The organism is Flavobacterium hauense, from assembly GCF_054457175.1.
Window position 1 is genome coordinate 57,672 of the sequence record NZ_JBTKVX010000014.1, and the last position, 57,671, is coordinate 115,342.

General features: G+C 39.7%; 57 protein-coding genes (2 of these 57 cut by a window edge). 28 read left to right on the plus strand and 29 right to left on the minus strand.

The features are described 5' to 3' along the window. The 4 genes from priA to nadC form a co-directional block, all read right to left on the minus strand. Positions 1-1,340: the 5' portion of a replication restart helicase PriA gene (gene priA, locus ACX0HA_RS11535; protein ID WP_458845439.1), read on the minus strand. The gene continues 1,108 nt to the left of window position 1, outside the view; the window shows 1,340 of its 2,448 coding nt (coding positions 1-1,340); its start codon is at positions 1,338-1,340; the stop codon falls past the left edge of the window. A 294-nt stretch (positions 1,341-1,634) separates the two neighbouring features. After that, positions 1,635-2,063 (minus strand): DUF2147 domain-containing protein, encoded by a 429-nt coding sequence (locus ACX0HA_RS11540; protein ID WP_458845440.1) that lies wholly within the window; start codon positions 2,061-2,063, stop codon positions 1,635-1,637. A gap of 21 nt (positions 2,064-2,084) precedes the next feature. After that, positions 2,085-3,011, minus strand: a complete 927-nt coding sequence (locus ACX0HA_RS11545) for a YihY/virulence factor BrkB family protein (RefSeq protein ID WP_458845441.1) — start codon at positions 3,009-3,011, stop codon at positions 2,085-2,087. Continuing rightward, complete coding sequence (gene nadC, locus ACX0HA_RS11550) at positions 3,011-3,868, minus strand: carboxylating nicotinate-nucleotide diphosphorylase (RefSeq protein ID WP_458845442.1); 858 nt, start codon at positions 3,866-3,868, stop codon at positions 3,011-3,013. The genes ACX0HA_RS11545 and nadC overlap by 1 nt, the downstream gene beginning before the upstream one ends. Before the next feature lie 172 nt (positions 3,869-4,040). Between nadC and ACX0HA_RS11555 the strand changes: the two genes are divergently transcribed. From ACX0HA_RS11555 to ACX0HA_RS11565, 3 genes are all read left to right on the plus strand, one after another. After that, positions 4,041-4,649: a hypothetical protein gene (locus tag ACX0HA_RS11555; RefSeq protein WP_458845443.1), complete on the plus strand. Its 609-nt coding sequence runs from the start codon at positions 4,041-4,043 to the stop codon at positions 4,647-4,649. Between the two features lie 12 nt (positions 4,650-4,661). Next, positions 4,662-4,862 carry an ArsR family transcriptional regulator gene (locus tag ACX0HA_RS11560; protein ID WP_458845444.1) on the plus strand — a complete coding sequence of 67 codons (201 nt, stop codon included), beginning with the start codon at positions 4,662-4,664 and terminating at the stop codon, positions 4,860-4,862. A gap of 252 nt (positions 4,863-5,114) precedes the next feature. Beyond that, positions 5,115-5,468, plus strand: a complete 354-nt coding sequence (locus tag ACX0HA_RS11565) for a hypothetical protein (protein WP_458845445.1) — start codon at positions 5,115-5,117, stop codon at positions 5,466-5,468. Positions 5,469-5,619: 151 nt separating this feature from the next. On the opposite strand, the gene ACX0HA_RS11570 is transcribed toward ACX0HA_RS11565, so the two are convergent. Next, positions 5,620-5,991, minus strand: a complete 372-nt coding sequence (locus ACX0HA_RS11570; protein WP_458845446.1) for a VOC family protein — start codon at positions 5,989-5,991, stop codon at positions 5,620-5,622. 78 nt (positions 5,992-6,069) lie between these two features. Between ACX0HA_RS11570 and ACX0HA_RS11575 the strand changes: the two genes are divergently transcribed. Beyond that, positions 6,070-6,549, plus strand: coding sequence for a hypothetical protein (locus ACX0HA_RS11575; RefSeq protein ID WP_458845447.1), 480 nt, complete (start codon positions 6,070-6,072; stop codon positions 6,547-6,549). Here the strand turns inward: ACX0HA_RS11575 and ACX0HA_RS11580 are convergent. After that, a complete protein-coding gene (locus ACX0HA_RS11580) occupies positions 6,536-7,444 on the minus strand; it encodes a bifunctional metallophosphatase/5'-nucleotidase (RefSeq protein ID WP_458845448.1) in 909 nt (302 codons plus the stop codon). The genes ACX0HA_RS11575 and ACX0HA_RS11580 overlap by 14 nt on opposite strands. A gap of 2 nt (positions 7,445-7,446) precedes the next feature. Then, complete coding sequence (locus ACX0HA_RS11585) at positions 7,447-8,226, minus strand: 5'-nucleotidase C-terminal domain-containing protein (protein ID WP_458845449.1); 780 nt, start codon at positions 8,224-8,226, stop codon at positions 7,447-7,449. 50 nt (positions 8,227-8,276) lie between these two features. Here ACX0HA_RS11585 and ACX0HA_RS11590 point away from each other — a divergent pair, with 50 nt between their 5' ends. The 14 genes from ACX0HA_RS11590 to ACX0HA_RS11655 all read left to right on the plus strand — a co-directional run bounded on the left by ACX0HA_RS11590 (position 8,277) and on the right by ACX0HA_RS11655 (position 29,187). Further along, a complete protein-coding gene (locus ACX0HA_RS11590) occupies positions 8,277-8,795 on the plus strand; it encodes a DUF6913 domain-containing protein (RefSeq protein ID WP_458845450.1) in 519 nt (172 codons plus the stop codon). Position 8,796: 1 nt separating this feature from the next. Further along, positions 8,797-9,675, plus strand: coding sequence for a 4-hydroxy-tetrahydrodipicolinate synthase (gene dapA / locus ACX0HA_RS11595; RefSeq protein WP_458845451.1), 879 nt, complete (start codon positions 8,797-8,799; stop codon positions 9,673-9,675). Between the two features lie 30 nt (positions 9,676-9,705). Continuing rightward, positions 9,706-10,218 (plus strand): ferritin, encoded by a 513-nt coding sequence (locus ACX0HA_RS11600; protein ID WP_458845452.1) that lies wholly within the window; start codon positions 9,706-9,708, stop codon positions 10,216-10,218. Positions 10,219-10,371: 153 nt separating this feature from the next. After that, on the plus strand, positions 10,372-11,178 hold the full coding sequence (locus ACX0HA_RS11605) for an outer membrane protein assembly factor BamD (protein ID WP_458845453.1): 807 nt from the start codon (positions 10,372-10,374) through the stop codon (positions 11,176-11,178). A 7-nt stretch (positions 11,179-11,185) separates the two neighbouring features. Further along, entirely contained in the window at positions 11,186-11,503 is a 318-nt protein-coding gene (locus ACX0HA_RS11610) for a DNA-directed RNA polymerase subunit omega (protein WP_458845454.1), read from the plus strand. An 8-nt stretch (positions 11,504-11,511) separates the two neighbouring features. Then, a complete protein-coding gene (gene coaBC, locus ACX0HA_RS11615; RefSeq protein WP_458845455.1) occupies positions 11,512-12,723 on the plus strand; it encodes a bifunctional phosphopantothenoylcysteine decarboxylase/phosphopantothenate--cysteine ligase CoaBC in 1,212 nt (403 codons plus the stop codon). Then, positions 12,716-13,606, plus strand: coding sequence for a type IX secretion system protein PorD (porD, locus tag ACX0HA_RS11620; protein ID WP_458845456.1), 891 nt, complete (start codon positions 12,716-12,718; stop codon positions 13,604-13,606). Before coaBC ends, porD begins: the two co-directional genes overlap by 8 nt. A gap of 139 nt (positions 13,607-13,745) precedes the next feature. After that, positions 13,746-15,398 carry a DNA repair protein RecN gene (gene recN, locus ACX0HA_RS11625; RefSeq protein WP_458845457.1) on the plus strand — a complete coding sequence of 551 codons (1,653 nt, stop codon included), beginning with the start codon at positions 13,746-13,748 and terminating at the stop codon, positions 15,396-15,398. A 62-nt stretch (positions 15,399-15,460) separates the two neighbouring features. Next, a complete protein-coding gene (gene fabV / locus ACX0HA_RS11630) occupies positions 15,461-16,651 on the plus strand; it encodes an enoyl-ACP reductase FabV (RefSeq protein ID WP_458845458.1) in 1,191 nt (396 codons plus the stop codon). A gap of 299 nt (positions 16,652-16,950) precedes the next feature. After that, positions 16,951-25,302 (plus strand): Ig-like domain-containing protein, encoded by an 8,352-nt coding sequence (locus ACX0HA_RS11635; RefSeq protein WP_458845459.1) that lies wholly within the window; start codon positions 16,951-16,953, stop codon positions 25,300-25,302. A gap of 100 nt (positions 25,303-25,402) precedes the next feature. Beyond that, on the plus strand, positions 25,403-26,398 hold the full coding sequence (locus tag ACX0HA_RS11640; RefSeq protein WP_458845460.1) for a glycosyltransferase family 2 protein: 996 nt from the start codon (positions 25,403-25,405) through the stop codon (positions 26,396-26,398). Next, positions 26,398-26,988 carry a dephospho-CoA kinase gene (gene coaE / locus ACX0HA_RS11645; RefSeq protein WP_458845461.1) on the plus strand — a complete coding sequence of 197 codons (591 nt, stop codon included), beginning with the start codon at positions 26,398-26,400 and terminating at the stop codon, positions 26,986-26,988. Before ACX0HA_RS11640 ends, coaE begins: the two co-directional genes overlap by 1 nt. Before the next feature lie 65 nt (positions 26,989-27,053). Then, positions 27,054-28,457, plus strand: a complete 1,404-nt coding sequence (locus ACX0HA_RS11650) for a sensor histidine kinase (RefSeq protein ID WP_458845462.1) — start codon at positions 27,054-27,056, stop codon at positions 28,455-28,457. Between the two features lie 7 nt (positions 28,458-28,464). Beyond that, positions 28,465-29,187 (plus strand): response regulator transcription factor, encoded by a 723-nt coding sequence (locus ACX0HA_RS11655; RefSeq protein ID WP_458845463.1) that lies wholly within the window; start codon positions 28,465-28,467, stop codon positions 29,185-29,187. A gap of 36 nt (positions 29,188-29,223) precedes the next feature. On the opposite strand, the gene ACX0HA_RS11660 is transcribed toward ACX0HA_RS11655, so the two are convergent. From ACX0HA_RS11660 to ACX0HA_RS11695, 8 genes are all read right to left on the minus strand, one after another. Then, a complete protein-coding gene (locus ACX0HA_RS11660; protein WP_458845464.1) occupies positions 29,224-29,964 on the minus strand; it encodes an acyl-[acyl-carrier-protein] thioesterase in 741 nt (246 codons plus the stop codon). Further along, complete coding sequence (miaA, locus tag ACX0HA_RS11665; RefSeq protein WP_458845465.1) at positions 29,948-30,880, minus strand: tRNA (adenosine(37)-N6)-dimethylallyltransferase MiaA; 933 nt, start codon at positions 30,878-30,880, stop codon at positions 29,948-29,950. The genes ACX0HA_RS11660 and miaA overlap by 17 nt, the downstream gene beginning before the upstream one ends. Then, the gene (locus tag ACX0HA_RS11670; RefSeq protein WP_458845466.1) at positions 30,880-31,701 is read right to left on the minus strand and encodes an ion transporter; all 822 of its coding nucleotides are present in this window, start codon (positions 31,699-31,701) and stop codon (positions 30,880-30,882) included. The genes miaA and ACX0HA_RS11670 overlap by 1 nt, the downstream gene beginning before the upstream one ends. Positions 31,702-31,738: 37 nt before the next feature. Next, positions 31,739-33,103: an exonuclease domain-containing protein gene (locus ACX0HA_RS11675; RefSeq protein WP_458845467.1), complete on the minus strand. Its 1,365-nt coding sequence runs from the start codon at positions 33,101-33,103 to the stop codon at positions 31,739-31,741. Between the two features lie 101 nt (positions 33,104-33,204). After that, the gene (locus tag ACX0HA_RS11680) at positions 33,205-33,864 is read right to left on the minus strand and encodes a YggS family pyridoxal phosphate-dependent enzyme (protein ID WP_458845468.1); all 660 of its coding nucleotides are present in this window, start codon (positions 33,862-33,864) and stop codon (positions 33,205-33,207) included. A 131-nt stretch (positions 33,865-33,995) separates the two neighbouring features. After that, positions 33,996-35,210 (minus strand): DUF1015 domain-containing protein, encoded by a 1,215-nt coding sequence (locus ACX0HA_RS11685; RefSeq protein ID WP_458845469.1) that lies wholly within the window; start codon positions 35,208-35,210, stop codon positions 33,996-33,998. A gap of 160 nt (positions 35,211-35,370) precedes the next feature. Then, entirely contained in the window at positions 35,371-36,261 is an 891-nt protein-coding gene (locus ACX0HA_RS11690; RefSeq protein WP_458845470.1) for a 3-hydroxyacyl-CoA dehydrogenase family protein, read from the minus strand. 45 nt (positions 36,262-36,306) lie between these two features. After that, complete coding sequence (locus ACX0HA_RS11695) at positions 36,307-37,272, minus strand: Gfo/Idh/MocA family protein (RefSeq protein ID WP_458845471.1); 966 nt, start codon at positions 37,270-37,272, stop codon at positions 36,307-36,309. A 170-nt stretch (positions 37,273-37,442) separates the two neighbouring features. Here ACX0HA_RS11695 and ACX0HA_RS11700 point away from each other — a divergent pair, with 170 nt between their 5' ends. After that, positions 37,443-38,084: a protein-L-isoaspartate(D-aspartate) O-methyltransferase gene (locus ACX0HA_RS11700; RefSeq protein WP_458845472.1), complete on the plus strand. Its 642-nt coding sequence runs from the start codon at positions 37,443-37,445 to the stop codon at positions 38,082-38,084. Positions 38,085-38,109: 25 nt separating this feature from the next. Here ACX0HA_RS11700 and smpB read toward each other — a convergent pair whose 3' ends face one another. Then, positions 38,110-38,565: an SsrA-binding protein SmpB gene (gene smpB, locus ACX0HA_RS11705; RefSeq protein WP_458845473.1), complete on the minus strand. Its 456-nt coding sequence runs from the start codon at positions 38,563-38,565 to the stop codon at positions 38,110-38,112. A 60-nt stretch (positions 38,566-38,625) separates the two neighbouring features. Then, positions 38,626-39,069: a SixA phosphatase family protein gene (locus ACX0HA_RS11710; RefSeq protein ID WP_458845474.1), complete on the minus strand. Its 444-nt coding sequence runs from the start codon at positions 39,067-39,069 to the stop codon at positions 38,626-38,628. Positions 39,070-39,172: 103 nt separating this feature from the next. Here ACX0HA_RS11710 and ACX0HA_RS11715 point away from each other — a divergent pair, with 103 nt between their 5' ends. Then, entirely contained in the window at positions 39,173-39,403 is a 231-nt protein-coding gene (locus tag ACX0HA_RS11715) for a VF530 family protein (RefSeq protein WP_458845475.1), read from the plus strand. Here ACX0HA_RS11715 and ACX0HA_RS11720 read toward each other — a convergent pair. The 6 genes from ACX0HA_RS11720 to ACX0HA_RS11745 all read right to left on the minus strand — a co-directional run bounded on the left by ACX0HA_RS11720 (position 39,400) and on the right by ACX0HA_RS11745 (position 44,261). Further along, entirely contained in the window at positions 39,400-40,977 is a 1,578-nt protein-coding gene (locus ACX0HA_RS11720; protein ID WP_458845476.1) for an MntP/YtaF family protein, read from the minus strand. The genes ACX0HA_RS11715 and ACX0HA_RS11720 overlap by 4 nt on opposite strands. 11 nt (positions 40,978-40,988) lie before the next feature. Beyond that, positions 40,989-42,143 carry an ABC transporter ATP-binding protein gene (locus tag ACX0HA_RS11725; protein ID WP_458845477.1) on the minus strand — a complete coding sequence of 385 codons (1,155 nt, stop codon included), beginning with the start codon at positions 42,141-42,143 and terminating at the stop codon, positions 40,989-40,991. A gap of 77 nt (positions 42,144-42,220) precedes the next feature. Next, entirely contained in the window at positions 42,221-42,631 is a 411-nt protein-coding gene (locus ACX0HA_RS11730; protein WP_458845478.1) for a hypothetical protein, read from the minus strand. Positions 42,632-42,690: 59 nt separating this feature from the next. Further along, positions 42,691-43,542: an aldose 1-epimerase family protein gene (locus tag ACX0HA_RS11735; protein ID WP_458845479.1), complete on the minus strand. Its 852-nt coding sequence runs from the start codon at positions 43,540-43,542 to the stop codon at positions 42,691-42,693. A 4-nt stretch (positions 43,543-43,546) separates the two neighbouring features. Next, positions 43,547-43,984, minus strand: a complete 438-nt coding sequence (locus tag ACX0HA_RS11740; RefSeq protein WP_458845480.1) for an SRPBCC domain-containing protein — start codon at positions 43,982-43,984, stop codon at positions 43,547-43,549. An 82-nt stretch (positions 43,985-44,066) separates the two neighbouring features. Further along, positions 44,067-44,261 carry a hypothetical protein gene (locus tag ACX0HA_RS11745; RefSeq protein ID WP_458845481.1) on the minus strand — a complete coding sequence of 65 codons (195 nt, stop codon included), beginning with the start codon at positions 44,259-44,261 and terminating at the stop codon, positions 44,067-44,069. A 274-nt stretch (positions 44,262-44,535) separates the two neighbouring features. On the opposite strand from ACX0HA_RS11745, the gene ACX0HA_RS11750 reads away from it, so the two are divergent. Beyond that, positions 44,536-44,778: a hypothetical protein gene (locus ACX0HA_RS11750; protein WP_458845482.1), complete on the plus strand. Its 243-nt coding sequence runs from the start codon at positions 44,536-44,538 to the stop codon at positions 44,776-44,778. Positions 44,779-44,844: 66 nt separating this feature from the next. Here ACX0HA_RS11750 and clpB read toward each other — a convergent pair whose 3' ends face one another. After that, positions 44,845-47,454, minus strand: a complete 2,610-nt coding sequence (gene clpB, locus ACX0HA_RS11755) for an ATP-dependent chaperone ClpB (protein ID WP_458845483.1) — start codon at positions 47,452-47,454, stop codon at positions 44,845-44,847. Positions 47,455-47,581: 127 nt separating this feature from the next. On the opposite strand from clpB, the gene ytxJ (ACX0HA_RS11760) reads away from it, so the two are divergent. Then, positions 47,582-47,980 (plus strand): bacillithiol system redox-active protein YtxJ, encoded by a 399-nt coding sequence (gene ytxJ / locus ACX0HA_RS11760; RefSeq protein WP_458845484.1) that lies wholly within the window; start codon positions 47,582-47,584, stop codon positions 47,978-47,980. Further along, positions 47,980-48,366, plus strand: a complete 387-nt coding sequence (ytxJ, locus tag ACX0HA_RS11765) for a bacillithiol system redox-active protein YtxJ (RefSeq protein WP_458845485.1) — start codon at positions 47,980-47,982, stop codon at positions 48,364-48,366. Before ytxJ (ACX0HA_RS11760) ends, ytxJ (ACX0HA_RS11765) begins: the two co-directional genes overlap by 1 nt. 2 nt (positions 48,367-48,368) lie before the next feature. Here the strand turns inward: ytxJ (ACX0HA_RS11765) and ACX0HA_RS11770 are convergent, their stop codons facing one another. Both ACX0HA_RS11770 and fahA read right to left on the minus strand, forming a co-directional pair. Continuing rightward, entirely contained in the window at positions 48,369-48,821 is a 453-nt protein-coding gene (locus ACX0HA_RS11770) for a hypothetical protein (protein WP_458845486.1), read from the minus strand. A gap of 50 nt (positions 48,822-48,871) precedes the next feature. Next, complete coding sequence (fahA, locus tag ACX0HA_RS11775) at positions 48,872-50,158, minus strand: fumarylacetoacetase (RefSeq protein WP_458845487.1); 1,287 nt, start codon at positions 50,156-50,158, stop codon at positions 48,872-48,874. Positions 50,159-50,266: 108 nt separating this feature from the next. On the opposite strand from fahA, the gene glyA reads away from it, so the two are divergent. Together glyA and ACX0HA_RS11785 are read left to right on the plus strand one after the other, a co-directional pair. Continuing rightward, positions 50,267-51,541 (plus strand): serine hydroxymethyltransferase, encoded by a 1,275-nt coding sequence (gene glyA / locus ACX0HA_RS11780; RefSeq protein WP_458845488.1) that lies wholly within the window; start codon positions 50,267-50,269, stop codon positions 51,539-51,541. A gap of 113 nt (positions 51,542-51,654) precedes the next feature. Then, positions 51,655-52,095 (plus strand): hypothetical protein, encoded by a 441-nt coding sequence (locus ACX0HA_RS11785; protein WP_458845489.1) that lies wholly within the window; start codon positions 51,655-51,657, stop codon positions 52,093-52,095. A 136-nt stretch (positions 52,096-52,231) separates the two neighbouring features. Here the strand turns inward: ACX0HA_RS11785 and ACX0HA_RS11790 are convergent, their stop codons facing one another. Next, positions 52,232-52,804 carry a pentapeptide repeat-containing protein gene (locus ACX0HA_RS11790; protein WP_458845490.1) on the minus strand — a complete coding sequence of 191 codons (573 nt, stop codon included), beginning with the start codon at positions 52,802-52,804 and terminating at the stop codon, positions 52,232-52,234. 173 nt (positions 52,805-52,977) lie between these two features. Here ACX0HA_RS11790 and ACX0HA_RS11795 point away from each other — a divergent pair, with 173 nt between their 5' ends. Together ACX0HA_RS11795 and ACX0HA_RS11800 are read left to right on the plus strand one after the other, a co-directional pair. Next, positions 52,978-53,712: a DUF2092 domain-containing protein gene (locus ACX0HA_RS11795; RefSeq protein WP_458845491.1), complete on the plus strand. Its 735-nt coding sequence runs from the start codon at positions 52,978-52,980 to the stop codon at positions 53,710-53,712. Between the two features lie 4 nt (positions 53,713-53,716). Beyond that, a complete protein-coding gene (locus ACX0HA_RS11800) occupies positions 53,717-54,814 on the plus strand; it encodes a DUF6515 family protein (protein WP_458845492.1) in 1,098 nt (365 codons plus the stop codon). 68 nt (positions 54,815-54,882) lie between these two features. Here ACX0HA_RS11800 and aqpZ read toward each other — a convergent pair whose 3' ends face one another. Both aqpZ and ACX0HA_RS11810 read right to left on the minus strand, forming a co-directional pair. Next, positions 54,883-55,605: an aquaporin Z gene (gene aqpZ, locus ACX0HA_RS11805; protein ID WP_458845493.1), complete on the minus strand. Its 723-nt coding sequence runs from the start codon at positions 55,603-55,605 to the stop codon at positions 54,883-54,885. Positions 55,606-55,855: 250 nt separating this feature from the next. Continuing rightward, complete coding sequence (locus ACX0HA_RS11810; RefSeq protein WP_458845494.1) at positions 55,856-56,398, minus strand: hypothetical protein; 543 nt, start codon at positions 56,396-56,398, stop codon at positions 55,856-55,858. A gap of 444 nt (positions 56,399-56,842) precedes the next feature. Here ACX0HA_RS11810 and ACX0HA_RS11815 point away from each other — a divergent pair. Next, positions 56,843-57,671, plus strand: part of the annotated coding region (locus ACX0HA_RS11815; protein ID WP_458845495.1) for an L-type lectin-domain containing protein (this coding region is incomplete at its 3' end). Its footprint extends 1,147 nt past the window's final position; 829 of its 1,976 annotated nt are in view.

Sequence of the window (57,671 nt, forward strand, 5' to 3'; positions counted from 1 at the left end):
TAGTAGGTTTCGATTCCCGGAGTGGCCGATCCCAGCAGTACTTTTGCTTTGTGGGCATTCGCCAAAACTATGGCTGCATCACGGGCATGATAGCGTGGGGCAGGGTCGGTCTGCTTGAAGGTCTGTTCGTGTTCTTCATCGATGATGATAAGAGCCAGATCGGAAAAAGGCAGGAATAATGCAGAGCGTGCCCCAATGATTACCTTAGCCTTCTCTGAACCTGTAAGTACCTGCTGCCAGGTTTCCACACGTTCGTTATTGGAATATTTAGAATGGAATACCGCTACCTGATTGCCGAAATAGGCTGTTAGCCTTACAACCAGCTGGGTGGTAAGCGCAATCTCGGGAAGCAGGTAGAGTACCTGTTTTCCTGTTGCGATATATTCTTCGATCAGTTTGATATAGATCTCTGTCTTTCCGCTTGAAGTGATGCCGTGTAATAGCGTGACTTCCTTTTGTGTAAAGCTCGTTTTTATTTCCTCAAAAGCCTGTAATTGTTTCGGGCTGAGGCCAAAGCCTGCAGTATCAGAGCCTTCAAACTGAACACGGTCTTCTTCAAGGTGGTATTCCTCAAAGATACCTTTGTCAATCAATGATTTTATTACTGTTGATGTCGCGCCTGCCTCAATTAGTTTTTTTACTGTAACAGGATTCTTGTCTGAAGCCTGAAGCTGGAAATACTGCATTACGGCATCGCGCTGCTTTTGGGCACGTGATAGTACTTCCATAAGTCCGCTAAGCTGCTCCTGTTGCAGGAACTCTTCCTGTAGACGTATATAGCGTATGGTTTTTGGCTTGTATTTCTCACTGATCTCTTCCTGAAGGGAGACTACATTTTTAGCAATAAGCTTATTCAGTACCGGCAGCACTGTCTTTTTGTTCAGTATCGATACCACTTCCTGTACCTTTAGTGCCGACTGCTTTTGTAATGCTTCGTAAATCAGATATTCATCGTCAGATAGCTCTTCATCCTGTATGTTGAAATCGGGACGGGAAGAGATTATGGTTTCGCTTTCGAGCAGGAAACCGCTTGGCATGGCGCTTTTATATACTTCGCCAAGGCTGCACATATAATATGTTGCGATCCACTGCCAGTGGTCGATCTGCGATTGGGTTACCAGAGGGGTATCGTCCAGTATCTGGTGGATGTCTTTTGCCTCATACAGCTGCGGCGGATTTTGGTGTTTGCCTAATACTAAACCCGTATATATTTTATTTTTCCCAAACGGAACCGCCACACGCATACCTGTCTGTAAAAAGGCATATTCTGCCTCGTTAACGGAGTAGGTAAAGGTTTTGGCAAGTGCCAGCGGCAGTACGACTTCTATGAAAAACGGCATATACAGTGTTTGGATTACAAATATAATGCATATAGTTTACAGTTCACAGCTTACAGTTCACAGTTGTCAGTAAGAGTAGGATTCCCCTCCTTTGAAGGGGTGCCCGTAGGGCGGGGTGGTTAATTCTGATAACAAATATTAGATTATAGATGAACCACCCCGGCTTTCAGCCACCCCTCCAGAGGAGGGGAATGCCACTCATTCCCATAAAAAAAACACCTCCGTTAGGAAGTGTTTATATTTTTAAAACAGCAACAGTGGAAACTGCCTACTGAATACTGCGACTGCGAACTGTTATTTCACCCTCTGCCACGTCTGTGTACGGCCTAGCATCGAGATGCCCATGTAGCCTCTAACGTCAAGCTTGTCTTTACCGTCAAGTTTGATCGTGCAGCTGTAAAGCTTGCCTTTGTTTGGGTCAAGGATATCACCGTCGGTATATTCTTCACCGTCTTTGGTAAGACCTTTAATGATGACAAGGTTAAGGATAGGTTTATCTTTATCGGCACCTTTACATTTGGTGCATTTTGCGTCTTTTTTTGCAGGATTAAGTATCTCTACTACTTTACCGTAAATTTTTCCGTTCTGCTCATAGATCTCAACAATAGATTTTGGCTGTCCGGTTTCGTCGTCAATGGTTTTCCACCTGCCTGTTACCTGTGCACTTACAGAACAGATACCTGCTACAACGATGAATAAGAATGTAAAAATTGCTCGTTTCATAAAAATGCTTTTTAGATTTTGTTAAATATATAAATTTTTTCTTTTTAATTTATGGATAAGCGCGTTTAATTCGAATCCTAATAAAAGAATAAAGCAGTTGATCCATATATAAAGCATTAATACAAGTAACGTGCCAATTGATCCGTAAAGCTGGTTGTACTTGGCGAACCGAAGGACATAAATCCCGAATCCATAAGAGGTTAAGCCGAATAAAACGGTGCTTAGAACCGACCCGTAGCTAAAGAAAGCCGAGGTGCGTGTTTCTTTGGCTGCATACTTAAATAACAATGAAGTTATGGTAAGTACCATTAGTATAAGTATGCCATAACGCCCAAACTTCAACAGGTAGACATCATCGCTAAGGAAACCGTGGGATGTGAGTTTATGAATGATAACCTCGATTGTCACGATAGATGCTACAGTAAAGATGAGCAGTACCGCAAAGAAAAGCGACAGCCCTATGGCTAATCCGTATTGGCGAAAATAGGTACGTTTTATGGTAATGTGCAGGCTGCTCTGGAAGCCGCTCAATATGGCGTTCATGCCGTTGCTCATAAGGAGGATAGCCATGAAGATACCCACTGAAAGGAGGTTAGTCTGGCTATTGTGAAGGATATCCTGAAGAATGCCGTTGATAGCTGCAAAGGTGTTTGGCGGTACATTGTCCTCAACGAACTGCATGAAGTCGGCTTCAAATCCCTCAAGGGGTATTTTTGGTATAAGGTTAAGCAGGAACAGCGCAAACGGGAAAAGCGACATAAAGAAGCTGAACGCAATGGCCCCGGCACGGTACGACAAGTCGCCTTTTATGATGCCAGTAATGTACAGTTCCATAAGGTGGTAAAGCGTAAGTCCTTCTCCATAAGGGATCTTGATGCTCTTGCCAAAACGCACAATGTGTTTTACAACAGGAATGCGCTCCAGTTTATGTTCCAGTTCTACTGACATTAAAATGCTTTTAGGCTAAGGTCCATATTGTAGATAGAATGCGTCAGCGCGCCCGATGAGATGTAGTCTACTCCGCATTCGGCATAGTGGCGCATTGTATCTTCATTGATGCCTCCTGACGATTCCGTCTGGCAATAATCGCCGATAAGTGCAACGGCCTCACGGGTCTGGTCATAATCAAAATTATCAAGCAGTATACGGTGAATACCCGGATTTGAGATGATCTCACGAACTTCATCAATGTCCCTTGCTTCAACGATTATTTTCAGGTCAAGGTTGTTGGCCTTTAAGTATTCCTGTGTTTTTTGGATGGCAGGGGTGATGCCGCCTGCAAAGTCGATATGGTTGTCTTTAAGCATTACCATGTCGTATAGTGCAAAACGGTGGTTCTCGCCGCCGCCGATCTTCACGGCCCATTTCTCAAGCGCACGTATGCCCGGTGTCGTCTTACGGGTGTCAAGCACTTTAGTGCCTGTACCTTCCAGCAGGGTTACGTACTGTGCGGTCTTGGTAGCAATGGCGCTCATACGCTGCATGGCGTTAAGTACCAGTCTTTCGGCCTTAAGTATGCTCTGCGACGATCCCGAAACGTGAAACGCCACGTCGCCATGGGTTACGGGAGTACCGTCGTGTATAAAAACTTCTATTTGTAATTGTGGGTCAACGTAGTTGAAAACCTGCTGGGCAAAAGTAACTCCTGCAAGTATGCCGGTATCTTTAACCAGCAGTTTTGCCTTTCCTGTTGCCGAAGCCGGTATGCAGGCAAGGGAACTGTAGTCGCCTGGGCCTACGTCTTCACGGATGGCATTGGCGATAATAAGCTGTAACTCGTGCTGAAATTGGGTTTCAGAAATCATTGCATTGTTTTAGTAGGGCTAAAGTAAGGTTTTTTTTGGAAATGGGGTTTTTATAACTTTACATCATAGCTAATACAAGTAAGTTTCTTACATTTAAAAATAAATTATTATTTCAATACTTATGACACTAAAAAGATATTTAATAGTAATGCTAATGTTTTTATCCTGCTATATGAAAGCTCAGGATAAATTCATTCAGGATTTTCTTAACGATGTTGCTGAAGCGGTCGTTGATAAGGATTTTAGATATTTTTATTATGCTGATTATGGTTTTGGGCATGATGGTGTAGAAAAAGAACAAGCAATAGTTATGCGGAATGAGCTATTGAAAAAATATCCGGATTTCCCTAAAGGTTTATTGGAAACTTCTGATACTACTTCAGTAAGTTGGGTTGGTTATGTCGTGAAGAATGGTAGACCAGTTTCGGAGCAAGAATATGATAATAAATATCGCCATATGTTTGGAATCGTGAGGCATAGAATGCCCTATAATACTTCTAAGAAAGTTTTAGATAGCCTTAACGGACTTAAGCATGATGAGGTTTACGCTGCTGTAAATGAGAAATGGAGCGACGAAAAGATTGAACAGGCAATGCAACAGGCTATGAATGAAAAACGTGAAGAGTTAGATTGTTTTAGGTTTTGTACTCCTATTTTCTCGGGGGATAAAAAATATGCTGTAATTGAAGTGGATACAGGCGGTACTGGGCAGTGTTATATTTTTAAATATAAAAATGGTAAGTGGATAAAATTAGAAGAATTTGGAAGATGGATATCGTAATCAATTTATAGTATGCCCACAACACACAAACCCGCAAAAACCTGTTACTCGCATCTGGGCGGTAAGCTTGGAACATTGCTTTTGGAGCAGTTCATCGAAAAGCAATGGATAGCCAAAGCAGAGCCTGGCGATAAGCAGTATTATGTTACCCCTCTTGGCGAAAAAGAGTTTGCTAAACTGGGTGTTGACCTGTCGAAAATTAAGGAGGAATAAAGATATCAGAGGTCCAATGTCCGAAGTAGTTTACAGTGTGTCATTCTGAACGTCGCGAAGCAGAGTGAAGAATCTCTAAAGAACCACCCCGTCCTTCGGCCACCCCTCCAATGGAGTGGAATCCTACTCTTGCTGAATTGTACTTATCAACAATATTAACAGCCTGATTGTTTAAAACCTTATTAAAATGTTAATAAGTGTTGAATGTGTTGATTTTATTAGTATTTTAGGGAACTATTTAAAATCACCACTATGAGGAACTACTACTTTATTGTTTTGCAGCTCCCGGAAAGTTGTAAGTCGGGATTTGAAGATGTACAGAATGGAACTGAAAACTTTTTGGCGAAAGCCGCACAAAGCATCATAGGCAGGGAAGCTACACTTTTAAGCCTGCGTTGTGGCGATACCGGCGCTTCAGAAGACCTTCGCAATCACGTTGAAACTACAAACGATTTTAATACCTATCTTTTACTTGAAATTCCCCTCGAGGAATATGAAGTGCACGAAGCCATAATTTTTGAAAAAGCCGCCGAGATCCTCTACACAGGAAGCGCGACAGAGCTTATCGATAAGAGCGAGAAGTTTCAGCTTATTACGGCTGCTTAATGTTTTTTCATTTTTTAAATTTCTGTCATTTCGACCGCAATGAAATGGAGTGGAGACACGAAGCTGAAAGCCGAACTGGTGCAACAAATCTCAATTTATAGAGATTCTTCGATTTCGCTACGCTGCGCTCAGAATGACATTGAGCCGTGAATTATTTTGGACTCACAATCATCACTCCAAACCCATCCGGGTCTTTGTAAAGCGTACCGTTAACCTTCCAGTACGGATTTTTGGGTTCGGCTGTCGGGATATTGTGTTTTGCGAAACGCGCTGTTATGGTTGTGTATTCGGCTGCAGATGCAGGATAAAAAACCAATAGATCGTCTTCATCAGGCTGGTGATGTGCCGGTTCGGCTGAGGTTGTAAATTCCAGATGCCAGTCGGCTCGAGGTTGTCCAATAAAAACACCATCATATCCGTTATGATCTTTAAAGCTGCCCAGTATTTCCAGTCCCAATATTTCGGTATAGAAGGTTGTGATTGGGTCAGGATTGTCGGTATGTCGTGCTGCACGGAATTTCATAGCTGATGATTTTCGGGTTTTAAAAGGAAAGATACGGAATAAATATCTCGCTGAGATTACAAAAACTATATTTGTATAATGGAAGATTTACTGAAAGAAGACGAATTTGTACCGCAAAGGAGCGATTATAATCCGTGGAAGTTATTCATGGTCTTCTACGGTATTGCTGTCTTGCAGATCGTGGCAATGCAATGGGCGGTGTCGTTTTGGTTAACCGATTTCAGCGGTTTTTTTATGGGGGTCATCTATCTGCTGCTGCCGCTTCTCATGGTAGTATTGATGTTTACTTTTAATCCAAAAAGCTTTTTGATAGAACGTAAAGAAAAAGTGACCGCCATTCTCGGGCTGATATTTTGTTTTTCGGTCACTAACCTGATAATTAATTTAGTGAAGGTTGTTTATATCAGAAACTCTTTTGTGCCAAACGATGTTATATTACAAGCGGTTACCAGCCTTGGTTACTTTGTTGTAATGTCGGCTGTTTCCTGTGGGTTGGTATATATAATCTCGGGATTAGTAAAACGCAGGACTAAGAGAAGCGAATTTAAACTACAATAGTTTTTCCTTTAGCAGACATTCTTCCTTCTTCAAAATAAAAGTCAATGCGCCCAAGGTTGAGGCCGTAACAGCCTACCTGGTTTACCAGTACTTCTTTGCCGTCGCTGTTTTTCTCAACATAAGGCTTGTTCAGGAAGGTGTGTGTATGTCCGCCGATGATAAGGTCAATGTCTTTGGTGTTTCGGGCAAGGGTAAGGTCGGATATTTTTGATGGCTCGTCTTTGTACATAAAACCAAGATGCGACAGGCATATCACGAGCTGGCATTTCTCGGTATGGCGCAGTATGCGTGCCATGTCCTGTGCAACAGCCAGCGGGTCGTTATAAACAGTCTCTTTGTAATTCTTCTTTTCTATCAGTCCGGTCAATTCAATTCCCAGTCCGAATACCCCTATCTTTATACCATCCTTTACAAATGTCTTATATGGTTTTACAAGACCGTCTAATATGGTGTTTTTAAAGTCATAATTAGCCGATACAAAGTCGAAAGAGGCATGGGGCAATTGTTTCTTAAAACCTTCGAGGCCATTGTCAAAGTCATGGTTGCCCATTGTTGCCAGGTCGTACTGCATCATGCTCATAAGCTTGAATTCGAGCTTGCCGCCATAAAAATTAAAGTAGGGGGTTCCCTGAAAGATATCCCCGGCATCTAATAACAAGGTGTTGGGGTTCTCCTGCCTTATCTGCTGTATCACTGCCGACCTGCGTGCTGCGCCACCCATATTCGGAAATTTGGGGTCATCCGCAGGAAACGGATCGATATGACTGTGTACATCGTTCGTATGCAGTATGGTTATTTTTTTTACATCCGGAGCTGTAAAGCTGCTCAATGATAATCCTCCCAGTACCAATGCTGATCCGGCTGCAGTCTTTTGTATAAAATCCCTTCTCTTCATGGCTATTTGGTTATTATGTGCTGGGTGGTTATTACCGGCAGGGTGTCTATGTCTTTAAAATAATCAATATACAGATCGCGCAGTTTGTATTCCAGGTCGTAAACGCCTTCATTGGTTGCAAAAAAGGCCATGTTATCGCCGCCGCCTATAAGGTAATCGATGGTTGCGATATAATAGGTCCTGTCATTGTCCAATGGTTTGTCCTGAATTGCAATTGCTGTTGGCTGCCCGTTCGTGTCGAGCGTTATTGTAATTCCTGCCAGTGGATGCGGCCTGCCTTCGCGGGCAATGTAAGCAGCCATCTCACGAATTTGCGTTCCTTTGAGCGCGACAACTTTTACGCTGTTCTCAAACGGCATTATTTCAAAGGCTGTCTGTAATGTTACCGGTCCTTTCGGTATGATGGAACGTATGCCTCCATGGTTGAGCATACACATATCGACATGCTTTTTTTCTTTGGCGAAAAACAATTTACCGGCTTTTTCAAAAGTAGCTTCGGCAAGCATATTGCCAATTGTGGTATTCCACTTACCTTTGCTTTTATCGAATGTTTCGGGAGCATAAGCAAACACAGTGCTCAGGTCGGCCGCTATTGAATCCCTGTAGGGCGTAATGTAGCTTTCAACCGAATTATCCTGCGGAGATGTTGCATTTATACCAATTTTAGCCGCTTCTACGCGGGTATTGTACATACCTGCAGTGCCGCAGGCTATATATAGCTGTATTGTTAAAAATAAAACAAACCATCGGATGGCTGTGTTATACTTTTTTGGTAATGTCATTGTGATGACCGTTATTTGAATTAATTTTGTAATCGACAAGTAAAAGTACTATGTTTTTAAAGTTTATTAAAGATTTTGCCCTTAAAAAGATCATTAAGAAAAGTTTAACGGGATATAAACCGGTAGCCGATTCTGAAGTTGTGACTAAAGTAGGGATCCTTATAGATGAAAGCTATTTTTTTGATAAAGAGAGTCTTATCCTTGAGCTTATTTCTAACGGCATCAAAAGAAGCGATATCGAAACCCTTAGTTTTAAAGAGCGCATTAAAAAGAAAGAAATAGTAGATTGCTGTCATTACACCCGTAAAGATATATCGGCAACAGGAAATTTTACAAAAGAAGACGTTGCGGCATTCATCAATACGCCTTTTGATATGCTTATCAGTTATTACGATGTAGAGAAGCCACCGCTTGTGCTGGCAACGTTAAAGTCTAAAGCGAAATTTAAGGTTGGTTTTTCTAATGTAGACAAGCGCCTGAACAACTTTATGATAAGCACCCAGGCGGAAAAGTATACTGAGTTTGTCTCAGAATTGTTCAAGTATTTAAAAATCCTAAATAAAATTTAACATGCAATCATTAACAGGTACGGGCGTTGCGCTCATTACCCCCTTTAAGAAAGACTTTTCGGTAGATGTTGAAGCACTGGAAAGAATTGTGAACTATCAGGTAGATGGCGGTATAAACTATCTTGTGGTACTTGGTACTACAGCAGAGGCTGCTACACTTACCAAAGATGAAAAGGAACTTGTTATAAAGACCGTGTTAAAGGCAAATGCAGGCAGGTTACCTGTAGTGCTTGGCGTGGGTGGCAACAATACAGCTGAGGTTGTAGAGGAGCTTAAAACACGTGACCTTTCGGCTTTTGTGGCGGTACTTTCGGTATCTCCGTATTATAATAAGCCAACGCAGGAAGGTATTTACCAGCATTTTAAAGCAGTAGCTGAGGCATCTCCGGTTCCTGTTATCCTATATAATGTACCGGGACGTACGGCAAGCAATATGCTTCCGGCAACGGTTATCCGCCTGGCGAATGATTTTGCCAATGTAGTGGCTATTAAAGAAGCTGCCGGGGATATCGTTCAGGCAATGAAGCTTATCCAGGGTTGTCCTAAGGATTTCCTTGTGATATCAGGAGATGATATGGTCACGCTTCCAATGGTTCTTGCCGGTGGGGCAGGGGTTATCTCTGTTATAGGAGAGGGATTCCCTAAGGAGTTCTCTGAAATGGTTCGCCTTGGCCGTGAGAAAAAAGTTGATGAGGCTTATGCACTTCACTACAAGCTTGCCGATTCAATCGATATGATTTTTGAACAGGGTAATCCTGCAGGTATCAAGTCGGTATTCAAACACTTAGGTCTTTGTGAAGATGTGGTGAGGCTTCCGTTGGTTACTGTTAACGAAGATTTAGCAGGCAGACTGGGTGACTTTGTAAAAAAAATCCGTTAATTTGTATAGATAACATTAAAACAGTTTAGTATGCTATCGGATAAAATGCAGGCAGCGCTCAATGAGCAGATCAGGATGGAAGCTGAGTCTTCCCAGATTTATTTAGCTATGGCTTCATGGGCCGAAATCAAAGGTTTTGAAGGTATCGCTCTTTTTATGTTCAGGCAATCTGACGAAGAAAGACAGCACATGCTTAAGTTATTAAAGTATGTAAACCAGCGTGGAGGTGAAGGTGCAATCTCGGCACTTGATGAGCCAAGGCTGGATTATTCGTCGATAAGGGCATTATTCAGGCAGCTTTATGAGCATGAAGTGAAAGTGTCGGCAAGCATCAACGATCTTGTTGATATTGCGCTTACAAGCAAAGATTATGCTACACATAACTTCCTTCAATGGTATGTCTCTGAACAGATTGAAGAAGAAGCCAGCGCTAAGGTGATACTTGATAAGATAGATCTTATAGGTGACGATAAAGGAGGTCTTTATCTTTTTGATAATGACATGAAGAATTTTACTGCAACCTCACATGATATCGTGCAATAAATAGCACAAAAATAAGTTTTAAGGAAGATGCCTGAGAAAGGCATCTTTTTTTATGGCTGAAAGGCTGTGAAAAAAAGATTTTATATTCAATAATTATTAACTAATTTTGCAGTTGCTTTTAATAGCCGCTGTTGTGCAGCATAACTAACTTATATGGCAAGATACTTTTATATACTTCTATTCGCATTAGCGTTTACATCGTGCAGTGAGTACCAAAAAGCTCTTAAGAGAGACGATATAAAGCTTAAATACGAAGTAGCTGAAAAGCAATATGAAAAAGGGAATTATAGTAAGGCCATAAGGCTTTTTGAACAAATTGCTCCTTCATACAGAGGTAAACCTCAGGCGGAAAAAATGTTTTATATGTATGCTCAGGCACTTTATAAAACCAAACAATATTATACTGCAGGTTATCAGTTTGAAAGTTTTACAGCTGGTTACCCAAGGAGTGAAAAGGCTGAAGAAGCCGGGTTTTTAGGGGCCAAAAGTTATTATATGCTGTCGCCGGTATATTCGTTGGATCAGGTAGATACTTACAAGGCTCTGGACAAGCTTCAGAATTTTGTTGACAACTATCCTAACTCACAACATATGGCCGAAGCTAATGCATTAGTTAAAGAGCTTAGGGATAAACTGGATAAAAAAGCTTTTGAGATCGCCAAGCAATACAATACGATTTCGGAATACACCGGAGATCACAATGCAGCAATGAAAGCACTTGATAATTTTATCTTAGATCATCCGGGTACAATATATAAAGAAGATGCTTTGTATTATAAGTTTGACTCTTCATATCAGCTGGCAATTAACAGTATCTTCACTAAAATGGGAGAACGTTTAGAGCAGGCTAAAACAAATTACAATGCGTTGATTAAATTCAACCCAAGCACAAAATATAAAGAGCAGGCTGACAAGAAGCTTGCTAAAATTGAATCAGAATTACAAAAATTTTCTAAATAAACGAGTCATGGATTTAAAGAAAACAACTGCTCCGGTTAACACAATTACCTACAACAAGAATGTGATTGAAGAGCCAACAGGGAATGTGTACGAAGCAATTACCATTATCGCCAGAAGAGCTAACCAGATCAACACCGAAATAAAAAAGGAACTGATCGAGAAGCTTGAGGAATTTGCGACTTACAACGACAGCCTGGAGGAAATTTTTGAAAACAAAGAACAGATAGAAGTATCTAAGTTCTACGAAAAACTTCCTAAGCCACATGCTTTGGCTGTTCAGGAATGGCTTGAAGATAAAATTTCTTACAGAAAAGAAAATAAATAATTACAGGGATGTCTGTTTTAAGCGGTAAGAAAATTTTACTCGGCATTTCCGGGGGGATTGCCGCATACAAAACAGCCTCGCTGGTAAGGCTTTTTATAAAAGCAGGCGCTCATGTGCAAATCATAATGACGCCTGCTTCTAAAGACTTTGTTACACCCCTTACATTGTCTACTCTTTCCAAAAATCCGGTTCATTCTTCTTTTTTTAATGAAGAGGATGAAAATGCGGTTTGGAATAACCATGTGGATCTGGCACTATGGGCTGATCTTTTTCTGATTGCACCGGCTACAGCCAATACCCTTTCCAAAATGGTTTCGGGCAATTCTGATAATCTTTTGCTTGCTACCTATCTTTCTGCCAAATGTCCTGTGTACTTTGCACCGGCAATGGATCTTGATATGTACAAACATCCCTCTACTTTAGCAAGTTTTAAAACATTGCAGTCGTATGGAAACTCTATGATTCCTGCCGAAAGCGGTGAACTTGCCAGTGGACTTTCCGGCGAAGGAAGGATGGCTGAGCCCGAGAATATCATTGCCTTTCTGGAAGCCGATCTTGAGAGTAAATTACCGCTTCGCGGAAAAAAAATACTGGTAACTGCAGGCCCGACATACGAACCGATAGACCCTGTGCGTTTTATAGGTAACCATTCGTCAGGCAAAATGGGCTTTGATATTGCAAAAGCCGCTGCCGATGAAGGTGCGGAGGTTATTTTAGTTACCGGTCCTACACATTTTAAACTGGATCATTCGCAGATAAAAGTGGTGCATGTGGTTTCGTCTGAAGAGATGTATCATACCTGCCACAATTATTTTAATGATGTTGACGCTGCAATTGCCGCTGCTGCAGTGGCAGACTATAGGCCGAAGGATGTGGCGCCGCAGAAAATTAAAAAAAGCCAGAGCACACTTACATTAGAGCTCGAAAAGACTAAAGACATACTTTCTTCGCTGGGTGAAATAAAAAAACATCAGTTCCTGATAGGGTTTGCCCTGGAGACTGAAAATGAAATTGAGAATGCAAAGCTGAAGATCAGGAAAAAAAACTTAGATTTGATTGTTTTAAATTCGCTTAACGATGAAGGAGCTGGCTTTGGTAAACCAACTAATAAAGTTACCTTTATAGATAAGGATTTCAATACTGAACCGTTGGAGCTTAAGACGAAAGAAGAAGTTGCAAAAGATATTATAAATAAAATAAAATCACATTACAATGTATAAATGGTTAGTGATATTGCTGGTTATGTTTGGCTTTACTGGAAATGCGCAGGAGCTCAATTGTACTGTGAAGATAAATTACGACCGTATTACCGATGCTAATACCCAGGTGTTTAAAACACTTGAAAGGTCACTTTCAGATTTTGTAAATAACACCCGCTGGACTGCAAGGAATTTTGATTCTGGTGAACGTATTGAGTGTTCTATGTACATTAATATTTCAGCCTACAGTGCTCCCAATTTTACGGCAACATTGCAGGTACAGTCGTCAAGGCCTATTTATAATTCGACTTATTCTTCGCCTATCTTCAACTTTAACGATAAAGATTTTAGTTTCAGGTATAACGAAGGAGATAACCTTTTTTATAATCCTAATAGTTTTGACACTAACAATCTTGTGGGGGTAGTTGCATTTTATGCTAATATCATCATAGGCATGGATGCCGATTCTTTTCAAAAAAGCAGTGGCACTGATTATTATGAGGTCGCGCAGAATGTTGCCAGCCTTGGAGCCGGAAGCGGTTATAAAGGGTGGGGACAACAAGAAGGAACTAATCAAAACAGGTATTTTCTTGTAAATGACCTTTTGTCAAGTACTTATACGCCTTTCAGGGATGCTTTGTATGAATACCACTTTATGGCGCTTGATAAAATGGCAGATGATCAGAAGGCGAGCAAAGAAAAAGCGATTGCTTCGATAAAAACGTTGTCTAAAGTGCAGAGTGTACGACCTAATGCGTTTTTGACAAGGGTGTTCTTTGATGCTAAGTCTGATGAGATCGTTTCAATGTTTTCGGGAGGGCCTGTGGTAACATTAACCGATCTTGTGGATATGCTGAATAAACTTTCGCCTACAAATGGAACTAAGTGGAGTCAGATTAGATAAAAATTTAAGATTCAATATACCTAAAGCCTGCAAATTATTGCAGGCTTTTTATTTGTGAAGGTTAGAAACTCTAGTGCTGATAAGTTTAATTTATTTATTTGGCGCTAAATGTTATATTTGTATAGTATTATGCCATAACATGCTGCAAACACTACATATAAAAAACTTTGCTCTGATAGAGCATCTGCATATAGATTTTCCAGACAAACTATCTACCATTACCGGAGAAACCGGTGCGGGTAAATCTATCCTATTGGGAGCCCTTGGGCTTGTATTGGGCAATCGCGCAGATCTTACTTCCCTGAAAGATAAAGAACAAAAATGTGTTGTTGAAGCGCATTTTAAGATTGCCGATTATCATCTTCAGGAGCTTTTTGAAAAAAGCGATATGGACTATGAGGATATTACCATTATCCGGAGGGAGATACTGCCTTCGGGCAAATCACGTGCTTTTGTAAATGACAGCCCTGTAAACCTACAGGAGCTTCAGGAACTCGGAACCTATTTGATAGATATCCATTCGCAGCAGCAAACCCGCGAGCTTTCGGATGAGCAATACCAAATGCTGATACTTGATGCAGTTGCCGGTAGTAATGAATCCCTGACAGTGTATAAAAAGCAATTAACAGGCTACAGATCTATCGGGTCACAATTAAAAAAGCTTCAGGAACAAAAAGAAACCCTCTCTAAAGAACAGGATTATAATAACTTCCTGCTACAGGAATTGCTTACGGCAAACCTGAAGGCAGGTGAACAGCAAGAGCTGGAATTAGAGCTTGAAAAGCTAAGTAATGTTGAATCCATAAAAGACTCAGTTAGCCGTGCTTTGGCAATTGCCAATGAAGAACAGATAGGTATAACACAAAATCTGAAGGAGATTAAAGTAACTTTGCAAAAGATAAGCGGACTTTCGCCTGAATATGCAGGATTTTCTGAAAGAATAAGCAGTCTTCTTATTGAGTTTGATGATATTGCAGATGGACTTTCTGAAACCTTTGAAAAGCTTACGGATGACCCTGAAAGGTTAGAGCTGGTAAACCAAAAGCTTCAGCTTATTTACACCCTTCAGAAGAAACACCAGGCTGCTACCGTTGAAGAGTTGCTTGCAATTCAGGAAGCACTTGATAATAAAGTTGTGTTTGCCGATGAGCTTGACGGTACAATCGAAAAGCTTACAGTAGAAGCTGCAGCGGCAAGAGAACAAATTAATGCAACAGCAAAAATTATACATGAAAAACGTGAAAAGGCGATACCTGTACTTACTGAAAAGATTACAGCAATACTTGCTCAATTGGGTATGCCGAATGCGCGTTTTAAATTTGATGTCACACTTTCCGATAGTTACTACAACAACGGAAAGGATGTTATAAGCCTTTTATTTTCGGCGAATAAGGGTACTGATTTTGGGTTGCTTAAAAAAGTAGCGTCAGGAGGAGAGATGTCACGTATTATGTTGGCTGTTAAGTCTGTGCTGGCGGCTTATTCTAAGTTGCCAACCATTATATTTGATGAGATTGATACCGGTGTTTCAGGAGAGATTGCCCACAAAATGGGTGATATCATGAAAGCAATGAGCAGCGGAATGCAGGTGTTAGCTATAACACATTTACCGCAAATTGCAGCTAAAGGAAATCAACATTATAAAGTATTTAAGTCGACTCAGGGCGAAACAACAGTTTCAGAACTTAAGCTGCTTAGCCACGCCGAAAGGGTGAAAGAAATAGCCGAAATGCTATCCGGCAAGGATATATCAGATTCGGCCTTAAAGCATGCTGAAGCGTTGCTTAACTAAAAAAACGCTCTATCTTTGCGTACCACTTATAAACAAACTAATAAGATAATACCGTTACTGATATGATTATTGAACCAAGAATGAGAGGATTCATTTGCCTGACTGCCCATCCGGACGGTGCTGCGCAAAATGTAAAACAACAAATAGAATATGTGAAATCTAAAGGAGCTATAAACGGTGCTAAGAAAGTGCTTGTTATTGGTGCTTCTACAGGTTTTGGACTTTCATCAAGAATTACGAGTGCTTTTGGAAGCAATGCTTCAACTATAGGTGTTTTCTTTGAAAAAGCGCCAACAGAAGGTAAAACCGCTTCACCGGGCTGGTATAACTCTGCTGCTTTTGAAAAAGAAGCACATGCAGCAGGCCTTTATGCAAAAAGCATTAATGGTGATGCGTTTTCTAAAGAAGTTAAGCAGGAAGTTATCGATATGATTAAAGCAGATCTTGGACAAGTTGACTTGATTATATACAGCCTTGCTTCACCGGTGCGTATGCATCCTGAAACAGGTGTTCTTCACCGTTCTGTTCTTAAGCCTATTGGACAGACTTTCTCTAACAAAACAGTTGATTTCCATACCGGAAAAGTGTCTGAAGTTTCTATTGCTCCGGCAGAGGGAGATGATATCGATAATACTGTAACCGTAATGGGCGGCGAAGACTGGGCAATGTGGATTGATGCTCTTAAAGGAGCAGGTGTGCTCGCTGAAGGCGCAACTACAGTTGCATATTCTTATATAGGCCCTTCATTAACTGAAGCGGTTTATAGAAAAGGTACCATTGGCCGTGCAAAAGACCATCTTGAGGCTACTGCATTTGAAATTACCGATAGCCTTTCGGCTATTGGAGGAAAGGCTTATGTTTCTGTTAATAAGGCATTGGTTACGCAGGCAAGTTCAGCAATACCGGTAATACCTTTATATATTTCATTGCTTTATAAAACAATGAAAGAAATGGGGATTCATGAGGGAACCATTGAGCAAATCCAGCGCTTATATGCTGACAGGCTTTATAAAGGCGGCGATGTGGCTGTTGATGATAAAGGCAGGATAAGAATTGATGACTGGGAAATGCGTGATGATGTACAGGCGAAAGTGGCTGAGCTTTGGAAAGAAGCTGATACTGATAACCTGGCGCAAATAGGGGATCTTGAAGGTTACAGAAAAGATTTTTATAACCTTTTTGGATTTGATTACCCAGATGTTGATTATACAGCAGACGCCAATGAAATGGTAAATGTTGAAAGTATCAAATAAGCTGTTAAATTATTGAACAAAATTTGTTATTATAACGTAAAAAGCCCTTTAAGGGCTTTTTTTTTTGGACTGTAATTAAATCTCTACAAATATTATAGGCTATTGTTATAAATGTAACGTCAAAATATTAGTTAATATTCAATTATTTAATGTAAATTTAAATAGATGTTGAGATAAGTGTAATAAAAATTACTTATTGTGTGTTTTATTTCAAAAATATCACTAACCTGTAGGGTTGTGTTATAGGTGTAACTAAAATGGTTATTTTTATTAACTTTTAATTAATTAATCATTTTTTTATGAAAAAAATTACTTTACTAATTGCTTTTATGTTATCGCTTGTCACGATGGGATATGGGCAAACGGTACTGATTGACCCGGCAGGGGCAGGTGGTTTTGCCAGTGGCACCACATTTGCCGCAAACGGTTGGACGGTATCGAACTCTGCCAATAACCCATGGGTGGTAGGTACGGCAGCTGCTTCAGGTGCCCTCACCGGCAATGCAGCTTACATTTCCAATTCGGGGACATTTGGTTATAATGTAGATGCCTCAGCAGGGAATTACTTCTACAGAGATGTAACAATTCCTGCCGGCGAAGCAAAAATTACTTTGACGTTCAACTGGTATGGTCAGGGAGAGTCTACTTGGGATTTATGGCAGGTGTATGCTGCACCTACAACTATAACGCCCGTAGGTACTACAACCCATCCCGGTAGTGGGGCAACCAATGTTCCAGCTGAAATTGCGGGTGCTACCTTAATAGGTAATGGTAACCAGCAAAGTACAGTTCAGACGGCAACTTACAATTTACCTGCTGCGTTAGCAGGTACTACTTTCAGGTTAATTTTTTATTGGAAGAATGATGGTAGTGGTGGTACTGCACCACCTGCTGCAATCGATAATATATCTTTAACTTCTTCTTTGCCTACAAATTATGTTTCAATAGCAACGGGGAATTTTGGAGATGCTTCGACATGGAATCTAAACTCGGTGCCTACTGTTGGTGATAACATTACCATAGCAGCAGGACACACTGTTACGGTTAACGCAACAGGGCAGTCAGTAATTAATGCTACTGTAAATGGGATACTTGCTTATGGAACTACACCAACAACATTTGGCGTAGCGGGAAATTTAACAGTAAATGCAACAGGAGCTGTAAATGTTCTTAACGGTACAACGGGCAAAACACTGACAGTTGCTGGTGATATTGTAAATAACGGATCGATAAATCTGTCTGTTGGTGCAACGACAGCAGGTAACCTTACACTTAACGGATCAACTGTGCAAACCCTTTCGGGTACAGGTACTTTTGTGAATAATATGATAAGGAACCTTACATTTAGCAATACAAGTACTGCTATTCCTAATATTAACTGGCAAATGAATAATATTAATGTTGAATACAACCTTAATATTACTAATGCCAAAATTAATTTAGGTACTAATACATTCACTTATGGTTCAAGCGCTACGCTTGCAGGAAATACTTTTACAGTTACTAATGGTGGTTTTATGCCCGGAGGTAAATTTGTAAGGTGGTGGACAGCTGCAGGAACAGGATATACTACTTCAGGTCCTACCTCGGTTGCAACAGGTGATGCGGGAAGATATCCTTTCATTCTGTCAAATGGTCAACAAAGGCTTTTTTACCTTGGAAGAACTACACCAACAGCAGGAGGTAAATTTTCAGTTGTGTTTAATGACGCAGCAACTTTTACTACAGGATTATCTATTGCTGATGGAACCTACACCATTACTGACAGATGGAACGGTAATTTTGTAGTGGGTACTGAAGGTACTTCGCCTGCTGCGGCAAGTTATTGGACAACAATTTTTGCTCCGGATCTAGTTTATCCTTCCACAGCCAGTAGCAGGGTAATGGGACAATCGGCAGCAATTAGCGGAACGCATGTAAATACAACTCCTTTTATACTTATTGCACAAAGAAGTGGTGTTTCTTTTGCTGACCTGACTGCGCCAACAGGACTATACATTGGTATAGCTAATGCAGATGTTTCTCATACTGCTATTGCTAATGGTGACTGGAATAATCCTGCAACATGGAGCAAAGGAACTGTTCCGGGTTGTAATGATGGTGTTGTTATTTTATCAGGGAGGACTGTAACGGTTAATTCGGCAGCTAATGTTGCTAAAGCAGTTCTTGTTAATTCAGGAGGTATACTAAATGTTGCATCAGGCGATCTTACAGTAGGTTGTACGCTGAAGAATAACACATTTACAAACAATGGTACACTAACAGTATCAGGAGGTACGCTAAATGTTAATGGTAGCATGTTACATGCTTCCGGATCTACATTTAACCAGAGTGGTGGAGATATCAATGTAGATGGTAATGATGCAGGTGCAGCAGCTACTTCAGTCGCTGCAAATACTGCAATAGTGCAGGTAAGTACAAATCTTATTAATTGGACCGGGGGGACGTTGACAATTGTCGATCCACATGCATCTACTACGGCTACGAATACTTTTCAATATAGTGGTACAAATGTAAATCTTACTTCAGGTACACACACATTGAGATTTGGTAATGGTACTTCAACAGATGCCGGAGGTAGCTCAACTTACGGTTTCCGCTACTATATATTCCAGGGATCAGGAAGATTAACATTTAATAACATAGTAGTTAATGGTGGTGCCGGAACAAATCGTTTCGTAACAAACCAAAGTACACATGGTATTAATGGAGATCTGACTATTAACGCGAATAGCGAATATAGAGACAATGCCAATACTGTGCATTTTGCTAAGAACCTTATTAACAACGGAACATTTGTAAGTACAGGTACACTATATGCGGGTACTTATATCGATGGTACGACTGGAGTTAGTACAAATGCCCAGGCTATATCAGGTACAGGTGCTTTTGTAAACAACGGGACACCGGCGTCTGTAACAGCAAACTTTAACTCTGTAACTATAAATAATTCAAATAGTGCAGGTGTTACCTTTAAAGGATATTCAAATGTGGCGACACAGCCTGCAAATTCTATTTCTGTGAGCGGTACATTAACCTTTACATCTGGTAAAGCTGCTACTTCAGGAGGAGCTTCATTTGTTCTTGGAAACTCGACTCCATCTACAGGAACTTTAACATATACTGCTGGTGGTTTTGTAAGCGGAACTACTTTTGGAAGATGGTATACAGCAACAGGTACAGGTACAAGTATTACTGCAGCAGCAGATGCTACAGGAACAGGTGGACGTTATCCGTTTGTTAATTCATTGAATCAGGACAGGTCTGCGTCAATAGAAAGAAATACGCCGGCAGCAGCTGCAGGTGTACTCGCGGTTACTTATACTGCCGGTGCAGGTACAACACCTATAAGTGCAACCGATGGAGCAGCTACAGTTGATCTAAAAGGTAATGATGCATGGTCGGTATCTACATTAAGTGGAACACCTACGGCAGCTACCTCTTTTGAACTTCAGCTATTAGCACCAGGTTTATATACGGCCCCGCTTCCGGCGGCAAATGCACGCATTATTGCAGGGACTGCTTTTGCAGGAACGCATCAGGCTGGTACGGTTACACCGGGCGGACAAAGAGTATTGACTGCTGCCGAGCTGGTTGGCGGGCCATTTAGCTTAGCAATTCCATCTACAGCGGTACCATATGTTTCTATCGCAAGTGGTGATTGGAATTCGCCTGCAACATGGCAAAATGGTGTTGTGCCAGGCTGTAACGATATTGTAAATATTGTGTCTGGCCATACAGTAACTATAAACTCGGCAGCCAATGTTGCTAAAGGAGTTGTTATAGCTGCAGGGGGTATATTAAATATCGCGTCAGGTGATCTTACTGTAGGCTGTACTTTAAATAATAATACACTTACCAATAACGGTACGTTGAATGTTACGGGTGGTACTCTTACAGTTAATGGTAATATTAATGTACCATTAACAACATCTGTATTCAGCCAGACTGGAGGAACCATCAAAATTGATGGTAATGGTGCGGGTGTTGTTGCAAATTCTGTAGCAACGAGTACACCATTGTTTAATATTGCAACTACTAATATCTCTCTTACAGGAGGAACATTATTGTTTGTAGATCCACACGTTGGGACTACTAATAGCACTGCATATACACTTAGCTTTACAAATTCAACTCCAGCTGCTGCATCATTAGCAACTAATCCTGCTCACATAACGCAATTTGGAGATGGCGTTTCAACAGATGCAGGTGGTAATACAAGTGGCTTTTATGTGAGTACATGGACAAGTTCTGCGTATCTGTCTTTTGGTAGTGTTGTTATTAATGGTGGTTCAGGAACGAACAGGGGAGTTAATTTCCAATATCAGCTGACTACGAATGGTAATTTAACTATTAATGCTGGAAATACGTTTACTGCGGCAACTGTAATTGTTGGAGGTAATCTAAACGTTGCAGGAACTTTTATCAGTACAACAGGTGTTGTTACTGGTGTTGTAGCTTCTAATACAACATCAGCGCTAACATTTGGGCCTGCAATTTTAGCTCAAACATTTACTAATACAGGTACCGTATCAAATCTTGCTACTTCGCCTACGGCTAACTTTACTGCTTTGACAGTTAATAATACAAATGCTGCAGGTCTGACATTTGCATCACCGTTCTCAGTTAGTGGTACTTTAACACTTACTGCAGGTAAAGTAAATACGACTAATACTAATATACTTACACTGGGTACTGCTACTGCTGCAGGTACACTTTCTGGTGGAGGTGCAACTTCTTACATTGCAGGGCCTTTTGCAAGAACTATTGCTTCGGGTAATGCAAACACTAACTACATTCCTTTCCCGGTAGGTAAAGCGGCTTATACTCCGGTTTTCCTTGCTCCTTTAACAACTGCTGTTACAGTAATGAAAGCTGAAGCTTTTGATGCCAATACAGGTACTGCTGATCCTTCGATCATCAACCTTACTGCAAACAGAAGATGGGAAGCACCTATCGTTTCAGGTACTGTTACCGATATCAGGGTAAGATTAGCGGATCCAAATTTAACTGCTCCTATGATCCCTGTAATGGCACCTTCTGCTGATGGTGTTTATACAAATACTTTTGGTAGTATTGCTACTTTTGTGGCTGGGACTCCAAATACTGTGCAGTCGATTACTCCAGTTGTAGCTGCAAACTATACAGGCTTTATGTCTTTTGCAGAATCTAATGTATGTTTTGGAACTCCGGTTCCTGGCAATACTGTTGCTTCATCAGCTACTGTTTGTTTGGGAACACCGGTAACGCTTTCAGTTCAGAATACCCCTGTTGGTACAGGTGTTACATATCAGTGGCAGAGCTCTGTAGACGGAATATCTTTTACAGATATTGCTAGTGCTACAAATGCTACCTATGTGGCTATTCCGGTATCAGTTTTATATTATAGGGTAAATGTTACTTGTACTGCAAGTGCAGCAATGGGTACAACAAATCCAATACAAATGAACTTTGCAACTGCAGGTCCATCATCGACCACACCGGCTACAAGATGTGGTGTAGGTTCTGTTACTTTAGGTGCAACTGCAGCTGTTGGTACGCTTAGATGGTATGAAAATGCTACCGGAGGTCTTCCATTAGCTTCAGGAACATCATTTACAACAAATCTTACAGCGACTAAAACATTTTATGTTGCTGCCGAAAAGCCTGGATCTGCGACAGCAGGAGGCGGAAAAGTAGCACCAGCGGCTGGTACTACTTCAGGTACAACTCCGTTTGAATATGGCTTAATTTTTAACGCTACAAGCACATTTATTCTAAACTCTGTAGATGTGTATTTACTTTCTCCTGATGGAGGAGATCTTATAGTAGCATTGAAGGACAATGCAGGTAACCAACTGCAAACTACAACAATTGCTGCTCCGGCAGGTAGTGCAACTGTTCCGCTTAAATATACGATCAACCTTGGCTGGAGCATACCGGCAGGTACTGGCTACAGATTAGTGGCTATGTCAGGGCCAAGCATGATTCGCGAAACTAGTGCAGTAACTTATCCTTATGCAGTTGGAGGTGTTGCAAGCATAACTAATGGTTATAATGCAGGAACTAGCACCAATTATTTCTATTTCTATAACTGGAACTATACAGCTCCATGCGCAAGTTTAAGAACTGCAGTAACGGCTACAGTAAATACTCCACCGGTATTAACGCTTAGTGGCAACCCTGCTGCCGTATGTGCAGGCCAAACAACTGCTCCTGTAACAATTACAGCAGGTGCAGCTGATTATAATACCTATGCATGGACTCCTTCAACAGGTGTTTCCGGAGATGCAGCTACAGGGTGGACATTTAACCCTGCTGTTTCTACAGCATATACGCTTCAGGCTTCTCAGTCTACAGGCTCATTATGTCTGGCTCCACCGGTTACTGTAAATGTTACTATTAACGTAATGCCTACAGCAATTGTAATACCGGCATCGATAGCCGTGTGTGAAGGTGCTCCACAGGCACTTACAGCTACAGGCGGACTTTTACGTACTCCTGTTGGACAAGAAAATTTTGATACGCTTACGGCACAATTTGTAACATCAAATACTGCGGGTACAGCAACTACAGCTTTAAACTCAACCTACTTTACACAGGGTACAGGTTCTGTTTTATTTAATACTTCAAGTAATAGTGCAAATGTTAGCTATAGTTCTGCGGGTAATATTGACCTTTCAGGAAGTGCAACGGCACAGTTAACATTCTCTCATATTGCCGCTTTAGAAGGTCCAACCTTTTCGTATGATATCGGATATGTTGAATATTCTACTAATGGAGGAACAACGTGGACTACGTTCCCGGCTTCAAGCTATGCAGGTGCAGGTACGCTTATAACAACGCAGGGTACTAGTACACCTGTTAGTGGTGTGATTTTTTCTACAAAAAGTTATGCTGACTGGACAAGTACATTTACATCTGCTACGGTAACTCCAACCAATGCTTTATGGAAAAATGAAACAATTAATATTCCGGTAGCCGCGTTGACAAACCAGTTTAGGGTACGTTTCAGACTAACTACTGATAGTTCTGCACTGTATTATGGATGGTTGTTAGATAATCTTAGGATTACAGGAGAAAATTCTAACGTTATATGGTCTCCTGATACTGAGCTATTCAGTGATGCTGCAGGTACTGTTCCTTATGCAGGACAGTCTCTTGCTACAGTTTATGTGAAGCCTACAGCGGCGAGAACATATACGCTTACATCGACTAACGGTAATACAGGATGTTTAGTTACTGCAAGTACTGATGTTACCCTTAACGTTGTTGCTGGTCCAACAGTTCCGGCTCCAACTCAGGTAATTTGTGGTACAGGTACTATTGCTGACCTTGTTGCTACAGGTACAGATGTTAAATGGTATGCTAATGCGATAGGTGGAACTGCTCTTGATGCTGCAACAGTAGTTGTAGACGGTACACCATATTATGCTTCTCAACTTCTTGATGGTTGTGAGAGTTATAACAGAACAGTTCTTACAGTTAGTCTAAATGTTGTTGCTGCTCCTGATGCTGAGGCGACTCAGACATTGTGTGAAGGAACTACTGTTGCTGACTTACTGCCTAATGACGCTTCTGTAAAATGGTATGCAGCTGCTACAGGCGGAACGCCTTTAGCTTCTACGGATGTTCTTACTACTGCGACTTCTTACTTCGTTTCTCAGACAATTGAGGGATGTGAAGGTCTGGCAAGAACCGAAGTTGTGGTTACATTAAGTGTTACTCCTGCACCAACAGGAGATGAAGAGCAGGAATTCTGTGTTTCTGGTACTGTTGCAGACCTTATCATAGACGGTGATACTATCACTTGGTATGATGCTGAAACTGCTGGTAATGTTGTTAACGGAGATGTTGCTCTTGTTGATGGTACAGTTTACTATGCTTCACAAACTATTGACGGATGTGAAGGTCTTGCAAGATTTGGTGTAACAGCAACTATTCATAATGTTGTTGCTGATGCTCCGGAAAATGTAAGTTTCTGTTCAGAGTATGTGCTTCCTGAACTTACAATTGGTGCTTACTTTACTGAAGCAGGAGGTACAGGTGTTGAGGTTGCTGCAGGTACAGCAATAACTGAAACAACTACTCTGTATGTATATGCTGAAGAAGGCACCGATTTAGTATGTTCTGATGAAAATTCGTTTACGCTGACGTTAGTTATAGTTGATACTCCTACGGGTGACAGCTTCCAGATACTTGAAGTTGGAACTGCTGATGAAGCTACAATTGAAGACTTAGTGACAGATCCTGTTGCAGGTACTATCACGTGGTACACTACTTTAGCTAATGCCCAGTCACAGACTAACCCTCTTGCTCCGGGTACACAATTAGTGCAGGGTGCTACTTACTATGCTACACAAACCGTAGGTGAGTGTACAAGTACAGGTGCACTTGCAGTAGCTGTAAACATAGTTCTTGACAGGAATAAGTTTGATGTTAAAGCTTTCACTTATCATCCAAACCCTGTTAAAGATGTGCTGAACCTGGCTTATTCTTCGGATATAACTTCGGTTACAGTATTTAATATGCTTGGTCAAAGAGTATTTACTCATCAGTATAATGCTACTGATGTGAAACTGGATATGTCTTCGCTTGCAGATGGTGCTTATGTAGTTAGTGTAACTTCAGGCAGCGCTGTGAAAACAATTAAGGTTATCAAAAGACAATAATTGTAACATAAAATGGTAATTATTGCCATTATAAATTAAAGCCACCATTTTTGGTGGCTTTTTTTATTATAAAGAGTAACTTTGTTAAAAAATAAATTAAATGCTGATTTCCTTAATAATCCCTGTGTTTAACAGGCCTGATGAAGTAGAAGAGCTTTTGGCGAGCCTGACTTTACAGACATTTAAAGAACCGTATGAGATTGTAATAATAGAAGATGGGTCAACTATAGCTTGTAAAGAGGTGGTTGACGCTTATAGCAACAGTCTGAATATCTCTTATTATTTTAAGCCTAACAGTGGTCCCGGAGATTCCAGGAATTATGGTATGACAATAGCAAAAGGTGATTATTTCATTATTTTGGATTCCGATTGTATTATACCTCCGGACTATCTCGAAAGTGTGCGCAGAAACCTTGCTGCTGATTATGTTGATTGTTTTGGCGGACCTGATGCTGCTCTGGATTCGTTTAGTGATGTTCAAAAAGCAATTAACTTTTCTATGACATCATTTCTTACAACAGGAGGAATAAGAGGTAAATCGGAAAAAATAGAAAAATTCCAGCCACGCAGCTTTAATATGGGACTGTCTAAAAAAGCTTTTGAAGCATCGGGTGGGTTTGGGAATATACATCCGGGAGAAGATCCTGATCTTTCTATCAGGCTTTGGAAAATGGGATTTGCAACTAAACTTTTTTCAGATTCTTATGTATATCATAAAAGGAGAATAGATTGGGCAAAATTCCACAAACAGGTAAATAAGTTTGGAAAGGCAAGGCCCATACTGGATTTATGGCACCCTGAGTATAAAAAAATCACTTTTCTTTTTCCTACTTTATTCATGATAGGATTGGTATGTTCTCTTATCTTATTGTTAATTGATGTACAAATTGGGATTTATCTTTATATTTTGTACGCTGTTATGATCTTGACAGTATCAGCGATCCAAAACAAAAGCCTGAAAATTGGCATGCTGTCAGTAGCAGCTGTATTTATTCAGTTTTATGGCTATGGAGGTGGTTATCTGAAATCTTTTATCGCTGTACACGTTTTAAAAGAAGACCCTAAAAAAGCCTTTCCTGAATTATTCTTTAAATAATGACAAAAGTAGTAGGCCTAACTGGTGGTATTGGGAGTGGGAAAACAACCATTGCAAACTTTTTTAAATCAGAGGGTGTACCATTATATATTGCCGACGATGAAGCTAAACTTATCCTGTTTACTAAGGAAGTAGCTAAAGAGGTGGAAAATGTATTTGGAGACGTTGTAATGACAGATGGGCTTCCGGATAGGGTAAAGCTGGCTGCGGTGGTTTTTAATGAGCCTGAGAAGCTGAAATCGCTTAATAGTATAGTTCATCCCAGGCTAAGGCAGCATTTTAAAGAATGGCTGGCTAAACATACAGATGCTTTATTCATAATACGTGAAGCAGCAATTTTGTTTGAAAGTGGTGCTTATAAAGATTGTGATAAGATAATACTTGTAACAGCTCCTGAAGAATTACGGATAAGCAGGGTTATACAGCGTGATGCAACAACACGGGAAAAAGTGATTGCGAGAATGAAAGCACAATGGAGTGATGAGGAAAAAGCAGCTCTGAGTGACTTTATAATCAATAATATTGATATTGAAGAAGCAAAGATAGAAGCTGATAAAATACTTAAAATTCTAAATAAAATTGAAAATTAGCAGCCCTTGTTAATATTTGGTTAATCTATTCAGGCTTTAAATGTTAAAATGTTAATTTTGTATCGATGAACAAGACTAGATTTCGTTTACTGGTATTTTTTATGAGCCTATCTCTTATAGGTATCATACTGGTACAGGTTTATTGGGTCAACTTATCGTTCAAAAGTAGCGAAGAGCAATTTAAGTACAGGGTACAAAATATGTTGAATCAGGTAACTGATAACATTAAGGTACAGGAAAGGGAAAAATTCCAGAAGATTTTTGAAGACTATAAGGACAGTATAGGGCATGAGCCTTCAAGAAAAGAGTTACTGGAATTATATGTAAAAGGAAATTTTCATGAAAGGTCAGAAAAAAGTTCATCAGAAGGTGATGATCATGAAAAAATTTCGCACCTGGATAATATTGATCTTTATCTGAAAGATTTCAGACAATATCGACCACTGGAAAGCTGGCTTCAAAAAGGTAAGGTTCAGGCGTTAATAAGTTCTAAGTTAATTGATAATAAGATTATTACGAATTATGAATTCGCTATTTTAAGGCAGTGGCTGCCAACAAAAATAAAGTCTGATCATTTTAAATATGTAGAAAATAACCCGGATGATTACCAGGTTTATGATGATAATACAAAAGTGGCATTACTTTTGAGCTTTCCGAAGAAGAATGAGTTCTTGTTTGAAGCGATTTTCAGTATTACGCTTTTGTCAATAATATTTACGTTCATTATAATAATTGCTTATTTAAGTGCAATTAATCAGCTAATAAAACAGAAGCAGATATCGGAAATAAAAACTGACTTCATCAATAATATGACTCATGAGTTCAAAACACCCATTGCAACGATTAATCTTGCTTTGGATGCTATAAAGAACCCAAAAATATTTAGTGATCCGGAAAAGGTACAGCGTTACCTGCAAATGATAAAAGACGAAAATAAACGAATGCATGCACAGGTTGAGAACGTGCTGCAGATTTCCAAACTTGATAAAAAAGAATTGGAAATAACTAAAGACCAGGCTGATATTGAGAGTGTAATTGAGGAGGCAATTGAGCACGTATATTTAATCATAGAAGCACGACATGGTGCCCTGACAACGCATTATAACGCTCAAAGGACTACGGTATTGCTTAATGATGTGCATTTCACGAATGTTCTTGTTAATATTTTAGACAATGCAATCAAATATTCTCCCGATGAACCCGTTATAGATATTTACACCGAAAATGTAAAAGACTTCGTTCTGATAAAGATTAAAGACAACGGGCTGGGAATGTCTAAGGTTACCCAAAAAAGAATTTTTGAAAAGTTCTACAGGGAGCATACAGGAGACTTACACAATGTAAAAGGACACGGTTTGGGCCTTGCCTATGTAAAACGAATTATAGACGACCATAATTGCCACATTTATGTGGAAAGTGAAAAAGGAAAGGGGAGCACCTTTATAATAAAAATGCCATTAATTAATTAAAAAAAATATGGAAGAAGCAAACAAAAAGATTCTGTTAGTTGAAGACGATCCAAACTTTGGAGCTGTACTTAAAGACTATCTGTTAATCAACGACTTTGATGTTACATTAGCTAAAAACGGAATGGAAGGTTTCGAAAAATTCAAGAAGGATAATTTCGATTTGTGTATTCTTGATGTAATGATGCCGTACAAGGATGGATATACACTTGCAAGAGAGATCAGGGAAAAGAACAAAGAAGTGCCTATCATCTTCCTTACAGCTAAATCTATGAAGGAAGATGTTTTAAAAGGTTATAAAGTAGGTGCTGATGATTACCTAAATAAACCTTTTGACTCTGAAGTGCTTCTTATGAAAATAAAAGCTATCATACAGAGAAAAGCATCTGAAACTAAAACTGATAATTCTAAATTTGAATTCCAGATTGGTAGATTCCACCTGAATTCAAAACTACGTTTCCTTACGTTTGATAAGGATGAACCGATCAAGTTATCACCTAAAGAAAATGAGCTGCTTAAAATGCTTGCTCTTCATGAAAACGACCTTATGCCGAGAGAGTTGGCTCTTACCAAAATCTGGAGAGATGACAACTACTTTACCTCAAGGAGTATGGACGTTTATATTGCTAAACTAAGGAAGTACCTTAAGCAGGATGAAGAAGTTGAAATACTTAACATACACGGAGAAGGATTCAGGCTTGTTGTAAAAAACAAGGTAGCTGAAGAGAAATAATAAAAAAAGCCCCTAATTAAAAATTAGGGGCTTTTTTTATTTCCAGTTGAGTTCTAGTGCGAAGCTTGGCTTATCTCCTTTTTGTATGGTGAAATAGGTTTGGTTTTCTTCTGTGCCTATAAATAGTGCTGCTTCGTCACCGGGCATCAATTCACGAAGGTAATTCATGTCGAAGCTTTTTAGTTGCTGTCTTAAAAGCGGCTTATAGTCTATAGCGTCAAGGCACCACTCAAGGTATTTTACATTATTCACATGAAATACAATATCAAGGTCTGACAATACCACTTTTCTTATTCCCAGTTCATTGGAAGAACGTGAAAGCTCTATTTTTTTGAAAGATTGTTCTGTGGGTATATCGTCAGGATATTTTTCGAAATGCTCGTGTGGCAATGCCAACGGTTCAGATTTCCTGAGTTTGGTGTTTAGTACCGCCCAAAACGTCAGGGCACTTGCCAGTTTCTTTTCGCCCAGATACATTTCCAAGGCCCTTACCGAACGCGATCCCTGCAAATCCACTATCCATGTCTTAATAGTTATGGTATCGCCCCATTTAGGTAAAGCATCAATCTCAACACGTATGCGGCTCAATACCCATGCCTGATCATTGGTCTGCATGTCGAGATAGCTGATGCCTCCCAATTCAGCATGAGAGCCTGCTGTAAGCTGAAGCAGGTTACATAGTTCCGTATGTTTCAGCAAACCGTTGGGAGTACATTGCAGGAAATTTATTTCCCAATCCTGGTGATATATTGAGCTAAATTTATCGGATATCGGCATTCGTTTGTGTTTCTATGTAATTAATAATTTCAGGCAATGGCGTTTTAAAATCAAACCACATAGCTGCCTCATTGCGCTTAAACCAGGTCATCTGCCTTTTGGCAAAACGGCGGGTATTCTTTTTTATTTCTTCAATGGCAAATTCTTTTGTGAACTCACCATCAAAATAACTGAACAGCTCCCTGTAACCTACAGTTTGTAGTGCGTTAAGTTTTTTGTCAGGATACAGTTCACGGGCTTCCTCAAGAAGTCCCGACTCAACCATTATGTCAACACGCTGGTTGATGCGGCTGTACATTAATTCCCTGTCGGCATCAAGGCCAATGATAATGGGCGTAAAGTTACGGCTGTTTTTCTTGATATTGAGAAAAGAGGAGTAGGGCTTTCCGCTGCCAATGCATACTTCCAATGCTCTCATCAGGCGCTGCGGATTCTCTTTTGCTACTTTTTCGTAATGTACAGGGTCAAGCCTTTGCAGTTCTTGCTGAAGGTATTCAATCCCGTTTTTTTCATAATCTTCTTTTAGCTTTTCGCGTACGGTAATATCAATGTCAGGAAAATCATCAAAACCTTTTAATACAGCGTCAATATATAATCCTGAGCCGCCCACCATAACGGCGATATCATTGCTTTGATAAAGTTCATCGAGTTTTGAAATCGCTTCACGCTCGAAATCGCCAACAGTATAATCATCAAAGATGCTTATGTTTTGTATGAAATGATGTTTTGCGGCTTCCAGTTCGTCTTTAGAGGGTACGGCTGTACCAATAGCCATTTCTTTGAAAAATTGTCTACTGTCAGCCGAAATGATATCGCATCTGAAATGTTTTGCGATTTCAATGGCAAGTGCGGTTTTTCCTATCGCTGTAGGACCTATGGCAGTAATAAGGTATTTATGTTGTAAAGGGGTATTCATTATTCATTTAAGCGGTAGCCGCAGTTATAGCAAAAGTGAGCATCATCGCGGTGTTTATCGGCACTGCAATTGGGACATACCTGAGTATTAAGGTTAACTTTTTTGTCACGCATCAGTTCTGCAGTTACAAGTCCGGTTGGGACTGCAATTATGCCATAGCCCAGTACCATGATGAGCGACGATACCAATTGCCCAAAAGGCGTTTCTGGAGTAATATCGCCAAAGCCTACTGTTGTTAGCGTCACAATCGTCCAATATATGCTGATAGGGATGCTGGTAAAGCCATGCTCCGGGCCTTCGATCATGTACATAAGGGTTCCGAAGATTACGCAGATGACCAGTACGCTGAACAGGAATACAGTTATTTTAGTTCGGCTTGTCTTAAGTGCAGCCACAAGCTGATTGGAAGCCCCAACAAAGTGAACGAGTTTCAGTATCCTGAAAATCCTTAGTAAGCGTATAGCACGTACAGCCATTAATACACCGGAACCGGGGAAAAGCAATCCTATATATTGCGGTATGGTGGCCAAGAGGTCTACAATGCCATAAAAGCTGAAAACATATTTCAGAGGCTTGTTTACGGCAAAAAGGCGTGCTATATACTCTATTGTAAAAAAAATGGTTACTACCCATTCAATGAGAGCAAGCAGATGGCCGTGTTTTATTTTTATGGAAGCAACACTCTCAAGCATCACGGCAGCTACACTTATGAGTATAACAACCAGTAGCGACAGGTCAAAGAATTTGCCCGCAGGAGTATCGGCTTCATAAATAATGGTATGGAGCTTTTTACGAAAATCGTCTACTTTGCTGTTTTCCAAGATGCGGTTGTTTGTTATATCAAAAATACGGAATCTCTTAAAGGCGTACTATTTTTAAGCCTTTCTTTTTACGGATGTAGTTCTGTATTATTTTTTTCACATCCTTATTGTTTTCCATAGGAACAAGTATATTCTTAAGGATGTCGATATTGTTTACCTGATAGTTCAGGTTGAAGAAGGCATAGCCTTTGTAAACGCCATTCTCAATAAGCACGGCACTGCGTTCGTCTAAGGCGCGCCCTTTATCAATAATGATCATGCTCTGGTTATGAAAGCTATTGTTATTGATGAACTCCATAACACGCTCGTTATACTGCTCAGGAGTTTCATGGCCCATGCATGCCCCATTGCAGTTATTGAGCTCATACGGAAAACAATGGTCTTTATCAGATGTGCTTAGTTCATTTATCTTTTGGCAGAGATTATATTTTTCGACTATGGCAAAAAGTGCAGTTCTTCCCTCAACTATTCCAGGGAAAGAAACGATTTCTTTCTTACGGTTATCGGTCTTTTGAAGTTTCAGGCACAGGTAACCATGACTGTCTTTTTCGGCATATAGTGACCATGGAAAGACTGTTTTTTTCAGGGCGCGGTTATATACCGGTTTGTTGACTTTTATTTCCTGGCATTCTTTAAGAAGTGCAATGAGTTCGCTACCTGTTTCTTCATATTGGACAGAAAATACTTCACGTTGCAGTTTTTTAGATTTTCGCGCAGCGCTGGTAAAGTGTTGGTTGACCCTCTTTTTTATATTCCTGCTTTTGCCCAGATATATAAGATCGCCATTTTCTTTATAGATATAATATAGTCCTGTAACCGAAGGTATACCATCAACAAGATCCATCAGTTTAGGAGAAATGCCTTTCTTCTGTTCGGTTTTTATAAGGCTGGTCAGTATCTCTTTTTCAGTGTCTTTAGACAACAAAAGTTTAAATAGCTGAACCGTCGCCATAGCATCACCAGTGGCACGGTGTCTGTCGCTCATAGGTATGCCCAGGGCGCGTACCAGTTTACCCAGGCTGTGCGATTTTTGCTCCGGCAGTAATTTTTGCGAAAGCTCTACCGTACAAAGTGTTTGTTTTTCAAAGTCAAAACCCAGATTCCTGAACTCCGTGCGTAATACACGATAGTCAAACTGTGCATTGTGTGCAACGATAATGCAGCCTTCGGTAATTTCGATAATGCGTTTGGCAACCTCATAGAACTTTGGTGCGCTGCGAAGCATGGCATTATTTATGCCGGTAAGCTTAACAACAAAAGGTTGTATGGGTTTTTCAGGATTAACGAGGCTAATGAATTGGTCTACAATTTCATGCCCGTCAAATTTATAAATGGCAATCTCTGTAATACCTTCTTCATTAAACTGCCCGCCGGTAGTCTCTATGTCTAATATCGCGTACAAAAAATTGTTTACGGTTTAGGGGATTATTCTTAAAGCTTACAAAGTACGGAAATTTATGCTTCTGTCAACACCAAAATTCTCAAATAAATCTGATTTAACAATTATCGGCTTCCAAAAATGCTGCTGCCGATGCGTACTATCGTACTGCCGCATTCTATAGCGATGTTATAGTCGCCACTCATGCCCATTGAAAGAGTTGTCGGTTGACAGTTAACAGTTGACAGGCCACTCAAACCGTCGAAAATAGTTTTAAGGTGGGTAAACTCTTTTTTGATTTGGGTTTCATCTTCGGTAAAGGTAGCCATGCCCATAAGGCCGGTTACTTTTATGTTTTCCATCTGCCTGAATTCATCCGAGGCTAAAAGTTCGTTCAGTTCACTTTCATCCATCCCGAATTTAGTTTCTTCTTCAGCAATATGCATTTGAAGGAGGCAGTCAATAAGACGGTCATTCTTTTTAGCCTGTTTGTTTATTTCTGCCAATAGCTTCAGGCTATCAATACCGTGCACAAGACTCACGAAAGGTGCCATGTATTTTACCTTGTTGGTCTGTACGTGCCCTATCATGTGCCATTGAATATCTTTTGGCATTTCCTCATACTTACCTGCCATTTCCTGAATCTTGTTCTCACCAAAAATGCGCTGGCCGGCATTGTAGGCTTCCATAAGGTCAGATACAGGTTTGGTCTTACTTACCGCTACAAGTGTAACGTGAGTAGGAAGAGAGGCTTTTATTTCGTTGAGGTTAGATTGTATTGACATTTCAGATTGTTGGATTTTTAGACCATTTGATTATTGGATCAAGACGGTATACTAATGCAAATTTAAGGTTCCATATTTTTATAGCAGATTTTTCATCGAATAATCCTGCTATCGAATAATCAGATAATCGATTAAAGTTCATAAACCACCAATCCACTCCTGAACTTAGGTTCGATGTAGGTACTCTTAGGTGGCATGATAAGGTTGTTGTCGGCTAGGTCTTTTATCTCATCTATTGAGGCAGGGTAAAGCATAAAACCAACTTCAAATTCCTCGCTGTCTACCAGTTTTTTTATTTCTGTTATGGGCTTGCTTCCCGGGATGTAGGAGATACGTTCGTCGTTACGTAAGTCACCTATGCCTAATAAAGGATGCAGAACTTTCTCGTACAGTATCTGTGCATCCAGCGCTTCGAGTACCGAATTAAAGTTAGTGTTTTTAAGCGTAAGCGCATAAAAGTCGCCATCCAGGTACATCCCGTATTGAAATTTAGCCTGTGGCTTCCACAATTCCTGATGCTTGTTCTCTATGCTGAATTCGGTTCCAAGTGCCGTAAGGAAACTTTCTTTGCTATGACCGTTCAGGTCGTTGATGATACGGTTGTATTCGTATATCTTAAGGTTGGTTTCACAGATAAGGAAACTCATGAAATAGTTGAGGTTCTCATTACCCGAAGCCTTGTCCTCTTCATAAAGCAATTCAGCAGAAGCAGAACGGTGATGACCGTCGGCAATATATACACTGCCTATAGCTTCAAACTGCTGCTCAATCCATTTTATTTCTTCTTTATCCTTGATTCTCCATAAAGTATGTTTCTCTTTGTTAAGGGAAGTGAACATATACAGCTGCCTTCTGGTTTTTACAGCCTCAATCCACTGTTGCAGTTCAGGGTTTTCAGGATAAGTGATAAGCACCGGCTCGGTGTTGAAACCAGTTTGGTGAAGGTAATCTTTAAAATATTCAACGCGGTACGCCAGAGTATCCTCGTGTTTTTTTATGATGTTGTTCTTGTAGTCTTCTATTGAAGTTCCTGCAATAATTCCGGTAAAGGTACCGCTTTTTCCCTGTATCTCATATAAATAGAAAACAGGTTCTTTCTCCTGCTTAAAAATATGTTCATCCTTAAACTCGTTGTATTTATTCTGTACCGCCCTGAACCTTGTTGCAGCAGAAATTTTCTGCTGGTTCACATAAGCAGGGTTAAGCACATGCAGGAATGAGAAGGGGTTATAATCCAGCTGTGAGGCCAGTTCGGCAGGAGTGTACTCGTCGTAAGAACGAGAGGTAACCAGGCTCACTTTATCACGTGTAGGCCTTACTGCCTTAAAGGGAATTATTTTTGCCATATTCCGGTTGACCTGCGAGGTTTTTTTTTCAAAACCTTTTAGGTCTTGTTGCTTTTAAAATTAAAACCTACAAGATCTTTGAGACCTTGCAGGTTATATATGATTTTGTATTTATATGTTCTGCCAATTGCGGACCAGCAAGCGGACTGAACACTGAATACTATTTAGTGAACATAGCAGCCACTTTCTCTGCTTTTTTGCTCTCTTTGTAATCGTAGAAACCTTCGCCCGACTTAACACCAAGCTTACCTGCCATTACCATGTTTACTAACAATGGACATGGAGCATATTTAGGGTTTTTGAATCCGTCATGCATTACGTTAAGGATTGAAAGGCAAACATCAAGGCCGATGAAGTCAGCAAGCTGAAGCGGACCCATTGGGTGTGCCATACCTAATTTCATTACCGTGTCAATTTCATAAACTCCCGCAACACCGTTGTAAAGTGTTTCGATAGCCTCGTTGATCATCGGCATAAGGATACGGTTAGCAACAAAACCAGGGTAGTCGTTAACCTCTACAGGAACTTTACCCAGTTTTTCAGACATGTCCATGATAAGTTTTGTCACCTCGTCAGAAGTGTTGTATCCACGGATGATCTCTACCAGTTTCATGATAGGCACCGGGTTCATAAAGTGCATACCGATAACTTTATCCTGTCTGTTAGTTACAGCAGCAATCTGCGTTATAGAAATAGATGATGTATTGGTAGCAAGTATTGTTTTCTCATCACAGAAGCCGTCAAGATCTTTAAAGATGCGAAGTTTAAGCTCAACATTTTCAGTAGCAGCTTCAACAACAAGGTCAGCATTAACAACACCGTCTTTAATGTCAGTATAGGTAATAATGTTACCTATGGTCTTTGCTTTATCTTCTTCACTAATAGTGCCTTTAGCAACCATACGGTCAAGGTTGGCAGCAATGGTAGCCATACCTTTATCTAACGATTTTTCAGAGATGTCTATCAGTTTAACGTTAAATCCGCTTTGTGCAAAAGTATGGGCAATACCATTACCCATTGTTCCTGCACCTATAACTGCAATATTTTTCATTTTGTTTGTTGTTTGTATGTAGGGTTTTGTTTGTTGTTTAGGTAATTACTTCTTAAAGCAATCAATAATCTGGTATGCTACGCGCAATGCTTCGGTACCATCTTCAAGCGTTACTACCGGAGTAGTATTGTTGTTTATGGCATCTGCAAATGTTTCTAGTTCATCCAGTATGGCATTGTTGGCGTTTACATCAGGATTGTCGAAGTAAATCTGTTTTTTTACGCCTTCAGCATTTTGCAGTATCATGTCAAAATCACCTGGAACTTCAGGAGCATCTTTCATTTTTACCACTTCACATACTTTGTCAAGGAAATCAACCGAGATATAAGCATCTTTCTGGAAGAAACGCGATTTACGCATGTTCTTCATCGAAATACGGCTTGAAGTAAGGTTGGCCACACAGCCGTTCTCAAACTCAATGCGGGCATTCGCAATATCCGGCGTGTCGCTGATAACCGAAACACCACTGGCGTTGATAAGCTTTACTTTAGATTTTACTACGCTAAGAATAACGTCGATATCATGTATCATCAGGTCCAGTACTACAGGAACATCAGTACCACGCGGATTGAACTCAGCAAGGCGGTGCGTTTCAATGAACATAGGATTCTCGATCATTTCTTTGGTCGAAATGAAAGCAGGGTTAAAACGCTCTACGTGTCCTACCTGTCCTTTCACGTTATGTTGCTTTGCAAGAGTGATAAGCTCTTCGGCCTCTTCAACGGTGTTAGAAATTGGTTTTTCTATGAATACATGCTTTCCTGCCTGAATGGCATCTTTGGCACAATCGTGGTGCGAAAGGGTAGGAGTAACGATGTCTACAACATCTACAGCCTGTATAAGTTCATCTATAGTGTCAAATTTTTTGTAACCAAACTCAGCGGCTACTTTATCAGCATTCTCGCTATGCGGGTCGTAAAAGCCCACAAGTTCGTATTTATCAGACTGGTTAAGCAATCTCAGGTGTATCTTTCCAAGATGCCCTGCACCCAGTACCCCAACTTTTAGCATATCAATAAATTTTGAAGAACAAAAATACTATTATTTGATTTGATACAGCAAAAACACACCATCAAAAAAGAAGTGAATTTGTTGTATTTTTAAATAATATTTTAACGCCTGATTCGGGTTTGACAATACCGTATTGTTTACTATTTTTACCGAAATTAATCTCCTTACCATTGAAAGACACAGCCAAACATCAGGGACTTCGTAATCAGCTTGCTGCAGTTTTGGAGCAGAAAGGCATTACTGATAAGAATGTCCTCGAAGCCATAAAAAAAGTGCCGAGGCATCTTTTTCTTAATTCGAGCTTCGAAGATTATGCTTACCAGGATAAAGCTTTCCCTATTGGTGCAGGGCAGACTATCTCTCAGCCCTATACTGTTGCTTTTCAGTCACAGCTGCTTCAGGTAGAAAAAGGACATTCGGTATTAGAGATTGGTACAGGCTCGGGCTATCAGACTGCCGTTTTATATGCTATGGGCGCCAAAGTATATAGCGTGGAGCGCCAAAATGAGCTTTTCAAGACTACATCGCTGCTTTTGCCTAAGTTAGGCATACGCCCAAAACACCTTTCATTTGGCGATGGCTATAAAGGACTGCCTAATTTTGCCCCTTTTGATAGTATTATTGTTACAGCCGGTGCACCACTGATACCAAAACCATTAATGGCGCAGCTGAAGATAGGAGGTAGGCTTGTAATACCTGTGGGAGACGATCCGCAGATCATGAACCTTATCATTCGTAAAAACGAGACGCAGTTCGAAAAACATGAACTTGGAGAATTCAGGTTTGTACCACTGCTTGAAAATAAAAACTAAAAAAGGCCTCAATTGAGGCCTTTTTCTATTTGAATTCTTTTTTGATCCTGTCAATAGCGCGCTTATCATCGCGTTCTTTCATGGTTTCACGTTTGTCATAGTTTTTCTTACCGCGTGCAAGCCCAATGTCCAGTTTTGCAATACCTTTTTCGTTGGTGAAAAGCTTTAACGGAATTATAGTAAGGCCTTTATTCTGAACACTTTTTAAAAGGTTTTTCAGTTCTTTTTTATTCAGCAGCAACTTGCGTTCGCTTTTTGGAGTGTGGCTAAAGCTTCGGCTATAGGCATACTCTTCGATATTCGTGTTTATGGCAAACAGCTCGTGCCCCTGAAATTCACAGAAACTTTCGGCAATAGAAGCCTTACCCAAGCGTATGGATTTAATTTCAGAACCTGCAAGTACAATACCTGCTGTATAGGTTTCGATTATTTCATAATCAAACCTGGCTCTCTTATTTAGTATGTTAACCGTTTTTTGCATAAGGATGGCAAAGGTAAGCACAATAGTTTAATGCTACAACTGTAAGATAAGTTACAATTTTTATAATTTTTCAAGTTTGCAGGTTATCTCACTGCCTTTTATGGTGACAATATACAGGTAACCAAATTCAATTTCATCAATTTCATCATATTTATTCTCCCGCAGCAGCTTATTGACATATTTAGGGATGGTGTTGCTATGCCCAACAATGAGCACCGATTTACCCGTGTTCTTCCCTGCAATGGACATAAGATCCATTTCTGAAGGGTTATAAGTGTTTATCGTCAGTTTATTGGCTGTAGCCAATGGTTCGGCTGTAACTGTTGTACGCTTATAGGGAGTTGAATATATGGCAGTAATGCTTTTATTGCTAAAATAGCTTTCCCATTTTTTGGCACGGGCTTTCCCAACTTCAGATAAATCAGTATCCTGTGAGGCATCAGCTTTTTCGGCATGCCTTATAAGGTAGATAGTTGTTGTTTCCTGTGCTGATAAACTACTCATAAACAAAAACATTAGGATGAAGTAAATGTGTTTCATAAAACCGGTTTTTTGATTGTGATTGTAACAATAAGTCACCTGTTTTAATATTTGTTACATTTACACCATGGAAAATAACACTTCAAACAATCCAATGCATGGCATTACCTTAAAGAAAATACTGGAAGATCTTGTAGGCTTTTATGGCTTTGATACGCTTGGCGAATTAATAAAGATAAAATGTTTTAATGATAATCCCAGCATCAAGTCCAGTCTTACCTTTTTGCGCAAAACCGACTGGGCACGCAAAAAGGTAGAAGAACTTTATATAAGGACACTGCCTAAGCTAAATAATTAGGCTTCCGGTATGCCTTTCCATTTTCTTAGGGCTTTTGTAAAAAAGTACATATAAAGCACTACAATTGCCAGAGTTGCAGCAAATAAGATTATAAAGTTGCTGTTCATCCATTCATAAACCGGATAACATGGGTCATTTGCTACAAAATACTCATAATCATATTTTCGATAGCCATAGCTTACATAGCTATATACTTCAATCCATAGTATGGGTACTATTGTAGGTAACAACCAAAGCAAAAGGTTTACGAGTATATAAGAAAGTTTTTTAGATTGCTTTTTACGAAATATCCTTATAAACCAAATGCCTAATAATATTATTATAACTAGCCAGATAGCCGGAAAAAGGACTTCTTCACTTATTTGAATGCCTAACCCATGCCTTGCGATCATGGTAAATATAATGGTTATCAGGCCTGAGATTGCCAAAGACACCGCGGCAATCAGCCAACTTTTACCTGATGTAACCCTGAATGAAAAAATCAGTAATGAAAGTGAGAAAGCGAAATATAGTATGATGAAAATATTCTCAATATCATATTGGTTAAACCATGCTTCAGACATTCTTGTATACGATAAATCCAGTTGAGTGTAAGGGACGTGGTATTTTGGAACGGTAACATAATCACCCCTGATCCGTTTAGAATAGTTATTTACAGTATCATGGATGCCCTGATAATACATTTCCTCGCCTATAGATCTAAGCGAATCCCTTCCTACCTCTAAATGTGTTATGTACTGCTTAGGATGATATATGATATCCATCCATTTTTCAGACGAAATATTTGCTTTAAGGCCATGCTCTTTTGCCAGGACAAGAAAGTCATCCATTACTTTTTTAATAGAATCTTTTTTCTGGTCGTAAAGCCATCTTTTTACCTTAAACTCATTAATGGAGTCTTGTGAGTATTGCTGTAGTGTGAATTTACCTGTGTTTTTATTCATGAATGATGTATGGTAGTAAAGAATACCATAGTAGCACACAGAATCCTTTTGTACGGTATCGTTTTCAGTAACCATAGCTGCGCTTTCTACAGCATAGTCATCATATTCATTATTATAGTTGTCTTTTTCAGTAAGGGTTTTATCGGTTTCATACTGGTCAACGGGGCGGTAAGATCCTTCTATAAAAAGAGCGGCCCTGCTTATGATATCCATTCTCTTTAGCGCCTCTTCTTTGGAAAAATAATGCCTTGCCCTTAGCTTATAGGCATATTCAAAACTATGATAATAATTACAGTTCAGTATGCATATAACAAGAATGAGCAGCCATTCTTTGTATAACTTGTTTTTGGTTTTAGGGTAAAAAGATTTAAAGGCATTGTTCCTGAAGTAAAAGACAAGCCATAAAACAAATGTCAGAATGGCTATCATAACGCCAAAAAATGCAGTAAAGCTAGAAACAATCCTATAGTTGTCTTCTGCAAGGCTTGTGAAATTTATTTTTCCGTAGAGGTACCCATAAACGAAAAAGACTAAGTTAATTACCAGTGTTATGGCAAGTAATGGTACGAATTTTACATTCCATATCAATGGATGGTTCAGCAGCAGGTTTTTCTGTATATTTTTAAACATGATGGTCTTGATTAGGAAACGAAGAAACGTCTTGTGGAGTTAGTTATATCACGGAAATACATAATAGGGATATTATGTTCAATCACGGCATTCAAAAAGCTATTTACTGTGGTATCATGGCTAAATGAAGCGATGAAAGTACCTCCGTTAAACTGCAGGTTTATCAACCCAATAGTCATGAGTATATCATTAAGCCTGGCCTGATCCCAATTGCTGTCAAATTCAATTACCAGATGTTTTTCTTCCGGCACGTTTCCGGCTGTTGACGAACCATGCAGGTTTTTCTGTTTACCCTGTTTCAGGAAAATAACCTGGTCAGATGTTTTTTCTACCTCATACAACTGCTGTGAACTCAATATGATACCTATCGGCCTGAAAGGAGATTTGGCGATAGCCCTGAAATCTTCAAGTACAGTTTGCTGCGCCAGGATATCAAGATTGGCAAGAGGTTCATCTATAAGAAGTACACGAGGCTTTCTTAAGAGCATTCGTGCCAACTCAAAACGCATCTTATAGCCGGATGAAAGGTCTTTCCATTTATGAAGCCTGAATTTTCTCAATCCAAGGCGCGCTATGATAAGTTCTACAACTAAATTGTTTTCCTGTGGCGTGTAACCATAAGAGGCAGCCGTAAAAACAAGGTTTTCGTACATCGATCCGTGCCAGGTATCCGTGCGCTGAGGTATATAGACAAGTTTTGTTCGCAGGTCATAAATGTCCTCATGTTTAAAATTGTAATTGATATTGCCTGATGTAGCATAAAGCTCACCGCACAAAAGGCGCAGGAGGGTGGTCTTCCCGTTTCCGTTTTCGCCTACAAGGCCTATAATGTCACCTTCAGAAAGGTCAAGGTCTATAGGGCCTAAAGCGAAAGTAGATGAGTACTTTTTTGAAAGTTGAGTTGCAGTTAATATTTTTTCTCTGGGTTTTACCGGTTTCAGTGATAATACCTCATGCAGCTCAGATAAAAGTGCGGTGAGCTTTTCGGAAATTATGGGACTGTTTTCATTAGCATCGATCCAGTCGAGTAATGCGTTGGCCTTTTGATAAAATGATGTATCCTGAGTGTCCAGCGTAAAATCAATGATACGCTTTGTAGCGAGAGTGTAGTCCCCGAATTTGATGAGGCTTTGCGCTTCTTCAAAACTTTTTTGAAAATCGGTCATAGTTGATGAGTAGGTTTTCAAAAGTAATAAAGAAGTTCTTACAAAAACAAAAAATCTCCATTAAGGAGATTTTTAATTTATTCTGTAACAGTTATCGTTTTACTAATATAAGGGTTGGAAGTGTTTCCTGTCCTGAATCTCAATTCATAGGTTCCGGCTTTGTTAGACTTGAAAGTATAAGGTTCTACTTTTGTATCTTTGTTTTCCGGGCATTCGCAGCCTTCATAATCTACAACTATTGTAATGTCTTTAGGGAAAATATCCGTTTCTGAAAAGGCATTGAATTTTCCGCATGTTCCATAAGGTAGATATGTGACGTCAAGAACCACAGGTAGATCAATAGTGGTTGTTGTAGGGCCTGTTACCTCTGTTGCCGGTGTTGCCTGCCTCACAAAGCAGTAAGGGTCATCATTATTAGAAGAGCAGGCGATTCCTATACCTGCAAGTAATACCAAAAGGGCAATAAATTTAAATTTGATCGTTTTCATTTTTCCTGTTTTTCTATAAAGATGTAAAACTGTTTTATAGGTTGCGTGATACAACAAATTTAATGTAATATTTGAATTGAGAAACCGGCATTATATTCTTTATTTGGCTCAAGCATAATTATTCCTTCTTTGTTTTCTAAATTTCCGGAAGCATTATAAGCATCAGAATATCCCTGCCATGGTTCAATGCATAAAAAAGGAGCCTCTTGCTTTGTCCATATTCCCAAATGGGGGAAGTTTTCAAAAACAACTTTCAGGAAAGGGCTGCTGTTCTTTGCTATTGATACATATCCGGATTCAAGGGATTTAAATATAAGGGCATCATTTTTAAATGTATCGTATGACAAGTTAAGCTTACCCGATTTAGAAGGAATTTCTATTGTCTTATCAGATATCAGGTCATTTTCAAGCTGGCTGCTTATAAGAGATTCTTCTTTTTCAAATTCGAGGCTGTAATCTTCAAAATTTCCGGGCAAGGCAAATGCGGGATGCGCGCCTATAGAAAACGGCATGACTATTTTCCCCGTGTTCTTCACAGTGTAATCCAGATGTAATGTTTTTTCTCGTATCGTATATTTCAGTTCAAGCTCAAAATCAAAAGGATATTGTTTTCTTGTATCCTGATCGGAAACAAAAGAAAAGGTCACACTCCTGCTGCCATGTTCCTTAACCACGAAACGGTTGTCTCGCGCAAAGCCGTGACGGGTCATGCTAAATTGCTTTCCGTCATGTGTATACGTATTGTCTTTAAGCGTACCTACTATCGGAAATAGGATAGGGGAGTGTTTGCCCCAAAATTCCGGGCTGCCTTCCCATATATATTCATTATTAGAGTCTTTTAGTGAAATGAGTTCTGCGCCCTGTGGATTGATTATGGCAGTCAGATGCTCGTTGGTAATTGTAATATTCATAAGGTTACAGTGCTATTGGTCTTTTTTCGGCCAACGTTTTTATTTTGTGCGAAGCCGTTTCGCCAAAGTTAACACTTGCATCATAATATTTAGTACCTTCTGTCAGAATTGCAAAATCGCCTATCTCAATACCCAGCCAAGTGTACCCATCAGCATCAATAGATAGTGTATAAGTATAGCCTACACTGGTAATGCTTTCATCATTCCAGGCGGGAACATATAGCGAGTATTTCAGCTTTTTGTTGAGTTCAAGTTCTATAACCCTAAGTCTGGAATAGCCGGGCCATTCAATAATAGTTGCCGGATGGATCTCGTAATCCCCAAAATCTTCAGGTAGTTCGTCCCACTTCCTTATATATTCAGGTTTAGTTAGCACTTCCCATACACGGGTAACCGGAGCATTGATCCGGATGTTGTTTTTAACGATTAGTGACGTACTCATAATTGCAATTTTTTTAATTGGAATATAAAGTTACAAACACCTCTTTTACAGGGAAATGCTTTAACGTGACTTTATAATCTGTTTATGATTCGTCTTTTGTGGTTCTTATAAGGCCAATGCCCGATATAAAAAATACCAGTCCTAAAACGCCATAAATAGATGTGATCTTTATGTTTTGTTCACCGGTAGAAGTATTGGCAAATACATATGCAGCGTAGATAAGGCTAATAATTCCGAGAATGGTCAGGATGGCGCCAAAAATTCTTTTTAAGTTCATAACAATAGTGTTTATTGATTTTATTGCAAAATTGATGTTTTATTGAGTATTGTTTATTATGTTTAGAAAAACATTAACATGATTTAGGTTGTTTTGCTTATTTGGTTTTTAAACCTCAATATTTTAAGGGGTTTGCAGGAATGTATAAAGTAATGACTACAAAATATATCTTAAGCAAAAGTTATATAGTCATAAAGTTCTATAACGTAACGTTTTAAATTCGGAAATTGCAGTAAGATTTGAAAGGAAGTCTATTTCTAACACCCTTACATGTATGAGACCAATCTACTATTTCCTATTATTAATAGCCCTGTTCTTTACAGGGTATTTCATCATAAACGGTTTCAGTTTTGATAATATAACGTTTAGTGATTACCTTATAAATACCTTATTCTTCTTATTGCTGTCTTGCGTAATTGTTGCTGTAATAGGTTACTTTATAGCAATTAGGAAAAAACATCTTAATAAAGATGTTATGACTATAAGGCAGTACTATCAATATAAGAGTGCCCGTTAATATGAGGGCATTAAAAGAGAAGCCCCGCACATTTGGCGGGGCTTCTTGATTTATATCGATATTCTGTTATTGCTTATTTACCAAATCGCTTTGATTCCTGAAAACCAGCTGTCCGTCAAAACTATCGAGAAGTATGATGCTGTCGGTAGTTACTTTACCTGAAAGTATCTGTTTAGACAGTTCGTTCATTACTTCTTTCTGTATTACACGTTTTACAGGTCGAGCACCAAAGTCAGGATCATAGCCTTTTTTAGACAGATAGTCTATAGCTTCTGGCGTTGCATCCATTGTAATATTCTGTTGTGCCAGTAGTTTGGTAACCGATTTTATCTGTAACCCAACGATCTCTTTAATGTTATCAGAGCTTAGTGGTGTGAACATCACGATGTCATCAATACGATTTATGAACTCTGGGCGTACTGTTTGTTTCAATAATCCCAATACTTCAACTTTAGCAGCTTCTATTGCAGCCTCTACATTGCCTTTCAGGTTTTCGAATTTCTCCTGAATAATGCTGCTGCCCATGTTAGACGTCATAATGATGATCGTGTTCTTAAAGTCTGCTACACGTCCTTTGTTGTCAGTAAGTCGGCCTTCATCCAGTACCTGTAATAATATATTAAAGGTGTCAGGGTGCGCTTTCTCGATCTCATCAAGCAATACTACCGAATAAGGTTTTCTTCTTACAGCTTCAGTAAGCTGTCCGCCTTCATCATAACCTACATATCCCGGAGGCGCTCCTACCAGTCGGCTCACGCTATGGCGTTCCTGATATTCGCTCATGTCTATACGGGTCATGGCATTTTCATCATCGAACAGATATGAGGCAAGTGCTTTGGCAAGCTCTGTTTTACCAACACCTGTCGTACCTAGGAACAGGAACGAGCCAATTGGTTTCTTCTGGTCCTGCAGTCCGGCACGGCTTCTCCTTACGGCATCACTCACAGCTTCAATTGCTTCTTCCTGGCCTACCACACGTTTGTGCAGTTCATCTTCAAGGTTTAGCAGTTTTTCACGTTCACCCTGTAGCATTTTGGTTACCGGTATGCCGGTCCATTTAGCTACAACTTCTGCGATATCTTCACGGGTTACTTCTTCCTTAATTAGGGTTTGCCCTTTTTGGGTTTCCTGAAGCTGTTGCTCCATCTGGTGGAGTTTTTCTTCAGTATCTTTTATTTTTCCGTAACGAAGCTCGGCTACTTTACCGTAGTTGCCTTCACGCTCAGCACGTTCTGCCTCAAGCTTAAAGTTCTCAATTTCGGTTTTAGCTGCCTGAATGTTGTCTACAACATCTTTTTCACTTTTCCAGCGGGCATAGATTTCATTGCGTTCCTCTTTAAGGTTGGCAAGATCCATACCAAGTGATTTCAGTTTGCTTTCGTCATTCTCACGTTTAATGGCTTCGATTTCAATTTCCAATTGCATGATCTTACGGTCAAGTACGTCAAGCTCTTCCGGTTTAGAGTTGATTTCCATGCGCAGCTTAGAGGCAGCCTCGTCCATAAGGTCAATAGCCTTGTCCGGAAGAAAACGGTTAGTTATATAACGCTGTGATAATTCAACAGCTGCGATAATAGCCTCGTCTTTAATACGTACCTGGTGATGGGTCTCATATTTCTCTTTAATACCACGAAGAATTGAGATAGCGCTTTCAGTATCCGGTTCATCCACCAATACCTTTTGGAAACGACGTTCCAAAGCTTTGTCTTTTTCAAAGTATTTTTGATACTCATCGAGGGTAGTGGCACCTATCGCACGAAGTTCACCACGGGCAAGTGCCGGTTTCAGGATGTTTGCAGCATCCATAGCGCCATCGCCACCGCCTGCACCTACAAGCGTATGTATCTCGTCAATGAAGAGTACGATATCACCTTCTGCTGAGGTTACTTCCTTCACAACCGATTTCAGTCGCTCTTCAAACTCACCTTTATATTTAGCACCGGCAATAAGGGCACCCATGTCAAGAGAGTACACCACTTTGTCTTTAAGGTTTTCAGGAACGTCACCCTGAATGATACGGTGCGCAAGTCCTTCGGCAATGGCAGTTTTACCAACACCGGGCTCACCCACAAGCATAGGGTTGTTTTTGGTACGTCGTGAAAGTATCTGCAGTACACGTCGAATTTCTTCGTCACGGCCAATAACCGGGTCAAGCTTACCATCATTGGCCAGCTTGTTGAGGTTCTTGGCATATTTGTTCAGCGAATTATAGGTCTCTTCGGCACTGGCCGATGTTACTCTTTCGCCCTTACGAAGCTCATCAATAGCAGCTTTAAAAGCTTTTTCGGTTATACCCTGGTCTTTTAGTATCTGGGCTACCTTGCTTTTAGAGGCAAAGATCGCTAATAGCAAATGCTCGATCGAAACGAACTCATCGTTCATCTTGCGGGCAATGTTAGAAGCTTCATTCAATGCTGTTGATGCATCGCGTGAAATTCCCATCTCACCACCCTCTACTTTCGGGAAGCTTTGCAGGGTGCTGTCCAGTATCTGGGTGAACAGCTGTAGGTTTACATTCAGCTTTTTAAGAAGGAATGGCGTTACATTTTCGTCTACCTCTAAAATAGCTTTAACTATATGTTCGTTTTCAATTTGTTGATGGCCAAAACTTTGGGCAATTTGCTGCGCCCTTTGGATGGCTTCCTGAGATTTTATAGTAAAATTGGCAAAGTTCATATCTTAATTTTTTTAAATTTGATAAGAATGTTTCAATTTATGTTCCAATACGTAAAATCTGACAAATAGTCTGATTTTGAACAAAATAGAATAAAATTAACAGACAAAATGTCTTAAAAGTGTCAATATGAGTATGTTCGGTAAATTATTCGGTGATTCTAACAGTAAAGATAATCCATCTTCTGATATGGATTGGAACGATTTAACAGATTTAAAACAGTTGGATGAGATTATTGATGAGTCTGCCGATACGCCTGTTATTATCTTCAAGCATAGCACCCGCTGTAGTATCAGCCGTATGGCATTGAAAACTTTTGAGAGGGAATATAATATCGAAGAGGGTAGTGCTAAGCCTTATTTCCTTGACCTTTTGGAACACAGGGATATTTCTAACGAAATCGCTTTGCGTTTTGAGGTTGTGCATCAGTCGCCACAATTGATACTAATAAAGAATGGAAAAGCTGTCTATACCACTTCGCACAGCGATATTGATGCGGTTGAGCTAAAAAACAGAGTAACTGCTTAATGGGGATAATAGCTAAATATCCTGGACAAGATTATTACCTGGACTATGTTGCACCACCTACAACGGAATGGACGAACTTAATCTCTCCTGAACAGTTAAAAGAGGTTATTAAAGAATCATTCAGTTATCAGGTAGTTATTTTTAAGCACAGTACACGCTGCGACCAGAGCAATGCCATGCTTAAGAATTTTGAAAGGCGTTATGATTCAAAGGATAATATTCCCAAACCCTATTTTTTAGACCTGATCGCTCATCGTGAACTGTCTGATGAAATAGCATTACGTTTTGATGTTAAGCACGAATCGCCGCAGGTGATTTTAGTAAATAATGGAGTAGCGACACAATATGCGAATCATATTGATATAGCCAGTATAAATTTTAAATAGAATCAAACAGTGGTTTCTGTTACATTTTTATAAGAATCAACCATCTTGGTGAATTCACTTTCGTCAATTAAAATTACTTCATCTAAACCAAAGCACAATCCAAAGATATAATTGCCTGAAGTATCGAGGAATTTAGAGCCAAAATGATAAGACCCACCTGAAGTGTAATTATAAATTGAATCAATTGTGAGATGTCGGGATTCGTAAACCGGCTCAATTGTAATTTTACAATTTGGCAAATCATATTCTCCCAATACAATAATATCTTTTTCGGAACTTAATTCATATACAAGAACTTCATAATCTATTAAAATCTGAATAAGCAGTCCTTCATCTGTGTATAGTATAAAAGTGTCGCCAAGGTGCAGGTATTCCGTTTCATCTTCCAGAACATTAATCCTGCTTATTGATTTTATGCTTTTATCTCTAAGGTAGCTTAATCCCAAATTATCCATAGTCAAATATATAAAAGAAAACGCCCCGTATTAGCGGGGCGTTTCAATTTTTATTTCTTTTCGAATGGAGGAAGAAGCTTGCTGCTTACTTCGCCAAATCCGATTCTTACGTCGTTATTCTGGCAGTAGCCTCTCATGATAACCGTATCGTTGTCGTTAATGAATCTGCGCTCGCTGCCGTCTTTCATCGCGATTGGATTCTTACCACCCCAACTTAGCTCAAGCATCGATCCGTAGCTGTCCGGCGTAGGGCCTGAGATTGTTCCGCTACCCATAAGGTCACCGCTGTTTACACGGCATCCATTCACCGTATGGTGTGCTAATTGCTGCGCCATACTCCAGTACATATATTTAAAGTTGGAGTTCGATATTACAGTTTCTTCTGCATTTTCCGGTTCAATGGCAACCTGAAGGTTGATGTCGAATGAATGAGCACCTGTTTGCTGTAAATATTCCAAAGGTTTTGGTTCTTCCTGAGAAGGGCCTTCTACACGGAATGGCTCAAGAGCGTCAAGTGTAACGATCCACGGAGATACCGATGAAGCAAAGTTCTTGGCAAGGAATGGCCCTAGCGGCACATACTCCCATTTCTGGATATCACGTGCGCTCCAGTCATTGAAAAGTACCAAACCGAAGATGTGGTCTTCTGCTTCTCCAACCGGAATCTGTTCGCCCATTACGTTAGCATCGGTAGTGATGAAAGCCATTTCAAGCTCAAAATCTACCAGTTTAGACGGACCGAATACAGGCTGCGTCTCACCGTTTGGTAATGTCTGTCCCATTGGACGGTGTACCGGAATTCCTGAAGGAACGATAGTAGACGATCTTCCGTGGTAACCTACAGGCAGGTGAAGCCAGTTTGGTAATAAAGCGTTTTCCGGGTCACGGAACATTATACCTACATTGGTTGCGTGCTCACGGCTTGAGTAGAAATCGGTGTAATCACCAATAAGTACCGGAAGCTGCATTTCTACATCCTGTATGTTAAAGATAACTACAGCTTTATGGTCTTCACTATTTTGAAGCGTAGTATTGTTTACATCAAAAAGTTCGGCGATGCGGTTACGCACTAATCTCCATGTCTTTTTTCCGTCAGATATAAAGTCATTTAGGGTATCCTGCATGAACATATCGTCAGTAAGCTCGATGCCTTCAAAGTAATTTAACTGCTGAAGAGCTCCAAGATCGATAGCGTAATCGCCTATTCTTGTACCAATAGTAACAACATCATCTTTAGTTATAAAAACGCCGAAAGGAATGTTTTGTATAGGGAAATCACTGTCTTTCGCTACGTTAAGCCATGATTTTCTTGTTGGATCGTTTGCTGTAAGAGGCATATTTCGTTGTGTTTTTTTTATTTTATTGAATGGTCAAATATAGTTTGGTCATTCGTTTTACCAAACGTTTTTCGTACTTTTGACGACAAATTAACGAAAAATTATACAATGCAACGCGACGAACAAATTTTCGACCTTATTCTTGAGGAACAGGACAGGCAAATTCACGGTTTGGAACTTATCGCATCAGAAAACTTTGTAAGTGACCAGGTAATGGAAGCTGCGGGTTCTGTGCTTACTAATAAATATGCTGAGGGCTACCCTGGCAGAAGGTATTACGGAGGCTGCGAAGTGGTTGACGTAATTGAGCAAATTGCTATTGACAGGGCTAAAGCGCTATTTGGTGCTGAGTATGCTAACGTACAGCCGCACTCAGGTTCTCAGGCTAATGCTTCTGTATTCCATGCTTTCCTTAAGCCGGGCGATAAAATTTTAGGTTTCGATCTTTCTCACGGTGGCCACCTCACGCATGGTTCTCCTGTGAACTTTTCAGGAAGGCTTTATGAACCGGTATTCTACGGTGTTGAAAAAGAAACTGGTCGTCTTGATTATGATAAAATTCAGGAAATAGCTACTAAAGAGCAGCCAAAACTTATCATCGCAGGTGCTTCGGCTTATTCTCGTGATATGGATTTTGAGCGTTTCAGAAAGATTGCTGACAGCGTAGGCGCTTTCCTTTTTGCTGATATCTCTCACCCAGCAGGGCTTATTGCTAAAGGCCTTATGAATGACCCAATCCCTCATTGCCACGTTGTAACTACAACTACACACAAAACCCTTCGCGGGCCAAGAGGTGGTCTTATTCTTATGGGTAAAGATTTTGAAAACCCATTCGGACTGAAAACTCCAAAAGGAGAAACAAGAATGATGTCTTCTCTTCTTGACTTAGCTGTATTCCCGGGTAACCAGGGAGGGCCACTAGAACATATCATCGCTGCTAAAGCGGTTGCTTTTGGAGAGGCTTTATCTGATGAGTTCTTTACTTATACTATGCAGATACGTAAGAATGCCCAGGCTATGGCTGCAGCATTCGTTAAGCGTGGTTATGATATCATTTCGGGAGGTACAGATAATCACATGATGCTTATTGATCTTAGAAATAAGAATATTTCAGGTAAAGAAGCTGAAAACGCACTTGTAAAAGCTGAGATCACTGTAAACAAGAACATGGTTCCGTTTGATGATAAGTCGCCATTCGTTACTTCAGGTATCCGTGTTGGTACTGCTGCTATAACAACCCGCGGACTTGTAGAATCTGATATGGAAATTATCGTAGACATGATAGACAGGGTTATTCTAGACCATACAAATGAGGAAGTACTTGAGCAGGTTGCCGATGAGGTCAACACTATGATGAGCGAAAGGCCGATATTCGTATTCTAATATCTGACCTGATAATATATTTAAATCCCATCCGCTTAGCGAGATGGGATTTTTTTATGGATTACATATTGAAAAGGTTTTGTAACTTTAATGGAAACTAAAACCATTCAACTATGAAAAGTATTTATGCAGCACTAGTATTATTGACAGGGATGTTTTGCAATGCCCAGACCTTTGGAGCCACAGCACTTGCTGTAAAAGGAAATTACAATCCCTCTGAGCAGGTAACAGGACAGTGGCTGAAAAAAGGCAATAGCGATGCTGTAATGGTATTTGCCAAAACACCAAATGGCGTAAGTGAATCCACCACACTAGTGCAACGCATGCTCCTTGAAAATGATATCAATTTCGAAGAACCGGACATTTACAACAGCATCGAAGGTAAGGATGTGACCAATAACAATAATAACAGGAATCCTGATACGATGAATACTTCCATCCAGAAAGGCAATTCAAAGATAAATGTTGTCTGGAAGGCTAAAGACGGATCGATGATACAGCTGTTGCTGACAAAAACGGCCTATGAAGTTATAGTGATGAATGCGTATAAATAATACTTATCCGGCCTAAAATAAAAAAGACCCGTGGGTGGAAGCCCCTGGGTCTTTAAACTATTAATCGTTGTAACATGATTAATAGTGAGCTGCAAATGTACGATGCATATTCTTTAAAGCCTAATAAACGGGCTTTTTATTTTACAATAATTTCATATTTGTCTAACAGTCCCTTTAGTCCTGCCTGCGAAAACATTGCTTTTTTAAGCTTATTTCGCTCAGGGTCAATAGAGAAATTATAACTTGTCGTGAAATCGGCTTTGTTGGCAATAGCATCAATAAAGACTGCTTTATGCATGTTGCAATTGTCAAAAACTACCCCTGTAAGGTCGGTATTCATAAAATCTACGGCGATAAGGCTACAGTTTGTAAAGACAGTACCTTTTATTTTTAGTGTGTAGAATTTTGCATAATCCAGCATGCAATCTTTAAATTCTATTTCAAAAAGCAGCGGGTCTACCATTGAGAAATTAACCCCATTAAAGTCACAATCAGTAAACAAAGCTCCCCTGAAGGCTACGTAATTTATTTTTGCTTCATAAAAATTGCACGAAATAAAAGTGCAGTCTATAAATGCAACACCTGTAAAATCGCATGTCGAAAAATCACATTCTGTAAATGTGCAACGTTCAAAATCATTATACATTATGGCATCATCGCCAAAGGTTTCGTTGTTGTATTCACGGCCAATTAAATAGGTCTCTGACATTTTGTAGATATTTTGAATCAGCAAATATCGACAGAAACATTGTAATAGTGTATCATTAATTTAATTTCCTTTCCCTTGGTTATCTTGGTAATTTTTTGTTAAAAAAAATAGTATTATATGTTAAATTAATTCGTAATTAGTTAATTTTAAGTGGTTAACCAATTGTTTGTACCATGAGAAAAACGCTTGCAATTATTTTAATGACCATTTGTTTTAGTGGTTATTCCCAAACCGCAAAAGTAGATTCTTTAGCGGTTATTGTCCTGAACCGTATGAGTGATATTATTGGCAGCCTGCATTCATGTAGCTTCACCCTTAATACCGCTTACGATGAATCAGGAGAGCATGGACTCGAAAAGAAATTTTGTGAACATGTGGTGCTCATGAAAGGTCCTGATAAAATGCTTGTGCAGGCTAGGGGAGAAAATTTCCATAAGGGGTACTGGTATAATGGAGAACAGATTATCTATTATTCTTATGACCAGAATAATTATTCTGTCATTGATGGACAAAATACCATTATGGAGACAATAGATCACGTTCATGATAATTATGGGATTGATTTCCCGGCGTCTGATTTTTTCTATCCAACATTTACTGATGATGTTATCGCTTTTTCGAGTACAGTAGCTTACTTAGGCAAAAAAAAGGTTGAAGGTAAAGACTGTTTTCACGTATTTACAGAAAGCCCTACACGAATTGTACAGATATGGGTTTCTGATGATGCATATAATTTACCTCTCAAATTCCTGATTATTTACAAAGACAAAGAAAATAGTCCGCAATACATTGCTTCTTTTTCCGACTGGAAAATAAACCCGGACTTACCCGATGCGCTTTTTGATTTTAATCCGCCACCGATGGCCAACGAAATTAAAATGATCAATAAATCAACCCAAAATAAGTGAGACTATGAACAGTATAAGCAAAAAAACTATTAGGAGAACTATTGCATTTGTAGTTGTCATGATTATGCTATTTCCGTCAATCGCCGAAGCCCAGCGTATGGGACACAGAGGCGGCGGTGGAGGTGGTGGCCGTTCTATGTCTGCTTCAAGACCGGCACCATCATCAAGGCCTGCTGCTGCGTCAAGGCCCTCATCGTCGACAAGGCAATCCCCTTCACATAATAATTCTTCACCGGGGCGCAGCACCATTAATGGAGGAAACCAAAGTGTAAACAGGGGGTACAATAATACTTCTAATAACCGTGCAACAACCAGAGATGCTAATGCTGCACACAATAATTCCGGGAATGTTTCTACAAGGGATGTTAATTCAGGGCGTAACACCAAAACACCACCAAGAACATCTACTAGGGAGGCAAATTCTGGAAGAAATAATGGAGCGTCTGTAAGTGACCGGGATAATAACAGGAGAAACGATGGAAATCGCGGTAATAATAATATCAATTCAGGCAACAGGGGAGATGTAAATATAAATATTGATAACAGCCGTAACGTTGCAGTCAGGTCTAATCATGCAGTATATGCAAGGCCGCCTTATCATTATGGAGGAATGGGTTATTATGCTTACAGGCCCTATTTTTATCATCCGTATCGCCCTTTTTACTGGGGTCCTGTATGGCATCCCTGGGGCTTTTTTATAGCAACACTTGCTACAACAGCAATCATTGTATCTGTCCAAAATCAGCAGTACCATTATGATCAGGGTGTATATTATTTACCCAGCAATGGAGGTTATACGGTTGTTCAGGCTCCGGTGGGAGCAACAATAACAACCTTACCTTCAGGTTCACAAACAGTGGTAGTAAATGAGACAACCAACAATTATTATTATGGAGGTACATATTATGAAAAATCTGATGGAGGATACACAGTTGTTCCTCCTACTGCAGGAACCGTTGTTGAACATTTACCTGAAGGCGCTGAAGAAGTAAGGGTAGGAGAACAAACCTATGTAAAATATGGCGATACTTACTACCAGCCCGTAAAGGTTGATGGAAAAGACATGTATGAAGTAGTAGATGTTAAAAAGGAAGATAAGTAGGAATCTATTCAGGTCATTAAAAAAAGCATTCGCCCCGGCGAATGCTTTTTTTAATGGTTATAATATTGTTACTGAATACGGTCTTCCGGTTCAAAATCGGTTTTACGCAATAGTGTTTTATAAAGTATACCACCAGCAATAGCACCTAATATTGGAGCTGCAATAAACAACCATACCTGCTCAAGTGCCCATCCTTGTACAAATACTGCCTGGCTTATGCTTCTTGCCGGATTTACTGAGGTGTTGGTTACAGGAATACTGATAAGATGGATCAGCGTCAAACCAAGCCCTATTGCTATTCCTGCAAAAACTTCACGGGCACGGTCTTTTTCTGTTACTCCAAAAATTATAATGATAAACATGAAGGTCATTACAAACTCAGTAATGAAAGCTGCTGTCATGTTATATCCCCCGGGAGAATGTTCTCCATAGCCGTTTGCTGCAAATCCGCCTATGTCACTTCCATTGCCTGTTGCAATAAGATATAATATCCCTGCACCTGCGATACCTCCCAATATCTGTGCAATCACATACGGTAGTACCATAGATGCTTCTACACGTCCACCGGCCCATAAGCCAATGGTGACTGCAGGATTAAGATGCGCTCCGGAAATGCGTCCTAAAGCATAGGCAATTGTCAGAACGGTAAGTCCAAAGGCCAGAGCTACTCCTACGAGTCCAATACCTATAAACGGTTCCGATTTGAAATTGGCGGCCAAAACGGCGCTGCCACACCCTCCAAGCACTAGCCAAAGGGTGCCAATGAATTCTGCTGCGAATTTTTTTGTCATAATTTATAAGGATTAAGTTGGTTAAATTAGAAAGACAATGAATAAATTCTGAGATAAATACAAAGAGCAATTTTGAAAGAAAAACGATAGGGAAAAGAAATGCCTTACCTTTTGAGGCTTTTAAAGCAATAGCTGTAAATACAGGCATGGTATTCATAATCAGCTTTTTAATGAGATTAGCTAATTTAAGAAATATAATTTAATGATTTGATTTTATGATGATTAAATATAGTTAGAGTGATAATTAATCTTATTTGTTTCTCTTTTTTCTGAAGTTATGGCTTATACCAAATCCAAGAGTATAACTGTCATAAGCATTCCATCTGAAATCATAGTTCAATGAAAACCCCACTTCCCAGGTTTCATCTATTTCAGTACCCCATTCATACCCAAGCCTGTTAAGGAAAAGATTTTCTTCTTTTGCAAATTCGGCTCCCGCTCCAAGTAAAAAAGTGCTGTGTTTTGTAGGTTTATACAAACCCATAAGAGCCGGTGCTATGGGCGAGCTTCTTTTTATTACTTCGCCTTCGTCAAGATTGGCTTCAACTTCGAATTCCTGGGTAATAAAGTCGGTGTGCAATCCGATTGCCCATTTGTCAGAAAACCAATAATCATAATCCAGGCTCCATGAGGCAAGAAAAAGCCATTTTGTTTCAGCATTACTTACACCTTGAGATACATTTGTATGACCTAAAGCAAGCGTTATTCTGTGTTTTTCTGAATCATCATCACTTTGGGCATATCCTGAAATCAGGGGGAGTAAGAAAATGAACCCGGAATATAGCAGTTTCATTAGTGAATGTTTTTGGTTAACTAGTTTAAATTTAGTTAAATAAGTTGAGGTAAAACCTAAGTTAACATTTATTTAGTAGGCTAATTTTTCTAAATAAATGGTTTTAAGGTAGGGTTTTAGATTTTTAATTTGTTTATATTTTATGGGTTTTAAAACAATATATGTTTGTTTTATTTTTAACAAAATCAGTGCTTTAAGTTATTTTTTTAAAAGTTAAATTTTTACAAATAAAAAGTTAATAAAAAGCTTTAGATTTGAGGCTTTTAAACCAAACCAAATCAATCTATTATAAACATGAATGTCTTAATTCAATTTTGTTTACAAGTTTTAATCCGGAATATACCAATAACTATTGCTGTGTTGTCTAAATCACAACATAGCTCAGATGTTACTTTTTGCCTGAATAGATAATAATAATTATTTAAAATTGACAATACGTTTGTAATGAAAAAGATATTTCACATGATTAATGCAAGACCTCATATTCTCCTTTTAGGATTTTGCTTATTATTTTCTTTTGCCGGATTTGCTCAGCTTACGCCAACATTTATTGGGAGTGCAACTTCGACATCACCTAATTGTTATACAATTACCACCAATACCCAATCGAATTCCGGAGCTGCATGGTACAATAATCCAATTGATTTATCTCAGGATTTTGATATAGTTTACAGTGCTTTTTTTGGTGCAAATGCCGGTGGGGCCGATGGTATGGCGTTTGTGTTAAAATCAACTCCTAACGCTGTAATAGGTACTGTTGGCGGTGGTTTGGGATATCAAAACATTTTAGGTGCTTCTTTAGCTGTAGAATTTGATACTTATACAAATGGCACTCCGACAAATGATCCTTCCTATGATCATATTGCTTTGCATAAAAACGGAAATATATACCATTCAGGGTCTGATAACCTTATTGGGCCTGTTCAGGCTTCATCAACCTCTACGAATATAAAAGACAATCAGCAACACGAAGTAAAGATAACATGGAGGGCTAATACCCATATATTAAAAGTTTATTTCGATTGTGTTGAGCGTATTAGCTATGACAATCAGATAATTATTTCAATTTTTGGAGGTCAGCCCACTGTGTACTTTGGTTTTACAGGATCTACAGGTGCTTTGTCAAATCAACAGTCTGTTTGTTTTAAATATCTGTCTTTTTTACCTTCAAGTTTTCAGGATCAGATTGTTTGTGAAGGAGGATCTGTCAATAATGTTGATGGTACCATACAAGGCGCTGCCAGTTATCAATGGTCTCCAGCAACGGGCGTGA

Excerpts from the sequence above, each read along its gene's own strand:
- ACX0HA_RS11540 (WP_458845440.1), bottom strand. The coding sequence starts at position 2,063 with ATGAAACGAGCAATTTTTACATTCTTATTCATCGTTGTAGCAGGTATC.
- ACX0HA_RS11545 (WP_458845441.1), bottom strand. The coding sequence starts at position 3,011 with ATGTCAGTAGAACTGGAACATAAACTGGAGCGCATTCCTGTTGTAAAA.
- nadC (WP_458845442.1), bottom strand. The coding sequence starts at position 3,868 with ATGATTTCTGAAACCCAATTTCAGCACGAGTTACAGCTTATTATCGCC.
- ACX0HA_RS11555 (WP_458845443.1), top strand. The coding sequence starts at position 4,041 with ATGAAAGCTCAGGATAAATTCATTCAGGATTTTCTTAACGATGTTGCT.
- ACX0HA_RS11560 (WP_458845444.1), top strand. The coding sequence starts at position 4,662 with ATGCCCACAACACACAAACCCGCAAAAACCTGTTACTCGCATCTGGGC.
- ACX0HA_RS11565 (WP_458845445.1), top strand. The coding sequence starts at position 5,115 with ATGAGGAACTACTACTTTATTGTTTTGCAGCTCCCGGAAAGTTGTAAG.
- ACX0HA_RS11570 (WP_458845446.1), bottom strand. The coding sequence starts at position 5,991 with ATGAAATTCCGTGCAGCACGACATACCGACAATCCTGACCCAATCACA.
- ACX0HA_RS11575 (WP_458845447.1), top strand. The coding sequence starts at position 6,070 with ATGGAAGATTTACTGAAAGAAGACGAATTTGTACCGCAAAGGAGCGAT.
- ACX0HA_RS11580 (WP_458845448.1), bottom strand. The coding sequence starts at position 7,444 with ATGAAGAGAAGGGATTTTATACAAAAGACTGCAGCCGGATCAGCATTG.
- ACX0HA_RS11585 (WP_458845449.1), bottom strand. The coding sequence starts at position 8,226 with ATGACATTACCAAAAAAGTATAACACAGCCATCCGATGGTTTGTTTTA.
- ACX0HA_RS11590 (WP_458845450.1), top strand. The coding sequence starts at position 8,277 with ATGTTTTTAAAGTTTATTAAAGATTTTGCCCTTAAAAAGATCATTAAG.
- dapA (WP_458845451.1), top strand. The coding sequence starts at position 8,797 with ATGCAATCATTAACAGGTACGGGCGTTGCGCTCATTACCCCCTTTAAG.
- ACX0HA_RS11600 (WP_458845452.1), top strand. The coding sequence starts at position 9,706 with ATGCTATCGGATAAAATGCAGGCAGCGCTCAATGAGCAGATCAGGATG.
- ACX0HA_RS11605 (WP_458845453.1), top strand. The coding sequence starts at position 10,372 with ATGGCAAGATACTTTTATATACTTCTATTCGCATTAGCGTTTACATCG.
- ACX0HA_RS11610 (WP_458845454.1), top strand. The coding sequence starts at position 11,186 with ATGGATTTAAAGAAAACAACTGCTCCGGTTAACACAATTACCTACAAC.
- coaBC (WP_458845455.1), top strand. The coding sequence starts at position 11,512 with ATGTCTGTTTTAAGCGGTAAGAAAATTTTACTCGGCATTTCCGGGGGG.
- porD (WP_458845456.1), top strand. The coding sequence starts at position 12,716 with ATGTATAAATGGTTAGTGATATTGCTGGTTATGTTTGGCTTTACTGGA.
- recN (WP_458845457.1), top strand. The coding sequence starts at position 13,746 with ATGCTGCAAACACTACATATAAAAAACTTTGCTCTGATAGAGCATCTG.
- fabV (WP_458845458.1), top strand. The coding sequence starts at position 15,461 with ATGATTATTGAACCAAGAATGAGAGGATTCATTTGCCTGACTGCCCAT.
- ACX0HA_RS11635 (WP_458845459.1), top strand. The coding sequence starts at position 16,951 with ATGAAAAAAATTACTTTACTAATTGCTTTTATGTTATCGCTTGTCACG.
- ACX0HA_RS11640 (WP_458845460.1), top strand. The coding sequence starts at position 25,403 with ATGCTGATTTCCTTAATAATCCCTGTGTTTAACAGGCCTGATGAAGTA.
- coaE (WP_458845461.1), top strand. The coding sequence starts at position 26,398 with ATGACAAAAGTAGTAGGCCTAACTGGTGGTATTGGGAGTGGGAAAACA.
- ACX0HA_RS11650 (WP_458845462.1), top strand. The coding sequence starts at position 27,054 with ATGAACAAGACTAGATTTCGTTTACTGGTATTTTTTATGAGCCTATCT.
- ACX0HA_RS11655 (WP_458845463.1), top strand. The coding sequence starts at position 28,465 with ATGGAAGAAGCAAACAAAAAGATTCTGTTAGTTGAAGACGATCCAAAC.
- ACX0HA_RS11660 (WP_458845464.1), bottom strand. The coding sequence starts at position 29,964 with ATGCCGATATCCGATAAATTTAGCTCAATATATCACCAGGATTGGGAA.
- miaA (WP_458845465.1), bottom strand. The coding sequence starts at position 30,880 with ATGAATACCCCTTTACAACATAAATACCTTATTACTGCCATAGGTCCT.
- ACX0HA_RS11680 (WP_458845468.1), bottom strand. The coding sequence starts at position 33,864 with ATGTCAATACAATCTAACCTCAACGAAATAAAAGCCTCTCTTCCTACT.
- ACX0HA_RS11685 (WP_458845469.1), bottom strand. The coding sequence starts at position 35,210 with ATGGCAAAAATAATTCCCTTTAAGGCAGTAAGGCCTACACGTGATAAA.
- ACX0HA_RS11690 (WP_458845470.1), bottom strand. The coding sequence starts at position 36,261 with ATGAAAAATATTGCAGTTATAGGTGCAGGAACAATGGGTAATGGTATT.
- ACX0HA_RS11695 (WP_458845471.1), bottom strand. The coding sequence starts at position 37,272 with ATGCTAAAAGTTGGGGTACTGGGTGCAGGGCATCTTGGAAAGATACAC.
- smpB (WP_458845473.1), bottom strand. The coding sequence starts at position 38,565 with ATGCAAAAAACGGTTAACATACTAAATAAGAGAGCCAGGTTTGATTAT.
- ACX0HA_RS11710 (WP_458845474.1), bottom strand. The coding sequence starts at position 39,069 with ATGAGTAGTTTATCAGCACAGGAAACAACAACTATCTACCTTATAAGG.
- ACX0HA_RS11715 (WP_458845475.1), top strand. The coding sequence starts at position 39,173 with ATGGAAAATAACACTTCAAACAATCCAATGCATGGCATTACCTTAAAG.
- ACX0HA_RS11720 (WP_458845476.1), bottom strand. The coding sequence starts at position 40,977 with ATGTTTAAAAATATACAGAAAAACCTGCTGCTGAACCATCCATTGATA.
- ACX0HA_RS11725 (WP_458845477.1), bottom strand. The coding sequence starts at position 42,143 with ATGACCGATTTTCAAAAAAGTTTTGAAGAAGCGCAAAGCCTCATCAAA.
- ACX0HA_RS11730 (WP_458845478.1), bottom strand. The coding sequence starts at position 42,631 with ATGAAAACGATCAAATTTAAATTTATTGCCCTTTTGGTATTACTTGCA.
- ACX0HA_RS11735 (WP_458845479.1), bottom strand. The coding sequence starts at position 43,542 with ATGAATATTACAATTACCAACGAGCATCTGACTGCCATAATCAATCCA.
- ACX0HA_RS11740 (WP_458845480.1), bottom strand. The coding sequence starts at position 43,984 with ATGAGTACGTCACTAATCGTTAAAAACAACATCCGGATCAATGCTCCG.
- ACX0HA_RS11745 (WP_458845481.1), bottom strand. The coding sequence starts at position 44,261 with ATGAACTTAAAAAGAATTTTTGGCGCCATCCTGACCATTCTCGGAATT.
- ACX0HA_RS11750 (WP_458845482.1), top strand. The coding sequence starts at position 44,536 with ATGAGACCAATCTACTATTTCCTATTATTAATAGCCCTGTTCTTTACA.
- clpB (WP_458845483.1), bottom strand. The coding sequence starts at position 47,454 with ATGAACTTTGCCAATTTTACTATAAAATCTCAGGAAGCCATCCAAAGG.
- ytxJ (WP_458845484.1), top strand. The coding sequence starts at position 47,582 with ATGAGTATGTTCGGTAAATTATTCGGTGATTCTAACAGTAAAGATAAT.
- ytxJ (WP_458845485.1), top strand. The coding sequence starts at position 47,980 with ATGGGGATAATAGCTAAATATCCTGGACAAGATTATTACCTGGACTAT.
- ACX0HA_RS11770 (WP_458845486.1), bottom strand. The coding sequence starts at position 48,821 with ATGGATAATTTGGGATTAAGCTACCTTAGAGATAAAAGCATAAAATCA.
- fahA (WP_458845487.1), bottom strand. The coding sequence starts at position 50,158 with ATGCCTCTTACAGCAAACGATCCAACAAGAAAATCATGGCTTAACGTA.
- glyA (WP_458845488.1), top strand. The coding sequence starts at position 50,267 with ATGCAACGCGACGAACAAATTTTCGACCTTATTCTTGAGGAACAGGAC.
- ACX0HA_RS11785 (WP_458845489.1), top strand. The coding sequence starts at position 51,655 with ATGAAAAGTATTTATGCAGCACTAGTATTATTGACAGGGATGTTTTGC.
- ACX0HA_RS11790 (WP_458845490.1), bottom strand. The coding sequence starts at position 52,804 with ATGTCAGAGACCTATTTAATTGGCCGTGAATACAACAACGAAACCTTT.
- ACX0HA_RS11795 (WP_458845491.1), top strand. The coding sequence starts at position 52,978 with ATGAGAAAAACGCTTGCAATTATTTTAATGACCATTTGTTTTAGTGGT.
- ACX0HA_RS11800 (WP_458845492.1), top strand. The coding sequence starts at position 53,717 with ATGAACAGTATAAGCAAAAAAACTATTAGGAGAACTATTGCATTTGTA.
- aqpZ (WP_458845493.1), bottom strand. The coding sequence starts at position 55,605 with ATGACAAAAAAATTCGCAGCAGAATTCATTGGCACCCTTTGGCTAGTG.
- ACX0HA_RS11810 (WP_458845494.1), bottom strand. The coding sequence starts at position 56,398 with ATGAAACTGCTATATTCCGGGTTCATTTTCTTACTCCCCCTGATTTCA.